This window comes from Lutibacter sp. HS1-25, assembly GCF_004121075.1.
Classification (GTDB): Bacteria; Bacteroidota; Bacteroidia; order Flavobacteriales; family Flavobacteriaceae; genus Lutibacter.
Genome location: NZ_RHLN01000017.1, coordinates 1 through 57,671 on the forward strand (window position 1 = coordinate 1; position 57,671 = coordinate 57,671).

Consider the following 57,671-nt stretch of genomic DNA (forward strand, 5'->3'; position numbering starts at 1 on the left):
AAAGCAGCAAACTCGGTGGTCATCCGTGTTCCCTGTGCTACTAAGTTCCAATCTCTTTGAATAACTTCCTTGGTTGTTTTATCCAGCCATCTACGTCGTTTTATGTGTAGATAAACCGTGTTTCCACGTAATGGAAAATCTTGGATTGTTACTTCTTTGTGAAAACCGTGCGCTATTAGAACTTTGGAAACCTGCTCTTTTGGAGGTATATTTCGCTCTTCAAAATAAAGATGCATTACTTCACCGTTTTTGGTGTTCTTTACCAGATAGAAGTGGTTGATTAAAAACTCAGGGAGTATGAGTTTTAGTAAGTCTAGATAATTGTCCAAAATTTATTTTTTAAACAAAAATCATAATTTTAATTCAATTCACACACAACTTTTGAGAATGATCCCATTGAATGATTACCCATTTTGGAAATCTTATTACAAAAGTTTTTCAATAATAATTGGATATTCTATATTTTAACAACAATTTATACTTGATAGCGTTGTATATATCAAACATCAAGGTTTACGGACAATACCCTAAAGTACTTAGGATTAGGTTTTATAGAATATCAGAGATATCAATAATGAAATGATGTTATAGGATATAAATATGAATCACCATGATAGTTACTTTAAATTAAAAATAATCAACCATTTAAGAGCTAAATCCATTTTATGTAAAATATTTTATGCTGATTTATTTTTTCGTTTACCCGTTAAATAACCCAAATAAAAAGGCAATCCAAGAACAACAATAAATAACAATATAAAGTAAATTATTAATTTCTTAAGCATATTTCCCAGGCCTTCAAAAGCTTTCTCAATTCCGGTTTCAACCAAGGTATCGGCTTTGGCTGTTAATGCAATCCGTTCTCTCATAATTATTGAGTCTAAAACCACTCTTTCTCGCAATAATATGGTATCTACGGATGCCACATCTGAAGATAAACTTTGCATAGCCAAGCCAATCTCATTGTTAAGACTACTAAAAAGTGGACCAATATTTTTTCTAAATTCTTTAATAGCGTCCTCAATAGTCTCTGGAGAATTTTCTGCTATTGTAATCAATCTGTCAAATTGTTTTTCAAATTCTGCCAATTTAGCTTCAAATGCAATGGAGTCTAATCCTTTTTCCTTTAAAATCATTTCAGCCTTCCAATTAAATCTTTTACCTGAAGCGTCAGAATAGTAACCAATGCGATTGCTAGCATCTGCGACCACTTCAGACAAGGTTCCTACAGTTTGAACAGCAATACTGTCGGGAATATTTTTAAATTTCAAATAAGGTTCTCTAATTGATTGATGCTTAAAATCTTTTTCTTTTAATAAGGGTGTATCTTCTGCATACTGCTCTACAAAATCTTTGATTTTTTCATATTCGCCCTTTGGCATTATATTTAAAGCTATATTTTGTATGTCATCAATATTTTTTGATATTGCGTCGAGTGCAATTGCTTTATGTTGCCCAAAAACACCATCTTCTTCAAATTTTTCAATTGAATTTCTAACTTCTAAAAAATAAGACCAAGTATCCATTAAAGCCACTTTTGGTTCGGTTTGAAAACTAACTTTACCCAATTCTTCTGAAGTTTGAATTTTCCAATGAAGTGTATTTATCTGAATATTTTTGTTATCTATTGATAAATTTGAAATACTATCTGCAGCTAACTCTACCCTATCCATTGCTGTTCGTGCAAAATTTTGAGTTAACAACCTGGTATTTAACTCTCTAATACCCAAAGGTTTTTGTTCGTTTTCTATTTTTACTAGTGAACATGATGAAACTAATAATATAATAATAGTTAATAAAGTATAGTAGAAAGTGTTTTTTACAGAAATCATAATTTACCTCAAGTATTTGTTAGTTTTTTTTACTATAAATGGTTTGATTATAAAAATAAGCATCCAAAAAATAAGAACCTATATTTTTATTAATATTTTTTGAATTTGAAAAAAATTGAATTCAAAATTATTAATAAACCATTAAATAAAGATTTTCACTTCCATAGTTTAATTAAACACCTAATCAATTGTAAGGTTAAAATTACATCTAAATATTAATTTTTTAATTGAATTTAGAATGATTCTTAACTTAAAAATCATTAACTTTAAGAATTAAGTTTTTTTTAATTTACCACTTCTTTACCCCAACCCCTTTCGAGAATTTAAAAATTAAAAAATGGATTTTAAACCTACATATCAAAAACTAAAAAAGAATATAAAATATTCTACTAAAAAAGATGAAGAAAAATTCAAACAACTCATAAAAAATTCATTTGATATGATTGTACTTTTGGATTCAAACGGAATTCAACATTATGTTAGTGAGTCTAGTGAAAGAATTTTGGGTTATAAACCAGAAGAACTAGTGAATATTTCTGTAATAGAAAAAATGATTCATCCTGAAGATCAAGAAAAAACACGAGCAGGATTTATTGATATTTTAGAAAATGGTAAAAATGGAGGTACACAATACAGACACAGGCATAAAAATGGTGGTTGGGTATATTTGGAAGCCTTTGGCTCTAACCAAATAAAAAACCCTTTAATAAAATCACTAATACTTAATTTACGTGATATTACCGATCACAAAAAAGCAGAAGAAGAATTAAATAAAAGTAAGACACTTTTAATGGAAGCTAATGCTACCAAAGACCGTTTTTTCTCTATTATAGCTCACGATTTAAAAAGTCCATTTAATAGTATTTTAGGATTTAGTGAAATACTTGTAAATCGTATAAAAAATAAAGACTATTACGACATTGAAAATTATGCTCAAATAATTAATGATTCATCGCACAGAGCAATGAATTTGCTTACAAATTTGCTGGAATGGTCTCGTTCACAAACAGGAAAAATAAAATTTAATCCCGAACATTTTAATTTTACGGATACTGTTAACGAAGTTGTTGAATTATCAAATGATTCAGCCCTGCTAAAATCTATCACAATTTCAAAAAAAATACCCAAAAATACTTATGTTTTTGCAGATCAATCTATGATAAAAACTATTTTAAGAAACTTAATTTCAAATGCAATAAAATATACCAATCAAGGCGGTGAAATTATAATTAGTCTCAATCAAAATCAAAAAGAGTTTGTTGTTAGTGTGTCTGATAATGGTGTTGGAATAAAAAAGGAAAAAATAGAAATTCTATTTAGAATAGACTCTAATTACTCTTCATTAGGTACAAATAATGAAACAGGAACCGGATTGGGTTTATTGCTTTGTAAAGAATTTATCGAATTTCATGACGGTAAAATCTGGGCTAAAAGTAAATTAGGAGAAGGTTGTTGTGTTAAATTTACTATTCCAACTTACAATAAAAATAAACAACCACTCAATTCTGTAAATTAGAATGGTTATAGAAAAAAAAACAATATATTTATAAAGTCAAATATTTACAGTTAACCCCTTAAATTCCATGTTCAAATTCTTAAATTTCAGTTCAAAAAATATCAAAGAGGTTATTTTAGCTATTTCTATTAAATACTTATTAAAATAAATGAATGAAAAATAGCGCTATACATTTATTGATCCTCTTTTTACAATTATCTTTCGGATTATACGCACAAGAGTCTAAACAAGTTTTACTTATCAGTTCCTATAATTCGAGATTTCCAACATACTTTCAACAAATAAATGGCATTAAATCGGTATTAGATACTGCTAAAATTGATGTTGATGTTGAATTTATGGATAGCAAAAGGTTTATTGACATTGAAACACAGGTTTTATTTTACAAGTCTTTAAAAAACAAACTTCAACATAGTAAAAATTATGATGCCATTGTTACCGCCGATGATGATGCATTTAACTTTGCACTAAAATACGAAGATGATTTATTTAAAAATATCCCTATTGTTTTTTTCGGTGTAAACAACATAGACAAAGCACTTGAACAAAACTCCAATCCAAATGTATCAGGAGTTATTGAAGCTGTTTCAATGAAAGAAACTATTGAACTTATGTTAAATCTTTTCCCTGAGACTAAAAATATTTATTGCATAGCTGATAGTACAAGTAGTGGTCAATCTGACTTAAAATTATATCGCCATATTGCAACAAAAATTCCTCAAATTGATTTTAAAGAAATTAATCTCTCTAACCTTACATTTCAACAATTTAAAGAAAATTTAAAAGCAATACCCAATAATGTCCCTGTTTTACTTCTTTCTGCATACCAAGACAAAACGCACCAAACAATTAACTTCAATAATACACTTAATATACTTAATGAAAACCTGAATGCACCACTTTTTCATTTGTGGGAACACGGAATGGGTAACGGTCTTTTTGGTGGAAAATTAATTTCTCATAACCAACAAGGTAAAGAAGCAGCTACAATGGTATATCAAATATTATCTGGCAAATCTATATCTGATATCAAAGTTATGGATAAGAGTCCTAATGTTTTTAAGTTTGACTTCAACCAGTTAGAAAAATACAAAATAGCAGCAAACAAATTACCTGCCAATTCAATAATAATCAACCAACCAGTTACATTTTTACAAAAATACAAACGCCTTCTATTTGTTATTCTTGCCATTTTATGTACGCTTGTTTTTTTAATCTTTATACTATCCATAAATATTCTCAAAAGGAAAAAAATTGAGAATCAACTTAAAACTCAAAATTTAAGTTTTTTAAAATTAAACAACGAATTGTTAATTGCAAAGGATAAAGCCGAAGAATCTAGTAAATTAAAAACCGAATTTCTTCACAATATGTCTCATGAAATCCGCACTCCAATGAACGGTATTATTGGTTTTTCTGAAATGCTAAATAATGAAGATATTGATAGTGAAGAAAAAAAGAAATTTACGGCAATTATTATTAAAAGTAGCTATCAACTTTTAAATATTATCAATGATATTTTAGAAATTTCTCGCTTAGAAACCCGCCAAGTTAGTGTCAATTTTGAAACATTTTGTTTAAACTCATTTTTGGAAGACATTCATATGCTCTATACCCCTAGAATGAAAGAAAAAGGGCTTTCCTTTAATCTAAAAACAGAATTTGAAAATGAAAAATCTTTTATAACTACAGATAAAGCAAAAGTAAATAGGATATTAGGCAACCTAATTGAAAATGCACTTAAATTTACCAAAAAGGGATTTATTGAATTTGGTTATTTTATTAAAAATAATCAGGTGATTCTTTTTGTTAAAGATTCAGGTATAGGCATTTCTCCAGAAAATATCAACAGCATATTCGACAGATTTGCACAAGAAGAAAAAGAATTATCTCAAAAATTTGGTGGCCTTGGGCTTGGATTACCTATTTCAAAAGAAAACGCCCAAATATTAAATGGTTATATTACTGTTGAATCTAAAAAAAATATTGGCTCAACATTTTACCTTACTATCCCCTATATCGCTAATAAAATTTCAGAAGCAGCTGTAGCACAAGCACCTAGTATTTCAAAAATTGAAAACAATACAAATACCACCATTCTTATTGCTGAAGATGAAGAAATAAACTTTTTATACGTAGAAGCATTGATAAAAAACAACTACAATTCTACAATCAATTTATTACATGCCTACAACGGAAAAGAAGCTGTAAATGCTTGCAATAAAAACCCTTTAATAGACCTTGTTCTTATGGATATTAAAATGCCTGTATTAAATGGATTTGAAGCAACAAAAGAAATAAAATCAGATTTTCCTAAATTACCAATAATTGCTTTTACTGCTTATTCTACGGAATCAGACAAGCAATTTGCTTTTAAAAATGGTTGCGATGACTTTATTTCAAAACCTATTAACAAAACAGAATTATTTGAATTATTAGACAAATACTTGATTCAATAAATACGAATCATAATATCAATTTATTACACCAATTAATAACATAATTTCAAATTAAATTTCAAAATTATCAATCATATTTTCAAAAAGCAATCCACCTTTATACATTCCTTTTAAAACAGGACGTATTTCTTTACCCAAAGCTGTTAAGCTATATTCTACTCTTGGCGGAACTTCTGGAAATACAGTCCTTACAATCAAATCATCCTCTTCTAATTCTTTAAGTTGTTTGGTCATCATACGCTCACTTATATCAGGCATCAATCTCACCAACTCACTATATCTTTTATTTCCTTGAAAAAGATGTAAAATAATGGTACCTTTTCTTTTTCCTTTAATAGCATTTATAAAAGTATCAATAGGACAATAACTTTTTTTCATATTTTTTTTTGTTCATACACCTAATAAAAGCACAAAACAGCACAAAATGTTCGTACCTGCATAATTTGTAAGCCCTTGTATAATAGGTTATTTTGTTCGAAATTTGCTGTAAAAATAGTCAAATCATATAAAATATCAACTATGAATATGCAATCAACATTTAAAGCTTTTCGCGTAGAAGAAAAAGAAGGAAGTTTTATTACTTCAATAAAAGAAATGCCATTTAATACTATTGGTGAGGGAGAATTACTTATCAAAGTACACTATAGCTCATTAAACTACAAAGATGCTTTATCGGCAAGTGGAAATAAAGGTGTAACCAGAAATTACCCACATACACCAGGTATTGATGCGGTAGGAATTGTTACTTCTTGTGAATCTGGCAAATTTAAAGTTGGAGACGAAGTAATTGTTACAAGTTATGATTTAGGAATGAATACTGACGGTGGTTTTGGACAATACATAAAAGTTCCTGAAGATTGGGCTGTTAAATTACCTAAAAACCTTTCAATGAAAGAAGCAATGGTAATTGGAACGGCAGGTTTAACTGCGGGTATGTCTGTATTAAGGCTAACTGAAACTGTTAAACCTGAAGATGGTGAAATTATTGTTTCTGGAGCTACTGGTGGTGTTGGGTCTTTAAGTGTCGCTATTTTAAAAAAACTAGGCTATAAAATAACAGCAATATCTGGTAAAGAAACTGCTAAGGATTATTTAACAGCACTTGGAGCCAACAACATTATTATGCGAAAAGATTTTGAAGAAATGCCAAACAAACCACTTTTAAAACCAATTTTTGCAGGTGCTATTGACACCGTTGGTGGTGTTATTCTTGAAAATATTATTAAATCTACCCTACCAATGGGTACCGTAACTTGTTGCGGTAACGTTGCCTCTCCAAAACTTGATTTAACGGTATTTCCTTTTATTTTAAGAGGTGTTACTTTAATAGGTATCGACTCTCAAAATTACCCAATGAGCTATAGAGAAAAAGTGTGGAATAAATTATCAAACGAATGGAAAATAGCCAATTTATCAGATAATTGTACTGAAATAACATTAAATGAATTAGATGAAAAAGTTGATTTAATGCTTAAAGGAAAACTAAAAGGAAGAACCGTATTAAAAATGGATCTTTAAATTATAATATCCAACATTCCAAAATAAAGCGCTTTAAATAATTTTTTTTTGAAATTATTTTAGCCAATATTAAAGAAAACACACCAAAGCACATAACAATACTATTTTGCAAAAATTTGCTATTTTTTCACTATATTTAACTTAAGTTTTAAGTATTAATTAGTATAATTGCAAATGCTAAAAAAAATATTATTTATTGTTTTTGTGTGTTTTTCTTTGAAAGGGTTTTCACAAGAACCTAAGGAGATTGATACCACTAAAATTAAATTTACAGCGCCTATTTTATTAAAAGGTCAGGTAATTGATAATTTAACTAAAGAACCTTTAAAAGGCACTAATCTATTCAATTTAAATTCGGTAATTGGTAGTGTTGCTGATGATGAAGGTAATTTTTACATTTCAACAAAACCAAACGATACTATTTACGTTTCCTATGTTGGTTACCAATCTATCAAACTAAAAATTACCAACGATTTATTAAAAGGAAATGAATTGGTAATTGAATTGCATGAAAAAACCGAACAATTTAACGAGATCGTTGTAAAATCCCATAAATTAGTGGGTGTTTTGGTTATTGATGCCAAAAATATGCCTGTTGATAAATATTCTAGAATTCATATAAATGGGGTTTCTCAAACTTATGAAGTAGGTTCTATAAGCCGAAAAGGCTACAACTCTAGCGTAGATGCTATGTTTCAACCTTTAAACTTAATGTATGATAAGTTTGGTAAGGATCCTAAACAGTTGAAAAAAATCAAAAAACTTAGAGACGACGATAGTTTGCGTCAAATGTTAGAAACAAAATTTAACAGAGAGTTAATGATGGAATATTTAGACATTGATTCTCAGGAATTAAATGATTTACTTAATGAGTGTAATTATTCTGATTATTTTATAAAACAAGCAAGTGATTTACAATTAATTGAAGCTGTTTTACTGTGTTATGAAAACTACAAAGCCATAAAAAAAGGCAGCACAATTAGAGAAACACCAACTACAAAAGAAACTGCTAAATAAAATTAAACAAATTGCTTTGTACTAAAATTAGTTAGCAAATTATTTAAAAAAGCATCAAAAAAGTTTTATAAAATTTCTTTTATAAAACTTTTTTTTTGCCTAAAAAATGGCAAAAAGCACTATAAAAACACAGGCAAAACAAATTTAAAATACAATTGTTTAAAACTCATTAATAAGTGTTTTAATTCTATACAAACTAAATTATCTATTTCTAATAATTTGGTTAAATTTGCGCTTTCTAACATTTCACTAAAAAATCATCATATGATTCATTTCTTTGGAAACAAAAACAGCAAAATTTATGCTGTGCAAACATCAAAAGAACTTTCGCAAGAAAATACTCAAAAACTAATTTGGCTTTTTGGTAATCAACCTAAAATTGAATCGACTACTGTTGATGCTTATTTTATTGGTCCACGTGCAGCTATGATTACTCCTTGGAGTACAAATGCTGTTGAAATTACCCAAAATATGGCCATTGAAGGCATTATTAGAATAGAAGAATTTAATGCTTCAAACGAAAAGGAAAGCTATGATCATATGCTTTTTCAAAAATACACTTCATTAAATCAGGATATTTTTGATATTCATATCAATCCAGTTTCAATTATAGAAATTGAAGATATTGCTGCTTATAACCAGCAAGAAGGATTGAGTTTAAATGATGAAGAAGTTAAATATTTAAATGATTTAAGTACTAAAATTGGAAGAAAATTAACCGATTCTGAAGTATTTGGTTTCTCACAAGTCAATTCTGAACATTGTCGCCACAAAATTTTCAACGGTACATTTGTTATTGATGGTGAAGAAATGCCAACATCATTATTCAAATTAATTAGAAAAACTTCTGAAACAAATCCAAATAGCATTGTTTCTGCTTATAAAGACAACGTTGCCTTTGTTGAAGGTCCTGTAGTAGAACAATTTGCGCCAAAATCGGCTGACAAACCAGACTTTTATGAGAAAAAAGATTTTAAATCTGTTATTTCATTAAAAGCTGAAACACATAACTTCCCAACAACTGTAGAGCCTTTTAATGGTGCTGCAACAGGTTCTGGTGGAGAAATTAGAGATCGTTTAGCTGGTGGAAAAGGTTCTTTACCTTTAGCTGGTACTGCTGTTTATATGACTTCTTATTCTCGTTTAAACCAAGAAAGACCTTGGGAAAATGGTATGCAAGAGCGCGAATGGTTGTACCAAACACCTATGGATATTTTGATAAAAGCATCTAATGGAGCTTCAGATTTTGGAAATAAATTTGGACAACCATTAATTACGGGTTCTGTTTTAACTTTTGAACACAAAGAAAAAGCCAGAAATTTAGGTTACGATAAAGTAATTATGCAAGCCGGTGGAATTGGTTACGGAAAAGCTGATCAAGCGCTAAAAGACAAACCAAATGCTGGAGATAAAATTGTTATTTTAGGTGGAGATAACTACAGAATTGGTATGGGTGGTGCTGCTGTATCGTCTGCAGATACTGGAGAATTTGCAAGTGGTATAGAACTAAATGCTGTTCAACGTTCAAATCCTGAAATGCAAAAAAGAGCAGCCAATGCCATTCGTGGTATGGTTGAAAGTGATAAAAATTCTATTGTTTCTATTCACGATCACGGAGCTGGTGGACATTTAAACTGTTTGTCGGAATTGGTTGAAGAAACTGGTGGATTGATAGATTTAGATAAATTACCTGTAGGTGACCCTACCCTTTCTGCAAAAGAAATTATTGGTAACGAATCTCAAGAACGTATGGGATTGGTTATTGGAAAAGATGATGCAGATTATTTACATAGAATTGCAGACCGCGAACGCGCTCCTTATTATGAAGTTGGAGATGTAACCAATAACAACCGTTTTACATTTGAATCTAAAACTACTGGTGAAAAACCAATGGATTTAGAAATGACTGATATGTTTGGAAGTTCTCCAAAAACAATTATGAATGACAAATCTGTTACTTATGATTATTCAGATTTGGAGTATTCTATTCAAAAAATTTCAAGCTATTTAGAGCAAGTTTTACAACTAGAAGCTGTTGCTTGTAAAGATTGGTTAACAAACAAAGTAGACCGTTGTGTTGGTGGAAAAGTTGCCAAACAACAATGTGCAGGCCCGTTACAACTACCTTTAAACAATGTTGGTGTTATGGCATTGGATTACAATGGTAAAGAAGGTATTGCAACATCTATTGGTCATTCGCCAGTAGCAGCTTTAATTGATCCTGCTGCAGGAAGTAGAACTGCTATTGCAGAATCTTTATCAAATATTGTTTGGGCGCCTATTAAAGATGGTTTAAAAGGAATTTCTTTATCTGCTAACTGGATGTGGCCTTGTAAAAACGAAGGTGAAGATACACGTTTATACGAAGCAGTAAAAAGTTGTTCAGACTTTGCTATTGAATTGGGAATCAACATTCCAACAGGAAAAGATTCGCTTTCAATGAAGCAAAAATATCCAAATCAAGAAGTTATTGCTCCTGGAACGGTCATTATTTCAGCAGCAGGAAACTGTACTGATGTTAAAAAAGTAATTGAGCCTGTTTTACAAAAAAATGGTGGTGCTATTTATTATATCAATTTATCTCAGGACGCATTTAAATTAGGAGGTTCTTCTTTTGCACAAATCTTAAATAAAATTGGAAACAGTGCGCCTACTATTAAAGATGCAAAATTTTTCAAAAATGCTTTTAATACCATTCAAGAATTAATTGTTGATGAAAGCATTGTTGCTGGTCACGATATTGGTAGCGGTGGTTTAATTACTACTTTATTAGAAATGTGTTTTGCTGATGTTAATTTAGGTGCTAAAATTGATTTTTCAGTTTTTGAAGAAAAAGACATTATCAAATATTTATTTTCAGAAAATATTGGAATTGTTTTCCAAGCCAAAGAAGATGCTATTGTTGAAGCTAAATTAAATGCAAACAATGTTGCGTTCTATAAACTAGGTAATGTAACCAATGAAGCTACTTTAGATTTTGGACCTTGTAAATTAGACATTGCAAAATACCGTGATATTTGGTTCGAAACTTCTTATTTGTTAGACAATAAGCAAACTGCCAATGGTTTGGCTAAAGAGCGTTTTAACAATTATAAAAATCAGCCTTTAACATATACATTCCCAAAACACTTTACGGGTAAATTACCTGTCATTTCGAGCGCAGTCGAGAAACCAAAAGCAGCTATTATTCGCGAAAAAGGATCAAATTCTGAGCGTGAAATGGCAAATGCGATGTACTTAGCTGGTTTTGACGTAAAAGATGTACATATGACCGATTTAATTAGTGGTCGTGAAACATTGGAAGACATTCAGTTTGTTGGTGCTGTTGGCGGATTTAGTAATTCAGATGTATTAGGTTCAGCAAAAGGATGGGCTGGTGCATTTTTATACAACGAAAAAGCAAATACAGCTTTACAAAACTTCTTCAAAAGAGAAGATACCTTATCTGTAGGTATTTGTAATGGTTGTCAGTTATTTATGGAATTAGAAGAAATTAATCCTGAACATGAAGTTCACGGAAAAATGTTACACAACAATTCTCATAAACACGAAAGCAACTTTACTTCAGTTACTATTCAAGAAAACAACTCTGTAATGCTATCTAGCTTAGCAGGTAGTACATTAGGTGTTTGGATTTCTCATGGAGAAGGTAAATTTAACTTGCCTATGGAAGAAAGTGCTTATCATATTGTGGCTAAATATGGTTACGAAAGTTATCCTGCAAATCCAAATGGATCAGACTATAACACAGCTATGATGTGTTCTAAAGACGGTCGTCATTTGGTGATGATGCCACATATTGAACGTTCTATTTTTCAATGGAACTGGGCAAATTATCCTGCTGGAAGAAAAGATGAAGTTTCTCCTTGGGCAGAAGCTTTTGTAAATGCTAAAAATTGGCTAACAAAAAAATAATATTTATTAAATAGATTTTATAAAAAAGGTTTTACTTTGTAGTAAAGCCTTTTTTTTTGTGCAATGTTATCATAAGCTAAAAAACATTTGTACAGGATTAAGGAAAGCTATACCCCATTATTATGTTAAAAAAAGCAACCCTACTCCTACTTATCATATCTTTTCATCATTTAAATGCACAAATTAAATTAACCAACAATATTGGAGAAACCCTAATAGAAACAGGAATGCCTGGTTGTGTAGAAGATGAAAGTTGGTCTAAAGTTTTTAAACTTTCAGATTTTGGTATAACAACTAGTGAACAATTTATTATTCACTCAGGACAAGTTGGAATTAGTAAATCAGATAATGCAGCCTATGTGGGGATTAATATTTTTAATATTGATTCAGATTTCCCTAATTCAAAACCTGTTCTTTTAGGTAGTGGAGGCTATATGTTATTACCTCAAATAGATACTCCTCAAATTATTGAAATTAAACTGAGTACACCTATTGTTGTCCCTGCCAATGTTGAAAGAATTTTGGTCGAAGTTGTAAAACAAGTAGATTTTTATAATCCTAATTCAGCTGAAGTAATAATAGCTGGAACAAAAGAAGATACAGATATTTCTTGGTATAAAGGATGTAGAAAATATTATACACATATATCAACTACAGACTTAGACATTCCTATTCCAGATGCAAATTTTTATATAAATATTACAGGAAATAAATTTAATATATCAAATGCTGGTGCCACCACTATTTTAAGTCATAATTATTGTGATAATATAATAAAAACACAACAATACGCTTGTTCTGGAGGAGGGTTAAAGTTTGCCCGAACTTTTGTTTTGAAAGATTTTGGAGTATCAGCAAACGAAGAGTTTGTTATAGATAGAGGACAAGTTGCATTTTCAAGTGTAGGTCAGGACACTAAAATTCAATTCAATATTTATAAAATTGATCCCAACTTCCCTAATTCTTTATCTGATGCTGATTTAATTGGAAGCAGTCAAATTGTTGATATACCATACTTTAGCACACCTGTTATACCTCGAATATTTAATGTCGATTTTGAAACACCAGTAGTCGTTCCGGAAAATATAGAAATGATACTGGTTGAAGTATATAACCTACCTAGACCGGGTTATTCTTCTCTAGCCTTTATTGCAGGAACTGAACAAAGTAGAGGTTTGTCTTGGGTAAAATCTGAAGCTGGAGGTTGCACACCGTTTAGAGAGTATAAATCAACAGAGCAAATGGGGAGCCCAGCAATCAATTATTATATAAAAGCCATTGGTACAAGTAGAGATGTATCCATTCCTTTTAGTATGGACATAACAAATAACTGTTCTGATTTTTTCAAAGGGTTTAGCGTTACAAATCCTTCAGAAGTAGTATCAATAAGTTGGAATTTTGGCGATCCCTTGTCTGGTGTAGAGAATTTTTCTTCAGCTTTAAATCCAAAGCACGATTTTTCATCAAATGGAGCATATACAATATCAGCAAATATAACGAGTACTGATGGAAATGTGTATACGCTAGATGAAACAATTGATGTTTTAGAAGCTCCTTTTGCTTATCAAATAGATGATGTTTATGCCTGTGAAGATAATTTTGCTACAGGTATTTCATCTACTTTTGACACTTCAACTATACACAACTTAATTGTTAATGGTAGAGCTAATATTCTAGTTCATTATTTTGATGGAAATGGAAAAGAATTACCAAGTCCATTGCCAAATTCAATTTCAAACACCATCCCATTTAGTGAAATTATAACCATTCAACTTTCTTACGAAGACAGACCTTGTTGTTATTCTGAAACTTCATTCAATCTTAAAACAAATCCTTTACCAAATCTGAGTGCAGTGCAAGATTTGGTAAATTGTGGTAATGGTACAGACGGGTATGCAACATTTAATCTCACACAATTAAAAAATGACTTACAAGTTAATAGCTCGTATTTAGATGTTAAATTTTATCACGAAGATGGTAATGAAATAACAAATCTTGATGCCGTTATGAATGTTGTTGAAAATGAAGAAGCAATTACAGTAAAAGTTCTGAACCTTGATACCAATTGTGATATAGAAACTACTTTTAAACTTATTGTATCTTCTTTACCAATTGCAAATACTTTAAATGATTTAATTGGCTGTGATGATAACAACGATGGGATTTCAGCATATTTTGATACTTCAACCATTGAAACTTCTGCGTTAGGAAATCAAACAGGAATGGAAGTTAGTTATTTTGATAGTAAGGGAAATCAATTATCAAGCCCATTACCAAATCCGTATACAAACACCATTGCAAATAAAGAAACCATAACTGTAAGAGTTACAAATACACAAACCAGTTGTTATGCTGAGACTAACTTAAATTTAATCACTTCCACAAAACCTAAAATTAACAAACCAACAACATTATATACTTGTGATGAAGGTAACGGAATTGGAAGTTTTGATACATCAACAATAGAAAATCAATTAATAGGAAATCAAACAGGCTTACTTATTTTTTATGTTGATGAAAATGGAAATCAACTACCAAGCCCCTTACCTAGCACTTATAAAAATACAACAAGTTGGTCACAAACTATTAAGGTTAAAGTTGAAAACAAATTAAATTCATTGTGTTATTCCGAAACAAGTTTTGACCTGATTGTAAATGAGTTACCTAAAATTAATTTGGAAAAAGAATATTTTTTATGTGATTTGGAACCTTCATTATATATTACCGAAAATTCAAATTTCGATTCTTGGAAGTGGACTTTTGATGATGGCTCTGTAATTTCAAATTCTTTTGATGCCAATTTAATAAAGGCAGGAACATATCAACTTCAAGTCACAAAAATTAACAATGGCATTTCCTGTGAAAATTCGTTTTCATTTAAGTTGGTTCGCTCTATGTTACCAACAATTAATGAAGTGAAAATTAACGATATTTCAGACGATAATTATATTGAAATAATTACTTCTGGCGATGGTGATTTTGAATACACAATTGATGGTGTTAATTTTCAAGACAATAACAATTTTCATCATTTATCAGGTGGTGTTTATAATGCTCAAGTGCGAGATAAAAACGGTTGTGGCACCGATAATAAAGAAGTTGTACTGGTTGATTATCCGAAGTTTTTAACCCCAAATAATGATGGTTATAATGATTATTGGCATATTAAAGGAGTAAATAAATTTCCTAATGCAAAAATATTTATATTTGATAGGTTTGGCAAACAATTAAAAGAACTTACTAGTAAAGACTTAGGTTGGAATGGTCTTTACAAAGGACAACCACTTCCAAGTTCAGATTATTGGTTTACAGCCAATTTAGGAGATGGCAGAAGTTTTAAGGGACATTTTTCATTGAAACGTTGATAAATAAAATGCAAAAAACTAGAAATAACAAAAACCTTAAACAATATTTAATTAACTTAATTTCAAACAATTAACAACTTTAAAATCCCAAAATTTGAGTATTAAATACAAACTAATTGGTTCATTTTTTAAAGAACAAACAAAAAATGAATGTCATTGTGTATTATTTAAAACCAATACGTACTATAAAAACCTATCTGAAGATCACAAATACACATTTAGAATAAGAACCTTGATATTTTTATGGACTACAAATTTTAATTCGGAACCCGAATTTTCATTAAACAATAGCATGAAAATAATTATATCAAGTGCTTTTGTTCAAATTACATTTGGATTAAAAATAAATACACTCAACACTTTTAATAATATATTTATAACACATAAATCTTACTCTTATAAAAATAACAAGGCTGTTTTTGATGGTGATGTAAATTTGTACACAAAAAAAGTAAATATGTCTTGGCCTGCAATTAAAAAAGGCTTTGAAATATCTGATGATGCAATTAACTTATCTATTCATGAATTTGGACATTGTTTGATTTTTGAAAATGCAGAAAAATCATACTTCTCTAAAATATTTAACCAAAGTGATTTAGAAATTTGGAAAATACATGCCACAGAAAATTTTTATAAAATAAAATCTAAAAAAAATAAAGTTTTAAGAAATTATGCAGGTACAAACCTTATAGAGTTATTTTCAGTTGCACTTGAAGCCTTTTTTGAACAATCTGAATATTTTGAATACAACGAACCTCAATTGTATTTAAGTATGGCTAATTTGTTAAAACAAGATCCTCGTAACAAGTTAAATCCAATTTTTAAATAAAAACTATCATCAAAAAAAAATAGTCTGATAAAAAAACTAAATTCTTTTATCAGACTAAAAATATATGATAAGCAAATGCAATTAACTTATCGTTAGTAAATTATAATTAGCACTTAACTTACTCTACAATCTCCCCATCTTCTAATAATAAAGGATACACATAACCTGCACCAAAATCTTTATCTAAAGTTACCTTTGCTTTAAATGTTACAACATCACCAACTTTTACAGTACTTTTAGTTGTAATTGTCAAATCATTTTTTCCTTCAAAATTGCTTCCATCAACAATATGAACCCAATTTTTATCTAAAATACCATTGTTAACTTTTACCACTTCTCCTTTTACAATTACTACTTTTGTTGAAAATGAAGCTGGATTTGCATACAATTCTCCTACAGAAACACCTCCATTGGCTTTTTCAATTTTGATATCAGTTACATTTGGTTCATTAGCTGTATGATTATCGCCATCTGTATGTACGTGTTCTTTTGGTTTAGCCAATGTTGATTCTGAAGTACTTATTCCTTCAGCAAAAGTAATAAAATCGAAAGTTTTATCTAATTCTTTGCTTGTAAAATCTTTCATAAGCATTCCACCGGCATAATAATAAGTAGCTCCTTTTTCAACCTTTGTTGCAGGAATTGCCATCCAATAATTTTCATTTTCTTCACTTACATTTATATAGGTATAACCTGCTGCATCCATAAATTCATTAACCACAATTTTATGAGTCGCATTTTCAGAAACTACAGGCGCTGTATCCATTTTAGAATACCCTTGCTTGTCTTTACAACCAAAAAATACAAATACACTTGCTACTACTACTAAAAATTTTATTTTATTTCTCATTATATTAAATTTGTTTGATGTAAAAATAGGAATAAACTACTACATATCAACTGATAATAATCACCAATTTATACTTGCTAAATTTTTACTTTTCAGGTATTCATTTACTTTACTAAAATGCTTATTACCAAACCAATAACCTCTATTTGCACTTAAAGGTGAAGGATGACCACTTTCTAACAAGCAATGTTTGGCTTTGTTTATTTTTGCGCCCTTTTTTTTAGCAAAACCACCCCACAACAAAAACACTACATTTTCTTTTTTTTCTGAAATTATTGAAATCACTGCATCGGTAAATTGCTCCCACCCCATTTTTTGATGCGAACCAGCCTCGTGAGCTTTTACCGTAAGGGTCGCATTTAACAACAATACGCCTTGTTTAGCCCAACGTTCTAAATTTCCACTCTCAGGAATTTCAATATTTAGATCTGTTTTAATTTCTTTAAAAATATTGATTAACGAAGGTGGATGCGCAATGCCATCATTTACCGAAAAACACAAACCATGTGCCTGCCCTTCTCCATGATATGGATCTTGACCAATAATAACTACTTTTAAATCGTTAAACTTGCATAAATTAAAGGCTTCAAATATTTGATTTGCATCCGGATAACAAATATGCTTACTATATTCATCCTTTACAAAACTGGTAAGTTCCTTAAAATAAGGCTTTTCAAACTCACTTTTCAACAAATCTTGCCAACTTTCATCAATTTGTACATTCATTATAGGTATTCGTCTTAAATTTATACTTTTGTCTAACTTTCAAAAATAGCATTTTTTATGGGTAACATATCAGAAAAAACATTAATTGACTTAGAATTTTTTACCATTTTAAAAACGGTGAGCGAATTATGTATTTCTGATTTAGGCAAACAAGCTACTTTGGCAATTAAACCTATTTACAATAAAGAACTTTTATTGGCTGAATTGGCTCAAGTAAATGAATATTTATCGTCTTATTTAAATGACAACCGCATACCAAATCATTATTTTGATGATATTCAGAAAGAAATTCATTTATTAAAAATTGAAAACAGTTATTTAGAACCTGCTGCGTTTTTAAAAATTTTAAACAATGTAACAACCATTTTTGAATTGTTGAAATTTTTTAAAACACTCAAAACAATTTATCCTGTACTGTATCATTTTTCGGAAGAAATTGAATATCAAAAAACAATTACAGAAAATATACAAGCTGTAATTACCCCTTTTGCTGAAGTTAATGAAAATGCCTCGCCTTTATTAAGACAAATTAGAACTGAAATGAATGCCATTCGTGGTAAAATTGGATCGAGTTTTGCAAGGGCTTTAGCGCAATACAACAGCGCTGGTTATTTAGATGATATTAGAGAATCTGTTGTTGACAATCAGCGTGTTTTGGCTGTTCAGGCAATGCACCGACGAAAAGTAAAAGGAAGTTTATTGGGTAGTTCTAAAAGTGGAAATATTGTTTTTATTGCGCCAGAAGCAACTTTGCAATACAACCGAGAATTACAAAATTTAGCCTATGATGAACACGAAGAAGTTGTTCGAATTTTAAAAGAATTGTCGAATTCGTTACGAGAATTTACGTCTGATTTAATTGAATATCAAAACTATTTAACAAAATTAGATGTTATTGGTTCAAAAGCAAAATATGCTAAAAACATACAAGCTTGTTTACCTAAAATTACTTCGGAAAAAAAGATTTATTTAAGAGATGCTTACCACCCTATTTTAGTTTTAAAAAATAAAAAACAACATATAAAAACGGTTCCACAAACCTTAGAACTAAATGAAAAACAGCAAATTATTGTTATTTCTGGACCCAATGCTGGTGGAAAAAGTATTACCTTAAAAACCATTGGTTTGTTACAAGTAATGCTTCAAAGTGGCTTGTTGATTCCTGTTCACGAACGTTCTGAAACTTTTATTTTCGATACAATTTTAACCGACATTGGAGACAATCAATCTATTGAAAATCAATTAAGTACTTACAGTTATCGTTTAAAAAATATGCGTAACTTTTTACGCAATTGTAATGAACATACCTTATTTTTAATTGATGAATTTGGCACAGGAAGTGATCCTGAATTGGGCGGTGCTTTGGCCGAAATATTTTTAGAAGAATTTTATTATAAAAAAGCTTTTGGTATTATTACCACCCACTACTCTAATTTAAAAGTTTTGGCAAGCGAATTAGAAAACGTAGCCAATGCAAATATGCAGTTTGATGAAAAAACACTGGTACCTTTGTACAAACTGTTTATTGGACAAGCTGGTAGTTCTTTTACTTTTGAAGTTGCACAAAAAAATGGGATTCCGTTTAGCTTAATCAACAAAGCAAAAAAACGGGTTGAAGGTGAAAAAGTGCGTTTAGACAAAACCATTTCTAAATTGCAAAAAGAACGCAACAAATTACAATCGACTTCAGAAGATTTAGAAAAAGAAAAAACCATTGCTATAGAAAAATCAGAAATTTTAACTGAACAGCAACAGAAAATTCAAGACAAATTAGAAAGTTTCCAGGAGTTATATGATAGCAATCAAAAAATGCTTTCATACGGAAGAAAATTAAATGAATTGGTTCATAAATACTTTCAAACAAATAACAAAAAACAATTTACAGCAGATTTTAACAAATGGGTTGCTATTGAAAAAACCAAGTACTTGAAAAAAAATCCGCCAAAACCTAAAACCAAAGCTGAGAAAAAACAAGTAAAGGTTGAAGAAAAAAAGATTGAAGAAAAATTAAAAGTTATTGAGCAAGAAGTTGTTGTTGAGGTTGTTAAAGTTAGAGAAGAAAAACAAAAAGAAGCCAAAAAAATAGCCAAACAAAAAGCAGACTATGTTTTTAAAGTAAATGATCGTGTTAGAATTATTGATAGCAGTTCTAACGGTGTGATTGAAAAAATTGAAAAAAACAACGCATTTATCAACTATGGTTTTTTTACAACCAAAACAACTTTAAATAAACTAGAGTTGGTTCAGGCTGCAAAAAAATAGGGAATTTTAAAAAAGGTATTTCTTTAATTAATTTGGATCAATTTTGATATGGTATTTTGCCAAAAGTCCACTAACAGATTGTAAAGAAAATTTAGCACCTTTAATTTGATTTTTTTCTGGATCAATCGTAAAATTAAACGAATTTCTTAAATCGGCTCCTTTTAAATTTGTATTGTCAAAAATGGCATTAAGCAAATCGCAGTCGTTAAAAACAGAAAAACTCAAATCACATTCGGTAAAATCTACTTCCTGCATTTTACATTTTGTAAACACTGTTTTTGAAATTTTTTGATGATAAAATGAAGCATCATTTAATTGGCAATTTTCAACTTTCATAGAAAAAGTAAAATCACTACATTTTTCAAAATGCAAACCCAACATTTTACAATCTTTAAACAACACATTGTTAATTATTGTTTGACTAAGATTGGCCATACTTAAATCACAATCGTAAAATTCACAGTCAATAAATTGAATTTCAGACAAATTAGCATTTAAAAAATTACAATTTAAAAAAGTACACAACTCATATTGTCCTTTTTCAAGTCTGTTTTTCAAAAAGTCTTCTCTATCAAATGTTTTTTCTTCTACAAACAAATGTTTCATTTTACAAAAAATAGTCAAAAAAAGCTGACAATCAGTAATTTATAAATTAATCTTTTTGGTAGCGTTCCATTTCACGATCGTAAAACTCGCTGGCTTGTTCAATTAGTGTAGCAACTTGCACTTCCAATTCTTCTTGATCTTCACCATCAAAATCTTCCCACCATTCAATTTCATCATCAACTAAATTGATTAAAAATCGTGGAAACTCAGTATGAATTACAAAAATAGCATCTGCACAATCTGTATTATCTCCAAGTAAAAATTTAGGTAATTCCATTTTTCTGTTTTATTAATTTATTTGTTAAATAATTAAATCTTAAGAACAACATAACTGCCGAACTTGTTAAGGATATAAGCAAACCTATCCAAATGCCAAAAGTACCCAAATTTGTATTGCGCACCAAATAATAACTTAGCGGAAAACCAATAATCCAATAGGCAATAAAGGTAATAACCGATGGTATATTTACATCTTGCAAACCTCTTAAAGCACCTAAAATTACAGCCTGTAAACCATCAGACAATTGAAACAATGCTGCAATTAGCAATAAACTTGAAGCAATTTCTATCACTTCTAAATTCTCTGTAAAAATGGTTGGCAATATGTTTTTTAATATCATAAACCCTATAGAAAAAGTAGTCATGATTAATAATATCAACAAAAAATTAGAAAATGCTATTCGGCGTAATTCCACATAATTTTTCAATCCTTTTTGGTTACCAACCCTAATAGTTGCAGCAACTCCAAGCCCAACTGCCACCATAAATGTAGAGGACGAAAGTTTTAATGCAATTTGATTTGCTGCCTGCGGAAAAGCACCCAAAGTACCTGCTAATAAAACTGCCGAAGTAAATAAACCAACTTCAAACAACATTTGTAAAGCTGTTGGAAAACCTAATTTTATAATTTTTCTAAAAATTGTTTTTTTAATTTCCGCCAATTGCAAACGTTTCATGTAGATGGCAAATTTTTCTTTTCTGGCCAAAACCACGTATAAAAAAACAAGCATTACAACTCTCGAAATTAAAGTACCAATGGCAGCACCAACCAATTCCAATCTAGGGAAAATCCAAAAACCATAAATCAATACAAAATTCAATATTACATTAACCACGTTGGTTAAAATTGTAGCCCACATTGCATATTTTGTTTGCGACAAACCATCGGCAAACTGCTTAAAACCCTGAAAAATCATCAACGGAATCATAGAAAAAGCGACAATTTCATAATAAGGAATCGCTAAAACTACCACTTCATCTGGTTGATCTAAATGGTATAAAAGAGGTTTCAACAACAATAAAGTCAAAAACATTCCAACACCAATAAGCGTAGTTAAAATAAGTCCGTGCTGAAAAATACTGCGTCCTTTCTCCTTATCTCCTGCACCATCAGACTCTGCAATTAAAGGCGTAATAGCAAAAGAAAATCCAACACCTACAGAAAAAGCAATAAAAAACAAACTATTTCCCAAAGAGGTAGCCGCCAATTCAACAGCGCCTAGCCTACCCACCATAATATCATCAACCAAACCAACCAAAATATGCCCTAAAGACCCAAGCATTACCGGAGTCGCAAGTTTTAAATTGTTCTTAAATTCGGAAGTGTATTTTTGTAAAGTCAAAATTGTGTATTTTCAGCGTGCAAAGATACGGTAAATATTATTCAGAATATTGCAGTTACAATTGAATAGTGAATGCTATAAGCTAACAAGCTGTTAAATTTGTAAAATAAAACATCTGTTAATTACTTTAAAAATCATATTAATATGGGCGTTCCCTTTCAGGTCGTGCTTTCCACTATATCTTTTTTACCATTTCACTGCGTTGCATGGTAAAAAAGGATGCCGTTGCAATCACTAACGCGGGTTTCATAAAAACATAGCATTATAAAACAACCTTTCGTATTTAATAAAATTTGTTTTGCAAATTGTAATGTAACTTTCAAAAATTCAGCATATAAACTTTCAAACTATATTTTTGTATAAATAAAATCTATTTCAACATAAAATATTAGAATTACATTAACAATATTTACCTGTTTTAATGATTACATTTGTATCACAAAAAATAAATATTCACAATAAAAATTTATAAAAATGGCAGTATTAGTAGGTAAAAAAGCACCAAATTTTAGCGCACAAGCAGTAGTAAACGGAATGGAGTTTGTAGACAACTATTCGTTAGAACAATTTGAAGGAAAAAAATATGTAGTATTGTTCTTTTATCCAAAAGATTTCACATTTGTATGTCCAACAGAATTATTTGCTTTTCAAGAAAAATTAGCAGCATTCGAAAAAAGAAATGTACAAGTAGTTGCTGTATCAACAGATACTGAACAATCTCACTGGGGTTGGTTACAAATGGCTAAAAATGATGGTGGTATTAAAGGTGTTACTTATCCTTTAGTTGCTGATACAAACAAAACAATCTCTAAAAATTACGACGTTTTAGCTGGAGATTATTTTTACGATGACAACGATCAATTACAAGCTAGCGGAGAATTAATTGCTTACCGTGGTTTATTTTTAATTGACAAAGACGGAATTGTACGTCACCAAGTAGTAAACGATTTACCTTTAGGTAGAAATGTTGATGAAGCTTTAAGAATGGTAGATGCATTACAATTTAACGAAGAACACGGAGAGGCTTGTCCTGCAAACTGGACTTCAGAAAAAGAAGGATTAAAAGCTACTCACGAAGGAATTGCTGATTATTTATCAAAAAACTAATACTAACTAATTTAAATTGCCAAAACTCTCGAAATTTTTCGGGAGTTTTAGTTTTTTAAACTAACTTTGATAATCTTAAAAAAATATATTATGACAAAAATAACATTAAAAGGAAACCCTTTTAAAACAGTTGGAAAATTACCAAAAGTTGGTAAAAAAGCACCAAAATTTAATTTAGTAAAAGCTGATTTATCTACTGCTAAATTAAAAGATTTTAAAGGTTCAAAAGTAATTTTGAATATTTTCCCAAGTATAGACACTGGTACTTGTGCTGCATCTGTTAGAAAATTTAACGAAGAAGCTGGAAAATTAGAAAATACAAAAGTTTTATGTATTTCAAGAGATTTACCTTTTGCTCAAGCTCGTTTTTGTGGTGCTGAAGGTTTAGAAAATGTGATTACTTTATCTGATTTTGCAAAAGGAAAATTTGGAAAAGCTTACGGCTTAACAATTGAAAACGGTCCATTGGCAAACTTACACTCTAGAGCAATTGTAATTATTGATGAAAAAGGAAATGTAGTTTATACTGAACAAGTTCCTGAAATTGTTGACGAACCAAATTACGAAGCTGCACTAAAAGCTATTTAATTAATGAATACAGAAAGTAATTTTTTTCTAAACAGAATTAAAGCGTTTAAATACGCTGCCAAAGGTTTTTGGATTTTAATTACTTCTGAAAATAGCATTATAGCCCAAGTTATTATTGGATTGATAATGACTGTAATTGGGTTTTTAATGAATCTTTCTGCTACCGAATGGATGTTCCAAATATTTGCAATTGGAATGATTTTGGTAGCAGAATCATTAAACACCGGTATTGAAAAATTAGCCGATTTTGTACATCCTGATTTTCATAAAGAAATTGGCAGAATTAAAGATATTTCTGCGGGAGCTGCCTTTTTTGCTGCAATAATTGCTGTAATTATAGGATTAATAATTTACTTACCTAAATTTTGCTAGGAAACAATCTTCAATCGCATTAATTTTATATTTTTGTGACATAATTGTATTCATGGCAAAAAACAAAACAACATCACCTAAAACACCTAAAAAACCTCGCTTTCAAAAAACAAAACTGTTTTTAGAGAGTAGACAAACTCAAACTATTTTTGGTTTGTTTTTAATGGCGTTTTCTATATTTTTATTTGCTTCATTTATATCGTACCTATTTACTTGGCAAGAAGATCAAAGTCAGATTGCAAGATTTACAGATAAAGCTGTGAATGTAAAAAATCTATTAGGTAAACTTGGCGCATCATTAAGTAATTTATTTATCTATAACGGCTTTGGTGTTGTTGCTACTTATTTTCCAATATTGCTGTTTTTTTCTGGCTATTATATCTTTTTAAAAGGAACTTTTAAAAAAATGAGAAGTAACTGGGGATGGGGTATTTTAGGAATGCTTTGGTTTTCAATTTCTTTTGGTTTTTTAGCACATAAAAATCCAAATCTTAGCGGTGTAGTTGGTTACGAGCTCAATATTTATTTACAACAATTTTTAGGAAAAACAGGTTTAATTATTTCGTTGTTATTTTTAGCAATTTCATATTTGGTAATGCGTTTTAAAATAACACCTGATAATTTTAAAAAAGAAATTGCTTTAAATGTTGATGAAGAAATTCCACCAATAATTTCAGTTCCAAATACTGCGGAAGAAAAACCGATAATTCTTGAAAAGCCAATTTTAGTAAAAAATGAAGTTGTTGAGAAACCTTTAGAGTTAACTTTAGAGAAAAAAGAACCTGAAAATGTTGTTACTAAACCAATTTCAAAAACCATTTTTGAAAAAACAGAACTGGAAGATGATGTTGCTATTGATGTTGAAGAAATTGTTGAAGAAACACATGTAGAAGAAAATTTATCTGACCAATTGGTAAAAGATTTTGGTGAATTTGACCCTACACTTGAATTAGGAAATTTTAAGTTTCCAACTTTAAATCTTTTAAAAGATTATAACGAAAGTATTTCGGTAGATCAAGAAGAATTAGAAGCCAACAAAAATAGAATTGTTGAAACGCTTAACAACTACAATATTGGTATAGACCGTATAAAAGCAACTGTTGGACCAACAGTAACTTTGTACGAAATTGTACCTGAAGCTGGTGTTAGAATTTCAAAAATTAAAAATTTAGAAGACGATATTGCCTTATCCTTATCTGCAATGGGTATTCGTATTATTGCGCCAATTCCAGGAAAAGGAACCATTGGTATTGAAGTACCAAACAAAAAACCAACAATGGTTTCTATGAAATCGGTTATTTCTTCAGCAAAATTTCAAAATTCAGAAATGGAATTACCAATTGCTTTAGGAAAAACAATTTCAAACGAAACTTTTGTAGTTGATTTAGCAAAAATGCCTCACTTATTAATGGCAGGTGCTACAGGTCAAGGAAAATCTGTTGGTTTAAATGCAGTATTAACTTCATTACTTTATAAAAAACATCCTGCTGAAGTAAAATTTATTTTGGTAGATCCTAAAAAGGTTGAATTAACATTGTTCAACAAAATTGAACGTCATTATTTAGCAAAACTTCCTGATACAGACGAAGCCATTATTACAGATACTACAAAAGTAATTAACACGCTTAATTCTCTTTGTATTGAAATGGACAACCGTTACGATTTGCTTAAAAACGCAATGGTTAGAAACATAAAGGAGTACAACGCTAAATTTAAAGCTCGTAAATTAAATCCTAACGACGGACATAAATTTTTACCTTACATTGTTTTGGTAATTGATGAGTTTGCCGATTTAATTATGACCGCTGGTAAAGAAGTTGAAACGCCCATTGCCCGTTTGGCACAATTAGCGCGTGCTATTGGAATTCATTTAATTGTAGCAACTCAAAGACCTTCGGTAAATGTAATTACAGGTATTATAAAAGCCAATTTCCCTGCAAGAGCTGCATTTAGGGTAACATCTAAAATAGATTCTAGAACCATTTTAGATACATCTGGAGCAGATCAATTGATAGGAAAAGGTGATATGTTATTTTCTGGCGGAAGTGATATTGTGCGTTTACAATGTGCTTTTATAGATACGCCTGAAGTTGATAAAATCACCGACTTTATAGGCTCACAACGTGCTTATCCTGATGCTCATTTATTGCCAGAATACAATAGTGACGAAGTTGGCACAAGTCTTGATATTGACATTAGCGAAAGAGATCAGTTATTTAGAGATGCTGCTTTACTAATAGTTCATGCGCAACAGGGTTCTGCGTCCCTATTACAAAGAAAATTAAAATTAGGATACAACCGTGCTGGTAGATTAATTGACCAGTTAGAAGCCGCTGGTATTGTTGGTCCTTTTGAAGGAAGTAAAGCAAGACAAGTACTTGTACCTGATGAAATGTCTTTAAATAAATTATTAGATAACGAATAAACTAAAGTTATAAATTACTCAAAAAAATGAAAAAATTATTAGTATTAGCAATTATTACATTCGTAAACTTAACTGTATACAGTCAATCAGATGCAAAAAAATTATTAGATGAAGTTGCCGCAAAAGTAGAAGCTTATAAAAATATTGAAATAGAATTTAATCATCGTTTAGACAATTCAGATGCTGATGTACATCAACAAACACGAGGAAATGTAACTTTACAAGGCGATTTGTACCATTTAAATTATATGGGTACAGAACAAATTTTTGATGGTAAAAAAGTTTACTTAATTATCCATGAAGATGAAGAAGTAATTATTCAAAGTCCTTCAAGTACAGAAGAAACTTTAACACCTTCAAAAATGTTTTCATTTTATAAAAATGGATATACTTACAAAATGGGTGCTTTAGAAACCGTTAAAGGTATTAAAATACAATATGTAAAACTTATTCCAATAGACACACATTCTGAAATTGAAAGTGTTAAAGTAGGAATAGATGTAAAATCTAAACACATTTATACAATTATAGAAACTGGTAAAAATAAAACAGTTACAACGCTTGAAGTTCAATCGTTTAAAACAAACCAACCTATTTCTCCAAAATTATTTGTTTTTGATGTTCAAAAGTATAAAACACAAAAAAAATACACCATTTCTGAACCAAAATAATAGCGTTGAAAATATTTGATAAATATATTTTAAAAAGCTTTATACAACCCTTATTGGCTACATTTTTTGTAGTACTTTTTGTGTTAGTTATGCAAGCTCTTTGGCTGGCTTTTGACGAAATTGCTGGTAAAGGTATCGATTTGGTTTTTATCCTAAAGTTCTTGGGCTATTTAGCATTAATGCTTACGCCTACCGCTTTGCCAATTGGTATATTACTTTCGTCTATTATGGCTTTGGGTAATTTGGCTGAAAACTACGAGTTTGCAGCAATGAAATCTGCTGGAATATCATTAAAAAGAGTGATTCGCCCATTGGTTATTTTGACCTTATTTTTAAGTGGCCTAAACTTCGTTTTTCTAAATAACATTTATCCTTGGGCTACTTTAAAGCAAAAGAATTTGTATTTAAATATGAAAATGAAAAAACCAGCCCTAGCTTTAGTTCCTGGTGCTTTCAATACAGATATTCCGGGGTTTAGCATCAAGTTTGAAGAAAAATATGGTGAAGATAAAAATTTGCTTAAAAATGTTCAAATAGCTGATTTAAACGGCGGAAAAGGAAAAATAAAAGTAATTACAGCTGCAAAAGGTACAATTTCATCAGATGAAGGCAGTAAGTATATGACACTTACACTTGAAGATGGTAACTATTATGAAGAACACGTTAAAAGAATGATGCTTCAAAAAGATAGAGAAAAAATGCCTGCATCAAATGCAACTTTTGAAAAATACACTATAAATATTGATGTTTCATCATTTAATGACAGTGAAAGTTTAAAAGATGAAAAAGTAAAAGAACATCACGGAATGTTAAGTGTTCATCAACTAGATTCTATTTCTAAAATTAAAAAAATTTCATATGATGAATACATTGGTAATAGAGCTAAATCATTTTACTCAAATGTAAAAGGCAATAAATTATATAAATATCCAGACTCTCTAATAAACAAAGATTTGGCTCCAGAAATATTAGAAAATTTCAATCTAAATAATCAAAATATTGTAATTAATGATGCCCTTCAAACTGTAAAAAGATATTATGAAAGAAGCAATAATGAAATTAAAATGTTTAAAGATCAACGTAAATTGTTAAATCTTTACGATTACGAATTTAATTATCGATTTTCATTTTCATTGGCTTGTTTAGTCCTCTTTTTCATAGGTGCTCCTTTGGGTTCAATTATTAGAAAAGGTGGTTTTGGATTGCCTATGCTATTGGCAATATTTATATTTGTAATTTACTTTTTCATCTCTCAATTCAGTAAAAATTTAGCTGAAGAAAGTGCCATTTCGGCTATTATAGGCAGCTGGATGTCTACATTAATATTACTACCTTTTGGAATATTATTAACTTATAAAGCAACAAAAGGAATGGGAATTTTTAATATTGATGCCGTGATTGACAACTTTAAAAAATTCTTTGGAAAATTTACTAAAAAAATAAATTTAAACAATGAGCAATAGAAACGATATTAAATTAAATACAATTAAAGAAGCCATTGAAGATATTAAAAATGGTAAAATTGTAATTGTAGTTGATGATGAAAATAGAGAAAATGAAGGCGATTTTGTTGCTGCTGCAGATAAAGTAACTCCAAAAATGATCAATTTTATGGCAACTAAAGGACGTGGATTAATTTGTGCTCCTATCACTGAAAGTCGCTGTAAAGAATTGGATTTAAATTTAATGGTTGGTGTAAATACAGATCCGCTAGGTACTGCATTTACTGTTTCTGTAGATTATAATGGTATTGGCGTAACTACAGGAATTTCTGCAAAAGACCGATCAATTACTGTAAAAGCATTGGCCGATAAAAGAACAAAGCCTCATGATTTAAGCAGACCTGGGCATATTTTTCCTTTAATAGCACGTGAAGGTGGTGTTTTACGTAGAACCGGCCATACGGAAGCTGCAATTGACTTAGCGCGTTTAGCTGGACTTAACCCTGCTGGTGTTATTGTTGAAATTATGAATGAAGATGGTACAATGGCACGTTTACCTGAATTGGTGAAAATTGCCGAAAAACATGAATTAAAAATTGTTTCAATTGAAGATTTGGTTGAATATCGTATGCTTCACGATTCTTTAATTGAACTTGCCAAAGATTTTAATATAAATACCAGATTTGGAGAATTTAGGTTAAGAGCTTATAAACAAACAACCAACAATCAAGTACATTTAGCACTTACTAAAGGTGAATGGGATAAAGATGAAGAAATACTTGTAAAAGTAAATTCTACTTTAGTTAATAATGATATTTTAGGCACTTTAACCAAAAATCCAGACGATAAATTAAAAGGTGTTTTTGACGCAATTAACAATGCTGGTAAAGGTGCTGTTGTTTTTATCAATCAAGAAAATCAATCATTTAATTTGTTAGCACGTTTAGAAATTTTGCAAAAAAGTCAGGCTAAAAACGAAAGCTATACTCCTAATTTAAAAATGGATGAAAAAGATTTTGGTATTGGTGCTCAAATTTTACACGAATTAGGAATTACAAAATTAAAAGTGCTTTCTAATGCAACAACATACAGAAAACGTGTTGGTATGACTGGTTACGGCCTGGAAATAATTGAATATGTAAATTATTAAATCTTATTTTTTGCGATGAACAAATTAATAATATGCTGTTTTTGTAGCCTCATTATTATTTGTAGTTGCACTACTTCAACAAAAAAAATTGAAAAACAACAACAACCTACAAAGGCTGATTTTGTTTTAAAAGGAAAACTGACAAGCTATTTGTCTGATAAAATATACTTAAATAAAATAATTGAGAATTCAATTACACCCATAGATTCAGCTCTTATTAAAAACAATGAATTTGTATTTAATGGAGCTGTAATTTTTCCTGAACGTTTTTTATTAACTTTTGAAAACTATTCAGTTTCAACAATAATAATTGTTGAAAATACCCATTTTGAAATTGAAATCGACCCAAAAAATACTCAAGAGCCTATTATTACAAATTCTCCTTTAAATAATTTATTGAATGAATACAAACAAAATTCAAAAAATATATTTCATAAGTTAGATTTATTGTTTCCTGCATTTCAAAAAGCAAGGTTACAAAATGATGCTAAAAAATTGTCTGAAATTGGAGAAAAACTAAGAACAATTGAAAACGAATACAGAGACTATAGTTACAACTTTATTCTTGAAAACAAAAATTCGTATGTGTCTGCAATGGTATTACGAGATCAATTAAAGCTTATACCAACAGACACTATACGAATTAAAAAATATTATAATTTGCTTTCTGAAAATGTTAAAAAATCTCCAGACGCGCAAATTATTGCGCTAAATCTAGAAAATTAACACCTTATTTTACAAACTTGCTAAACTTGCTTTTATAGTTTCAATTTTAGCCAATGCATCAGCTTCTTTTTGACGTTCAAGGTTAATTACCTGCTCTGGTGCATTAGATACAAATCTTTCATTACCTAATTTCTTTTGAACAGATAATAAAAATCCTTCATTGTATTTTAACTCTTCTAATAATTTTACTTTTTCAGCTTCAACATCAATAGCATCACCCATTGGAATAAAATACTCGTTAGATTTTACTCTAAAACTAATGGCACTTTCTACTTTTTCTTGAACATAATTAATAGTAGAAATGTTTCCTAATTTTTGAATTACCGAATCAAAATTTGAACTTACTTGGTCGTTATTTAAAATCGAAAACTCAATTTCGTTTTTAAATGCAATGTTTTTATCTTTTCTAACAGTTCTAATTCCAGAAATAACTTCAGAAGCAATTTTAAACTCTTGAATTAAATTTTCATTTACATCAATAAATTTTGGATATGATGCAATTATCAAGGCTTCTTCAGGAGTTCTTTCTGAAATATTTTGCCAAATTTCTTCAGATAAAAATGGCATATACGGATGTAACACTTTTAAATTATCTTCTAAAAATGAAATTACTGATTTTAGTGTTTTGGCATCAATTGGTTGTTGATAAGCTGGTTTTACCATTTCTAAAAACCAAGATGAAAAATCGTCCCAAATTAATTTGTAAATGCTCATTAAAGCCTCACTAACTCTGTATTGCTCAAAAGACTTCTCTAAGTCTAACAATGTTTGTTGAAACTTAGCCTGATACCAATCTATGGCAATTTTAGACGACTGTGGCTGCTCAATAGTTTCAGAAACTTCCCACCCTTTTATCAAACGGAAAGAGTTCCATATTTTATTAGAAAAATTACGCCCTTGTGCACATAAATCTTCATCAAACAACAAATCGTTACCAGCAGCAGAACACAACAACATTCCCACACGAACACCATCTGCACCATATTTTTCAATCAAGCCAATTGGATCTGGTGAATTTCCTAATTGTTTAGACATTTTTCTACCTTTTTCATCACGTACAATTCCTGTAAAATATACATTGGTAAAAGGTTTTTCATTTCTAAATTCGTAACCTGCAAAAATCATACGAGCTACCCAAAAGAAAATAATATCGGGTCCTGTAACTAAATCGTTTGTTGGATAATAGTAGTTAATCTCATCATTATCTGGATAACGGATACCATCAAAAACTGATATTGGCCACAACCACGAAGAGAACCAAGTATCTAAAGCATCTGGATCTTGTGTTAAATCAGCACTTGTTAATTGTTGGTTATTTGTTTTTTCTTTTGCCAATTCCAATGCTTCTTCAATAGACTCAGCAATCACAAAATCTTCTACACCATCACCATAAAAATAAGCCGGAATTTGATGTCCCCACCATAACTGACGAGAAATATTCCAATCTCTAATATTTTCTAACCAATGCTTGTAAGTACTGTTATAATGCTTTGGAAAAAACTTAATTTCTTCATCTTCTAAAACTGCTTTTAAAGCAGGTTCAACAATGGTATCCATTTTTAAAAACCATTGCGCAGAGATTTTAGGTTCAATTACTTCTTTAGTTCTTTCAGAAGTTCCAACTTTATGCATATGTTGTTCAACCTTTACCAAATAACCTAATTTGTCTAATTCTTTGGTAATTTCTTTTCTAACTACAAAACGATCTTTTCCTTCATAATGCAATCCAAAAGAATTTAAAGAAGCATCATCATTAAAAATATCGATAACTTCTAAATTGTGTTTTTCTCCTAAAATTTTATCGTTTTGATCGTGTGCAGGCGTTACTTTTAAACAACCCGTACCAAACTCAATATCAACATATTCGTCTTCAATAATTGGAATTACTCTACCAACAATAGGCACAATGGCTTTTTTACCTTTTAAATGTGTAAAACGCTCATCGTTAGGATTTATACAGATTGCTGAATCACCTAAAATAGTTTCAGGACGCGTAGTTGCAATAGTTAACACATCATCACTACCTTCAATTTTATAATTTAAATAGTATAAATTACCTTGTCTTTCTTCATAAATAACTTCTTCATCAGACAAAGTTGTTTTAGCTGAAGGATCCCAGTTAACCATTCTGTAACCACGGTAAATCAAGCCTTTTTTATACAAATCGATAAAAACTTTTGTAACAGCCTGGTTCAAATCATCATCCATTGTAAACTTAGTACGTTCCCAATCGCATGAAGCACCCAATTTTTTTAACTGCTCTAAAATAATACCTCCGTGTTCATCTGTCCATTCCCAAGCGTATTTTAAAAACTCATCACGCGTTAAGTCTGCCTTATTAATACCTTGTTCTTTTAATCTAGCCACAACTTTAGCCTCAGTAGCAATTGAAGCGTGGTCTGTTCCTGGCACCCAACAAGCATTGAACCCTTTTAAACGAGCTCTTCTAATTAAGACATCCTGAATTGTATTATTTAACATATGCCCCATATGTAAAACACCTGTTACGTTTGGTGGTGGTATTACAATAGTATATGGTTCTTTATCATTAGGAACAGAATGAAAATAATTATTTTTCATCCAGTAATCATACCATTTTCCTTCAACATCCTGAGGATTGTATTTTGTAGCTAAACTCATTTTGGTCTAATTTTTGTAAGTAATTTGCAAATGTACAATTATAACACATAACACAAAATATTTTGAAAGCATAAAAAAATAACTAACTTTGTACATCAAAAAAATATAAATAATGAAAAAAATATTGACATTACTTTTTATTGGATTTGTTGCATTTTCAGTAAAAGCACAAGAAGTAAAACCAGCAGAAGTTGCTGTAGACCCAAATGCTCCTGTAATTGAATTTGAATCTGACGTTATTGATTACGGAAAGATCGATCAAGGTGCTGATGGAGTTCGTGTTTTTAAGTTTAAAAACACTGGAAAATCACCTATTACAATTGAAAGAGTACAATCTAGTTGTGGTTGTACAGTACCTGAAAAACCTGAAGCGCCTGTTTTACCAGGTCAAAGTGGTGAGATTAAGGTAAAATATGATACCAACAGAATTGGTGGTTTTTCAAAAGAAATTACTGTTTTTTCAAATGCTTCAGAGCCTCAGAAAAAAATACGCATTAAAGGTATTATTATTAAAGCTGAATCTCCAGTAGCTAAAGACAAACCAACCGTTTCTTCAAAGTAAGAAACTTAAGTGATATAAAAAAAGGCTTCAATTTATTTTGAAGCCTTTTTTTGTGCTATTGCATCTCTTAATTTAAAACTATACTGATAGTCAATTCCATCTCTTTCAACTACCAATTCTATTTTTGTATTTTCTTTTTCATAAAATTTAGCAACTATTTCATCTAATTTTAAATCGTATGTATATTTACCATTAATTTTAATTAAAACATCTCCTGGCCTTACCCCTGCTTCATAAGCTGGAGAATCTTTTCTTAAATTTTCTACCCTGTAAGTAGGCTTAAATATAAATTTATAATTATAGTCTAAAGTGACTTTAAATCCATTAGTTGGTGTTTCACCTTTATATGAAATGGCGCCTTGATCTTTTTCTTTTACCAATATTTTTCCGTTATAAACCAACTCAATACCACTCATATTATACCTAAATGGTTCTTTATATCTTGAACCTTTTTTAAAGGTGATTTTATTATTTTGATAATCAAACAATACCGTAAATCTTTTTAAAATTCCGGCTCCTATACTTCCATTTCTTTCTTCAAACTGCAAAGCACTTCCTATTGATGACGAATCTGGATAAGAAACTGTAGGGTTTTTAAACTCAAAAGTACCCATTATCAGGCTTTCAATTTTACTGCGTTTACCTGTAACAACACCACTTAATCCTTCACCTAAAAAATCATTAAAATAGTATTCTGGAGATATTATATCTGAATGAGAATTTTCAAATAACCACAAAGCATCACTCCCACCAGAATCTATTAACAATTTAACTGGTGTAATTTTAGATGAATTTTCATTAAGTTTAACCCCAACATTAATGTAAGGTTTCAACATTCTAAACTCAATTTTAAAAGTTTCACACTTTCTACAATTGTTATAATTATAACTATCGGGACTATAAAAAGTTAATTTTTTGGTGCTATAATTTATTTTTACCGAAAAATCTTTTAAAATTTCATAGCCAATAATTCCATGTATAGTAAGGCCCATTTTTGACGATAAATCAAAATTATCATTTGATATAACATACAATTTTTCATTTCTACTAACTATATTTGGCAGTTTAAATTCATTTCCGGTAGATAAAATTGCATCAACAGACTCTTCACTTCCAAGACCTTTCAATTTCTTTTTTTCAACATTTTTTAAAACAACCGAATCCTGTTCATTTAAATTAAATAGTAAGGTCGAACCTACACCTGAATCTAAAATAAAATTCAATTTACGACCATTTACTTCCATAGGAAAAACAATTAAATTACTTGAAAATTTGAAAGAAATTGTTTGCTTTTTAACTCCATCTAACATTATAAAATTGTTTTGAGCAGTTACATTACAAATTACAAGTATTACGAAGACGATATAAAAATACTTTTTATTCAAAATAATTAATTTATTTTTCTATAAAATACAAAATAAAACGCTAATTCTCTTATATTTTATACTATTTTTAATTTTAGAAAATAGTAGGTTTTATTCAAATTTATGAATTAAAATTCGCAATTTTGCGCCACTAAAGCAATTAACTAAAATTACAATGCCAAAAATTTCAAATACGGGTAAAAATATGCCCGAATCACCTATAAGAAAACTTGTTCCATTTGCTGAAAAAGCAAAGAAAAATGGTATAAAAGTTTTTCATTTAAATATTGGTCAACCTGATATTAAAACACCTAGTTGTGCATTAGAGGCAGTTAAAAATAATACTATTGAAGTACTTGCTTATAGTAGTACCGACGGTTCTCCAAGTTACCGTGAAAAATTAGCAAATCATTATTTTGCAAAAAATAATATAAAAATAAATGCTGATGACATTATAATAACCACAGGAGGTTCTGAAGCTTTATTATTTTCGCTTGGAAGTATTACAGATCCAGGTGATGAAATTATTATTCCTGAACCATTTTATGCAAATTACAATGGGTTTTCATCATCATTAAGTGTAAAAATTGTTCCAATCACTTCAAAAATTGAAAACAACTTTGCCTTACCTGATGTTGAAGATTTTGAAAAATTAATTACACCAAAAACCAAAGCTATTTTAATATGTAACCCTGGTAATCCAACAGGTTATTGTTATTCAGAAGCTGAACTACAGCAATTAGCCTCTATGGTTAAAAAACATGACATATTTTTAATTGCAGACGAAGTTTACAGAGAGTTTATTTATAATGAAGATGCGAAACATCATTCTGTTTTAGGAGACTTTGGATTAGAAGAACATGCAATATTAATAGATTCTGTTTCAAAACGTTACAGTATGTGCGGCGCACGTATTGGTTATTTAATTTCAAGAAATAAAGAAGTTATGGTAACCGCTAGAAAATTTGCACAAGCACGTTTAAGTCCACCAACTTATGCACAAATAGCAAGTGAAGCTGCTTTAGATACACCAAAATCTTATTTTGATGAAGTAATTGTTGAATATAAAGGTCGTAGAGATTTATTAATTCAAGAATTAAATAAAATTGAAGGAGTAAAAGCTACAACACCTATGGGTGCTTTTTACTGTATTGTAGAATTGCCTGTTGATAATGCTGAAAAGTTTTCGCAATGGTTGTTAGAAGATTTTTCAGATAACAATGAAACTGTAATGGTTGCTCCGGCTGCTGGTTTTTACTCAACGCCAGGACTTGGACTAAATCAAGTTCGTGTTGCGTATGTTCTAAAAAAAGATGATCTAAAAAGATCTGTAGCGCTTTTAAAAATTGCACTTTCAAAATACAATAATAAATAATTGAAAATTCAAGAAAACATATCTTTAAAACCTTTTAATACATTTGGCATTGATGTATATGCCAAACGTTTTGTTACCATAAATTCTTTAAACGATTTAAAAAGTATTACTTCAAAAGAAAAAAATATTTTTTTGATGAGCGGAGGAAGTAACATGCTGCTTACCAAAGATATAGAAAATTTGGTATTACAAATTAATTTAAAAGGAATTGTTGTTAATGACACTGATAATGATGTTGTTTATGTGACTGCTGAAGCTGGTGAAAATTGGCACGAATTTGTTATGTGGTGCATTTCACAAAATTATGGTGGTTTAGAAAATTTAGCACTTATACCTGGCAACGTAGGCACCTGTCCAATTCAAAATATTGGTGCTTATGGTGTTGAAATTAAAGATACTTTTCATCAATTAGAAGCTTTAGAAATTGAAACAGGTAAAATCAAAACATTTACCAATGAAGTATGTGATTTTGGTTATAGAAATTCGGTTTTTAAAAACGAATTGAAAGGAAAATATATTATTGTAAATGTTACTTTTAAATTGACAAAAAGGAACCATAATTTTAATATTTCTTACGGAGCTATTTCTAGTACTTTAAAAGACATTTCAAAACCTACTTTGCAAGAAATTGCCAATGCAGTTATTGCCATTAGACAAAGTAAATTACCAGATCCTAGAGAAATTGGTAATAGTGGTAGTTTTTTTAAAAATCCTGTTATTGATTTAGATTCTTTTCAAATTTTACAAAAAAAATACCCGGAAATACCACATTATATTGTTTCAGAAAATGAAATTAAAATACCTGCAGGCTGGTTAATTGAGCAATGCGGTTTTAAAGGTCAACGTTTTGGTGATGCGGGCGTGCATCAAAATCAAGCTTTGGTTTTGGTAAATTATGGCAATGCTAGCGGACAAGAAATTCTTGAACTTGCACAAAAAATTCAACAAAAAATACTTGAAACTTACAATATTTTACTTGAAATTGAAGTGAATATCATTTAATAAAACAATTGTCTAAACCTTATGCTAAAACCACGGTCAGCAATCGGTTAATAAAAATTTCACTACTAAGACAAAACATTATTTACTAAAAAGCCTCTCCAAATGGAGAGGCTTTTTAGTATTATCCTTTTCTTCTTTGAGAAGGTTTTGTATTTCCAAAAGATTTGCTGTCGCTTCTTTTTCTTCCAAATCCACTGGCTGAGTCTCCACCTCCAGCAGTTTTACGATCTTTGCTTCTAGGTTTTCCTCCTCCGCTTCTAGAACGTCTTCCTCCTTCGCTATCGCTATTTTCACGTCTTCCGCTTCCACCACCATCTCTTCTTGATGATCCTCCGCCTCCGCGTCCTGAACGTTTCTTTTCAGTAACTTCAACATTTACATTTCTACCTTCAAAATCAACATCCCCTTTTTGAAAAGCTGAGATAGTTTCATCTTGATAATTTTTATCTAATTCAAAAAATGAAAAAGTGTCTAAAATTTCAATTTGACCAATTTCAATATTTTTTGCAATACGTTGATCGTTAATTAAACCAATTAAACGAGCAGGATTTAATTTATCTTTTCTACCAATATTGATAAAGAAACGAGTCATATTTTCATCATCACGACGTTTTCCTCTCGTATCAGAACCTCTATCTGAGCCTCTCATTTGTTCACTATCGTTTAAATCTGGTGCATTTTCGTAGTATGAAAGGAAAGTGTTAAATTCAATAGAAACAAATCTTTTAATCAATTCTTCTCTATCTAAGCCTTCTAGTTTTTCATAAATTGATGGTAAAAAGTCATTGATTTCAGTATCATTAACTTTAATATCATGAACTTTATCAATCAATTTCAACAATTGGTTTTGGCAAATTTCTTTACCTGTTGGTACTTGTGTACTTACAAATTGTTTACCAATAATTCTTTCAATTGGACGAAGTTTACCTTTTTCTCTTCCTGTAACAATTGCAATAGAAATACCTTCTTTACCAGCACGACCAGTTCTACCACTTCTATGAGTATAAGATTCTATTTGGTCTGGTAATTTATGGTTAATTACGTGTGTTAAATCATTTACATCTAATCCACGAGCAGCAACATCTGTTGCAACTAATAATTGTAAAGTTTTATTACGGAATTTTTCCATTACACTATCACGTTGAGCTTGAGATAAATCTCCGTGAAGCGCATCTGCATTGTAACCGTCTTTTATCAATTTATCGGCTACTTCTTGTGTTTCTCTACGAGTTCTACAAAAAATAATACTATAAATATCTGGATTTACATCGGCAATTCTTTTTAAAGCTGCATATCTGTTTCTTTCTGAAACAACATAATACTGGTGAGAAACCTGATCTGAACCTTTATTTTTTTGTCCTGAAGAAATTTCAACAGGTTTGTTCATATAATTACGCGCAATGCTTTCTACTTCTTGAGGAAAAGTTGCTGAAAACAACAATGTTTGCTTATCTTCTGGCGTAACTTCTAAAATTTTATCTAGCTCATCTTTAAAACCCATATTCAACATTTCATCGGCTTCATCTAAAACCAACCATTGAATTTTTTCAAGTTTTAATTGTTTTCTGTTAATTAAATCAACTGTTCTTCCTGGTGTACCAACAACAATTTGTACCCCTTTTTTTAATTTTCTAATTTGCTCTTCAATGCTTGCTCCTCCGTATACGGCCTCACATTTTACACCTTTAAGGTATTTAGAAAAATCGTTGATATTAGTTGCAATTTGCAAAGCCAACTCACGTGTTGGAGATAAAATAACAGCCTGTGTATCACTACTATTTGCATCAATTTGCTCTAAAATAGGCAAACTAAATGCTGCTGTTTTTCCTGTTCCTGTTTGCGCAAATGCTTTTAAATCTTGTTTTGAAGCAATTACTTGTGGAATTGATTTTAATTGAATTTCGGTAGGGTTTTCATACCCCAAATCTGTAAGAGCTTTAATGATATTTTCATTAAGCCCTAGGTCTTTAAATGTTGACATTATCTATAAATTATTGATTTACAGACGCCCATCTATAAACCGGTTAAAAAACGTGCAAAGGTACGTTTAATATCAATGCTAAAACTACAATATTAATTTATTTGTAATTTATTTAACTCTTTTTCTAAATTTTTAGCATCTAAATAAGTAAAACCATTCATTACCAAGCCATTACTATTGGTAATAATTAATCTTGGATAGCGACTTGTTAAAAAATTATTGGCATAACTTGTTGCTAAAAGCTTAAATTGTTGGCTTGAATCCAACTTTTTCAACTTATAATCTGTCTTAATATCAATATATGCAGGTTGCATTTGTACACCAATAAAATGTACTTTTGGGTATTTTTTTTGCAAAAACTGAACACGACTTACCAAATATTCAGAAGACATATATTCTGTAGACCAAAAGTAAATTACTGTTTTTTTATTTTTTATGATGTTGTTAATATTTTTAACACTATCATTATTATAAGAAACAACTTCAAAATCTGGTAATAGCTTGTTGTTTTCAACATATTTACTATCACTAACAAGATTTTGAACCTGATCTATATATTCTTGATTTGAACAGTTTTTCAAAAAAATTTCAATTTTAGTAGTATCAATTGCGCAAGTAGTTTTACTTTTTAAAAAATCGTTTACTACAATTCTTTTTAATAAGGTATTTTTAATTTCTTCCGAAGAAACATTTTTAACAATCGCATTTAAAACATTTGTTGTAATATCATTTTTTGTAGAATCCTTTTCCTTTTCAACATAACTTTGATTGTATAAAAAATTCACCACATAATTTTGGTACGGATAAAAAAACAACAAATGATCGTTATTTAAATCAATACTTTTTCTATAATCATAAAATTGCTCAGAAAGTACTGGAAAAGACGCTAAGCGATAAGCTTTTTTATAATAATAAGGATAAATTTCTTTTAAACGATATAAGGGATAATTGATAGCAACATTTGTTAAATGTTGAAATCCTTCTGAAATTTCAATCTCATTAATTTTAAAATTCTCATAAATCGTTTCCTTAACATTTTTTAAAGAATCTATTTTATGTTGAAATTGGTTCTCATCTAATTTAAAATAAGAAAATATTTCCTTTTCTTCTTCTTCATTTTGCAAAAATAAATTCAACAAAAACTCATTTTTAGCACTTCCTACGCCACTATATACAATAGATTCATCAAAATCCCAAGAATTTAACCTCACCAATAGACTATCAGCTGGTTCTAAATAAATATATTGAAATTCTAATCCGTGTTTAAAAGTGTACAAACCTTCGTCTAAGTTTTCATATTTAGTCAAAAAACGATTGCTTTTATCTAAAATTAAGGTGTCTAATATTTGTTCATCTTTTAAAAACAATACAAAATTAGTTCTCGGATTTACAATTTGTCCACCAAAATAAACAGATGAATCTGATACTGAATTCTGATTACAACTAAAAACAAAAAAAGCCAATATTAAAACAATTAAATATCTCATTAAAAATGGGTTATAGTAAAAGTACATTGTTGTACATCACTGTCTTTTCATTAAGATGTTAAATATAAATTAGGGTTGCAGGATATTAAAGAAATTAACTTGAATTTAACAGTTCTTTAGTGAATTGATTTCACTATTTTTGCAAAAATTTTAAAACTAAAATCAAATATGCTTTCAGTATCAAATTTATCTGTTCAATTCGGCAAACGTATTTTGTTTGATGATGTAAATACCAAATTTACAGCTGGTAACTGTTACGGTATTATAGGTGCCAATGGTTCAGGAAAATCAACTTTTTTAAAAATAATTTCAGGAAAAATGGATCCTACATCGGGTCACGTTCATCTTGAATCTGGAAAACGTATGTCTGTATTATCTCAAGACCACTATGCGTTTGACGAATATGCAGTATTGGATACTGTTATGATGGGAAACAAAAAGTTGTATGCCATTAAAAATGAAATGGATGCCATTTATGCAAAAGAGGATTTTTCGGAGGAAGATGGTGTAAAAGCAGGAGAATTAGGTGCAGAATTTGAAGAAATGGGCGGTTGGAATGCTGAAAGTAATGCTGCAACTTTGCTATCATCATTAGGAATTAAAGAAGATAACCATTACACTTTAATGAGTGAATTAGATGGTAAAGCAAAAGTACGTGTTTTATTGGCTCAGGCTTTATTTGGAAATCCTGATGTATTAATTATGGATGAGCCTACCAACGATTTGGATTTTGAAACTATTGGTTGGTTAGAAAACTTTTTAGCAAACTACGACAATACAGTAATTGTTGTTTCGCATGACCGTCACTTTTTAGATGCTGTTTGTACACATATTTCAGATATTGATTTTGGTAAAATTAACCACTTTTCAGGAAATTATACTTTTTGGTACGAATCTAGTCAGTTAGCTGCTCGTCAACGTGCACAACAAAACAAAAAAGCAGAAGATAAAAAGAAAGAATTAGAAGAATTTATTCGTCGTTTTTCTGCTAACGTTGCCAAATCTAAACAAGCAACTAGTCGTAAAAAAATGATTGAAAAGTTAAATGTTGATGATATAAAACCTTCGAGCAGAAGATACCCAGCTATTATTTTTGATAGAGATCGTGAAGCTGGAGATCAAATTTTAAATGTTGAACATTTATCAAAAGCTGTTGAAGGAGAAGTATTATTTAATGATTTACATTTTAATTTGGCTAAAGGCGATAAAGTTGCTTTGATTTCAAAAAACTCAAGAGCTGTTACTGCTTTATATGAAATTTTAAACGGAAATGCTCAAGCAGATAGTGGTAAATTTCAATGGGGAGTTACTACCACACAATCTTATTTACCCTTAGATAATGCTGAATTTTTTAAAAATGAATCTTTAAATCTTGTAGATTGGTTACGCCAATATGCAAAAACCGAAGAAGAACGAGAAGAAGTTTATTTAAGAGGCTTTTTAGGAAAAATGATTTTTAGCGGTGAAGAAGCGCTAAAAAAATGCAATGTACTTTCTGGAGGTGAAAAAGTAAGATGTATGATGAGTAGAATGATGATGATGAGAGCAAACGTTTTAATGTTAGACGAACCTACAAACCATTTAGACTTAGAGTCTATTCAAGCATTTAACAACTCATTAAGCAACTTTAAAGGTACCGTTATATTTACAACTCATGACCACGAATTTGCACAAACTGTAGCAAACCGCGTAATTGAAATTACACCAAATGGTGTAATAGACAGATATAGTACTTTTGATGAATATTTAGATGATCCAAAAATAAAAGAGTTAAGAGAAAAAATGTACTCTTAAATATAGTATCTAAATAATGCTAGAAATAGCATTTCTAATTAAAAAAGGAGCTTATTAAAGTATTAATTACTTTGGTAAGCTCCTTTAATTTTTACTGTTTTTTAAAAACCTTCAATAAAAAAATTACTTAAATTATAAACAAAAAAAATCTCGCCGAAACGAGATTTTATAAAACATTTATGATTTTAAACAGACGTCTATTTTGCAATATTAACAGCCCTTGTTTCTCTAATTACAGTAATTCTAACCTGACCTGGGTAAGTCATATCATTTTGAATTTTTTGAGAAATACTAAATGATAATTCAGATGCTTTTGCATCACTTACTTTTTCACTTTCAACAATTACACGCAATTCTCTACCTGCTTGTATAGCATATGCTTTTTGAACTCCTGAAAAACCAAAAGCAATATCTTCTAAATCTTTTAAACGTTGAATGTACGAATCTAAAACTTGACGACGAGCACCTGGCCTAGCACCTGATATAGCATCACAAACCTGTACAATTGGCGCAATCATAGTTTTCATCTCAATCTCATCGTGATGTGCTCCAATAGCGTTACAAATTTCTGGATTTTCATTGTATTTTTCAGCCCACTCCATACCTAACAATGCGTGTGGTAAATCACTTTCTGTTTCTGGTACTTTACCAATATCATGAAGTAAACCTGCTCTTTTAGCTAATTTTGCATTTAAGCCTAATTCTGCAGCCATAATACCACAAAGGTTAGCTACTTCGCGTGAATGTTGTAATAAATTTTGACCGTAAGAAGAACGGTATTTCATTCTACCAATAGTTTTTATCAATTCTGGATGCAAACCATGAATTCCTAAATCTATCACAGTACGCTTACCAACTTCAATAATTTCTTGTTGCAGTTGTTTTTCAGTTTTTTTAACAACCTCTTCTATACGAGCAGGATGTATACGTCCGTCTGTAACTAATTTATGTAAGGCCAAACGAGCAATTTCTCTACGAACAGGATCAAAACAAGATAAAATAATTGCTTCAGGCGTGTCATCTACAATAATCTCAACACCAGTAGCAGATTCTAAAGCACGAATATTTCTTCCTTCTCTACCAATAATTCTACCCTTAACATCATCAGATTCAATATTGAATACAGATACACAGTTTTCAACAGTTTGCTCTACACCAACACGTTGAATGGTATTTAAAATAACTTTTCGAGCTTCTTGTTGTGCTGTTAATTTAGATTCTTCAATAGTATCTTGTATAAATACCATTGCATCAGATTTAGCTTGCTCTTTTAAAGATTCTACCAATTGTTTTTTAGCTTCTTCGGCAGATAACCCTGATATAACTTCAAGATTTTCTACTTGCTTTTTATGCAATTTTTCAACCTCTTCGGTTTTTCTTTCTAAATAATCAGTTCGCTTTGAATAATCATCCATTTTTGACTCGATCTGATCATTCAATTTTTTGTTTTTATCTAATTCTTGAGAAACTTGAGACTCTTTATCTCTAATGCGTTTTTCAGCTTCAGCAATCTTTTTTTCACGAGCAATAACAACTTTTTCGTGTTCAGATTTTAGTTCGATAAATTTTTCTTTTGCTTGTAAAATCTTATCTTGTTTAAGACCATCAGCTTCAATTTTAGCCTCTTTCAATATTGTTGAAGCTTCTTTTCTAGTGTTTCTAATAATTTTAGTTGCTTTGTTTTTTTCAACAACTTTTGCAATAACATATCCTATTGCCAGGCCTATTGCAATACCAACTAGTATTGGCATCATATATTCTACCATAATTTACGTCTATATATATAAAAAAAAAGCCTACATCAGAGAGGTTTTGTAAACTCCTTATAACATTTTTAGGAATAACTAATTGATCAAGGATCCGTTCAAGACGGCTTGCTTTAACAATTAAGACTCTTCCTTTATAAAGATATCTTGTTGAGTTTAACAAACAATTACTAATGTAGGCAGTATTATTAATTAATTTAAAAGAACTTATTTATTTAAGTGTTCATCTATTAGATCACTTAATTTATTCAAATTTTTTGTTGCTTTATCGTTTTCTTGTTCTTTATTAATTGCATTTATTTCAATTAGCGATGCAAATTGTAAAGCACACATGGCTAAAACATCTTGTTTATCACTAACTGCATAATTCTTTTCAAATTTTGATACCAAATCATTGATTTGATTTGCTGCCTTTCTCATCCCTTCCTCTTCATTTACACTATTCACTTTGATAGGGTATGATCTTCCTGCAATAGTAACCTTTATTTTTAAAGAATCTGCCATTTTAAAGAACTTATTCGCTTAATTGATTAATACACGCATCAATTTCACGAATTAAAGCATTTATTTTGAGTTTTGTTTCTCTTGTATCTTCCTTACTGCCTTCAATAGTTTTAGCAATTTTTAATGCTTGATATTTTTTCTCAAGTTCATCAAATAATTGCGATTTTTTAATCATTGTATTTTCCAAAGCGGTTAATTTGCTATACAACAAATCATTTTCTTCCTTTAAAAAATTGTAATTTTCTAATAGTATTTTGAGTTTATTTTCAACTAAATTAACAGCTTCTGTAATGGTACTCATAAATAACTAAAAAATATAAACTATTATTTACAAAGTTAGTATTCCGAAAGGAATATTACAACTGTTTTCTTTCATTTTACAAAAAACTTCAATTTATGCTTATAAAAGCTTTGAGTTTGAGCGATTTTAAAAAATAATATTTACTACTTTAGCGAAAAACATTTTTTGTGAAGAACCGATTATTCCTTTTACTATTTTTTAATATTTTTTTGACCTTTTCACAAGGTACATTGTTCGTAAACAACTCATTTCCTACTGATTATTTTGGAAATCCTTTAGAAATTCCTTTAATTTTATCTGGTACTTTTGGCGAATTACGTCCTAACCATTTTCATGCTGGGTTAGACATAAAAACGCAGCAAAAAGATGGTTTAAATGTTTTAGCATCGGCAAGTGGCTATGTTTCTCGCATAAAAATATCGCATTGGGGCTACGGAAAAGTAATTTACGTAACCCATCCAAATGGTTTTACTACTGTTTACGCCCATCTTCAAAAATTTAACAATAACATTGAAACCTATTTAAAAAAGCAACAATACAAAAAAGAAAGTTTTGAGATTGAACTTTTCCCTTCTGCCAATGAATTGCCAATTTCAAAAGGTGAAATAATTGCTTTAAGCGGAAGTACTGGCGGATATGCAGGACCTCATTTACATTTTGAAATTAGAGATAGTAGAACAGAGGAAACTATAAATCCAATGCTTTTTGGTATTGAAATTGACGATACCATAAAACCAAGTATCAATAGTTTGATGGGCTATTCTTTATCTGAAAACTCATATATCAACAATTCGAGCATTCCAACTCAAATTCCCTACAAAACTTTGGCTAATGGCGATTTATTAGCCAATAAAATTACAGCTTATGGCACTATTGGTTTTGGAATTAACTCTTTTGACCAACTAAACGGTGCGTATAATAAAAATGGAGTCTATAGTTTAAAAATTTTGGTAAACGGAAATATTGTTCATGAATTTATTGCTGAAAAAACAGCTTTTGTTGAAGGAAAATATATCAATTTGTTAATTGATTATGAACGCTATGTGAAAACCAGACAAACCATACAAAAATGTTATACAGAACCGGCAAATAAATTAAATATGTTCGCCGTATCTGTTAACAATGGTTTTATTAATATTGAAAATGGAAAAGATTACAATGTTGATATTATTGCAGCTGACTTTAAAGGTAATTCAAAAAAAATAACCATTCCTGTTCTTGGAAAAAAAATGAATTCAGTAATAACTTCACCTGTTGACTCTACAGCTTATAAAATTATTTCAACAGAATTTCACCAATTTAATAAAGATGGAATTACGGTTGCTTTTCCAAAAAACACGTTTTACAACGATTTTTATTTAGATTTTGAAGTTAATAAAAATGTAGTAAAGGTACACAACCCAACCATTCCATTAAACGGCAGATATACACTTACTTTTGATGTTAGCAATTATACTGATTCTGAAAAAAAGACCTTATATATTGCTTCAATTAATAGTAAAGGAGGTTCTAGCTACGAATCGACAGTAAAAAAAGAAAATTCATTTTACACTTCAACAAAAAGTTTAGGTAAATTCACTTTAAAAAATGATTTGATTGCGCCTAGAGTTATACCGCATAATTTCAACAACAATCAGTGGCTAACCAATTCTAAAACACTGCAAGTAAAAATTTCTGACCAAGGATCAGGAATAGATTCTTACAGAGGTGAAATTGATGGTGAGTGGATTTTAATGGAATACAGTGTTAAAACAGGTTTGCTAACCTATGATTTTAACGACAAAACTTTTAATGAAGCAAAACACGAACTTAAAGTAACTGTAACAGACAATGTTGGTAACACATCTACTTTAAACACTACTTTTTATAGAAAAAAATAATTACATATTTTGAGAAAATTCGCCTTTATCCTTTTTTTAATAACCAGCACATTTATTTACGCACAAACTGCTACAGTTAAAGGTGTTGTTAATAATGAGTTTAAAACACCTATTGAAGGTGTTGCAATTACTTGTGCTCAATACGGTGCAGAAACAAACCAAAAAGGAGAATATATTTTAACCATTCCGGCAGGTATTGATATTATCATAACATACTCACATGTAACTTATAAAACATTTGAAAAAAAATTCAACATTCCAAAAAACAAAACTTTAAACTATTCACCAACCTTAACAGTGAAAGTTGAAGAAATGGAAGAAGTAATTGTAAAAAACGAAACAAAAGAAGCACAAGGTATTTTAAAAATAGACCCTGCAGATGCCGTTAAAATTACAAGCGCTAAAGGTGGTGTAGAAACTGTATTATTGGCTTTACCTGGTGTAAACAACAACAACGAATTAAGTACACAATATAATGTACGTGGTGGTAATTTTGATGAAAACTTGGTATATGTAAACGGAATTGAAGTTTACCGTCCTTTTTTAATCAATTCAGGTCAGCAAGAAGGTTTGAGTTTTGTGAATGAAAATTTGGTGCAAAATATCAATTTTTCAGCTGGAGGTTTTCAGGCAAAATATGGCGATAAACTTTCTTCGGTTTTAGACATTACCTACAGAACTCCTAAAGAGTTTGCTGCAGGTGTTAATGCTAGTTTAATGGGTGCAAAAGCCAATGTAGAAGGTACTTTATTTAACAATAAATTAAGCGCATTATTAGGTGCCAGATATCAAAACAATAGCATGTTTATTAATAGCAAAGATATTGAAACCAATACAAAACCTAATTTTACCGATGTTCAATTGTTTCTTTCGTACTTTTTAAATTCAAAATTCAAAATCGACTTTTTAGGAGTTTATTCTTTAAATAACTATAACTACACGCCTATTTCTAGAAAAACAAATTTTGGAACTTTAACTGATCCAAAAGAATTAATCGTTTTTTATGACGGACAAGAAAAAGACTCTTTTGAAACCTTATTTGGTGCTGTAAACGGTACTTATACTGTAAACGAAAATCTACACCTTGGTCTTACACTTTCTTCTTTTCATACTATTGAACAAGAGCGTTACGATATTTTGGCCAACTATAATTTAAGTGAATTTGATTCTGATTTTAATTCAAAAGACATAGGAAATGATAATTCTTCTCCTCAATTTGGAACACAGTTAGATCACGCTCGAAACAATTTAGATGCCTTAATAGGTGCTGTTGATTTTAAAGGAACTTATAAAAAAAATAAGCATCAAGTAGATTTTGGCATCAAATATAAACATGAAAATTTTAGAGATCAGTTAAAAGAATATGAAGTATTAGATTCTATTGGTTATAATGTTAGACCTTTAGGTAATATTTCTAACAATGAGCCTTACCAACCTTATGATGGAGCAATAGTTCCTTTTAATTATATCAATGCAAAAAACAATATATCTATCAATAGATTTGTTTTGTTTGCCCAATACAGTAAAAATTCATTTATAAATTCTCATAAAATCTGGTATAATTTAGGGGGAAGAGCACATTATTGGACCGTTAGTGATGTTAACAATAAAAATGTAAATCAGGCTACATATAGTCTTAGAGGACAATTTGCAATTAAACCAGATTGGGATAATGATATGCTTTTTAGAATTTCAGGAGGCATGTACAACCAACCTCCATTTTATGATGAACTTAGAAATCCGAAAGGAGAAATAATACCAACTGTAAAAGCTCAAAAATCATTACAAGCAGTAATTGGAAACGAATTTAGTTTTGATTTATGGAACAGACCTTTTAAGTTAATTTCTGAAGCATACTATAAACACTTAACCGATGTTAATATTTATACTGTAGACAATGTTAAAATTACCTATTTAGCCAATAACAATGCCGTTGCATATGCAGCTGGTTTAGATTTTAGGTTAAATGGTGAGTTTGTTCCTGGTACTGATAGTTGGATAAGTATTGGATTTTTAAAGACCGAAGAAAATTATGACAATTTAGGATATATTGCTCGTCCTACAGATCAGCGATTTAAATTTGCGATGCTTTTTCAAGATTATATCCCAAATATTCCAAGTGTTAAAATGTATTTAAACTTGGTTTATAATACCGGTGTTCCTGGTGGTTCTCCTGCAAATACAAATCCTTATAATTATCAAAACAGATTAAACGATTACAAAAGAGCAGACATTGGTATTACTTATGTTTTTACCGATGCTAAAAATGTATCTCAAAAAACATGGCTAAAAGGCTTTAAAGAATTAGCTTTTGGAGTAGAAATTTTCAACTTATTTGATATTCAAAATTCTATTACAAATACCTGGGTAAGAGATGTGTATTCAAAAGAATATTATGCAATTCCAAATTATATGACCTCACGTGTTTTTAATCTGAAATTAGATATGAAGTTTTAATATTGTATTATTCCTTCAACATTTCATCAATAAAATAAACATAAGTATCTTTTCCTTTTTCTAAAATTGAAACTGGAATTCGCTCATTTGTATTATGAATAAATTCTAAATATGATTTATTAAAAAATACAGGTGTAAATCCATAACCCGGTATTCCTTTAGATCTAAATATACCCAAATCGTTAAAATTTGGAGAAAACATAGTAATTACATCATCAACTTCATATTGCAACTCCAGTGCCTTAATAATATTTTTAAAATACTTGTTTTTAGTGCTCGAATTTTCAACTTGAGGCATCGCTTTTAGTATTTTTATTTTTACAGCAGTATCATCCATTTTTTTGATTAAATCTGCCATAAAATCTTCAGCAGATTCCAACGGTAACAATCTACAGTCTAAATGAGCAATAACTTTATTTGGAATCACATTTATAGCTTCACCATGACTATCAATACTAGTTAAAGTAATTGTATTGGAAAATAACGAAAATAACTCAGGTTGTTTTCTTAATTGTGGTATAACAATAAATTTAAATAATTTTGGATGCTTTAATATCCAACCTTTAAAACCACCTTGCAACTCTCCTAGTTGTTTTAAAACACAAATATTTAAATCGGTATAAATTGCTTTCTGTTTCTTTTTCAACAATTTGTACAATGCCGTATTCATTTCTTTGTTTGCATATTGTAAAGGAGTGATAGAACCATGACCTGAAGTTTCTGTAATCAATTCTAATTCTAACCACAAAGCTCTTTTATGAGCTACTGAAACAGAAAATACTGGTGTTTTTGAAGAGCTATCTATAAGACCTACAATTCCTGGGGGGCCTTCACCAATAACCACAGCTGCATTTAAATTGTTAAAATAATTTGCAATAACATATTTTATACCACCATTAGTTTGGGTTTCTTCACTTGAAACAGACAGCATACTTATATTATATGGTAGTTGAATATTGTTATACTTTTTTTTAATTTGAAGTACAGAAAATAACTGCATAATAGCATTTCCTTTATTATCAAATGCGCCTCTACCCCAAATTTCATTGTTAACTATTTCACCTGAAAAAGGAGCGTATGTCCAATCTGCAAAATCACCAACAGGAACAACATCAATATGATTTAAAAAAATAATATTTGGTTTTTGACTTGAAAGTGGATACAATGAAGCAATAAAATTATAATTACCATTTTCGTCTCCCATTTGCTGTACAAACAAACCATTTTCAGTACAAATTTCTTTTAAAAATAATCCAGCAGCTTTTTCATTTCCTGAAATTGAATTGTATTTTATATACATACTCAATGCATTTTCTATACTTACAGATTCACCTTTGTAAACTACTGAACTTTCATTTCGTATATTTTGACTGCCTACATAGTAAGTACCTAATATCAAACAAAATAACAACAATAAATATTTATTAAATTTCATAAATGCACTACATTAAAACGATTTTAAAATTTGAAATAAAATAATCAAGCTTTTAAAATAATGATTAAATAATTTATGGTAAAAATCACAGCCTCTAAAGTAAACAATTATTAAAACAATTGATTAGAATTATAATTTCTAATTCATTTTTTTACAAATTGAATAAATATTATTCAAAATTAAATCGTAAATTAGTTTGACTAATCAACTTTAAATCTAGTAATTATGAAAAATTATTTAATATTACTATTTGCCTTTTCAATGTTATTTTCTTGCCAAAAACGTTACACAACATCTTCACCAGAAATTGACATTGCCAAAAAACATTTAGAAGCCTACGAAAATGGCGATTGGGAAGTTTGGAAAGAGCAATATACAGATAGCTCAAAAATATACCATAACAATTGGGATGTTGCATTAACTAGTACCCAAGCTTTAAAAGGACATCAATTGATTATTTCTTATTTAAATTTTTACGAATACGTTGATGAACCTATCTTTTTTGAAATGATTGTTGATGATGATGGAAAAAAATGGGTGAATTTTTGGGGTGTTTGGCACGGAATTATGGCAAATACTGAAACCGAAATAAAAGTTCCTGTACATTTATCTATTAATTATGAAAATGGTAAAGTTGTAGAGGAATATGGTTTTTGGGATACCAGCAAATTAATAGAAGCTTTAGATGAATCTGACCTTGAACAACCCGAAATAGTAAGTATTGAATAAATTTCAACGTTTTTTTTCTTCCAAAAAAATCTGTCTAAAAAGTATCAATAACTAAAATTCTAAAGTTACTTTAGGTTTAGGTTAAAAATTGTTATACTTTATGGACAGTTTTTTTATGTAAAAAAATAAAATAAATTTAAAAATGGCAAAAACAGGACGTCCAAAAAACACCGTAAACAAAGCAAAACATTCTAAGCTAATGAAACAAAAACAAAATAAATTAAAAGAAAAAAAATTAGCAAATGCCGAGCGTTTAAAAGCAATTATTAGAAAAAGTCAGGAAGAAAAAGAGGTTTAGGTATAGACTTTCAAGACTTTTAACCTTTAATTACCCAAAATACGCCACTTTATACCTTTGTATCTTTATACCTTTAAATACAAACTTTTTTCAAAAAATTTGGTAGTTTTAAAATTTAACATATCTTAGCTTATATAATTAGCAATATACGCTCACATAATAAGCTTTATGAATTACTTAGCAAAAAACATCAAACATTTACGAACATTAAAAGGTTTAACTCAAGAACAGTTTTCGAGTATTTTAAACGTATCTCGCTCTAGAATAAGCTCCTATGAAGAAGATAGAGCAATACCTCCCATTGATTTTTTGGTCGCTTTATCTAATTATTTCAACATACCAATTGATGCTTTTATAAAAAATGATTTGTCTTCAGCAACAGATGCTTCGTTTATTGAAATTGGTAACAAGCGCGTTTTATTTCCAATTACTGTAAATTCTGAAGATGAAGAATTTATAGATTTGGTTCCTACTGAAGCTTCCGCTGGCTATTTACGTGGTTATGCAGATCCAGAATATATAGAACATTTAAGCAAAATTAAATTGCCTTTTTTACCAACTGGTACACACAGAGCGTTTCCAATTAAAGGAGATTCTATGCTTCCTGTAAAAAGTGGTTCTTATATTGTTGCTCGTTTTGTTGATGATATTAGAAATTTAAAAAGCGGTAGAACCTATATTGTTTTAACGCTAAATGACGGACTTGTTTACAAACGTGTTTACGATAAAATTGAAGAGCATAATATGTTACTTTTAGCATCTGACAATAAAAAATACGATCCTTATTATGTACCTATAGAAGAAGTCATGGAATTGTGGGAATTTACTTGCAGTATCAACACGCAAGAGTATGACGAGCACGAATTAAAAATTAGCAGTATCGCTGGAATGCTAACACAATTAGGTGTAGAATTAAAAGAATTACAAAAAACCATTCATTAATGTATGCAATTGTAGATATAGAAACATCGGGACATAGTTCTAAAATTACTGAAATTTCCATCTTTATTTTTGATGGTAAAAAGGTAATTGATGAATATACTACTTTGGTAAATCCAGAGTGTGTGATTCCGCCATTTATAACAAATTTAACCGGTATTACCAATGCTATGGTTGGCAGTGCTCCAAAGTTTTACGAAATTGCTAAAAAAATTGAAGAAATTACAGCAGATACTATTTTTGTAGCGCATAATGTAAATTTTGATTACAATATTATTCAACAAGAATTTAAAGATTTAGGATTTGAGTTTAAACGAAAAAAATTATGTACGGTTCGATTGTCTCGAAAATTAATTCCTGGTTTAAGTTCTTATAGTTTAGGATCTCTTTGCGCAACACAAAATATTGTAATAAACGATAGACATCGTGCAAAAGGAGATGCTGAAGCAACAACTATTTTATTTGAAAAACTAATAAAATTAGATAAAAATGAAGAAGTTTTTAACTCGTTTTTAAACCCACGTTCACGCCAAGCAACACTTCCACCGTTATTGTCAAAAAAAACAGTTGATGAACTTTCTGAAAAAACAGGTGTTTATTATTTCAAAAATGAAAAAAACGAAATTATTTACGTTGGCAAAGCAAACAATATAAAGCAACGAGTTTTAAGTCATTTTTACGACAAATCTAAAAAAGAAGTTACCATGTGCTTAGAAACTGCCCAAGTAACTTTTACTGAAACTGGCAGCGAATTGGTGGCACTTTTATTAGAATCTGCTGAAATTAAAAAAATATTTCCAAAATTTAACCGCGCACAACGCAGAGCTCAAGAAAGTGTTGGATTGTTTAGTTATGAAGACAGAAATGGCATTATTCATTTGGCATTTAACAAATTAAAGTTAATTCCAAATCCGCTTATGAAATTTCACAACACAACTGAAGTGCGTTCTTTTTTAGAAAAACTATGTGAAGAATATAATTTATGTCCAAAATATTGTCATTTACAATCCAAATTAGATAACTGTTTTCATTATCAAATAAAAGAATGTAGGGGTGTTTGCAGCGATAAAGAAACTGTTGAAAATTATAACGAACGAGTAATTGAAGCCATTCAATCTTTTCAATTTGAAACTGAAAATTTTGTGATTAAAGAAGCTGGAAGAACATCTAATGAAAATGCTTATATTTTAATTATCAATGGAATATATAAAGGTTTTGGTTATGAAAACAATAAAAAAACACTGACTTCAGCAACTGATTATCTTAAAGTTATAGATGAACAAAAAGACAATAATGATGTTAAACGAATCTTAAATTCGTACCTTAAAAAAAACAGTAAAACTGTAAAACATATTTCTATTGAAGATTTAGAGCCACAAACTTTTAACCTATTTTCTTATTAATTAATATGAAAGCAGTTACAGTAAAGCAGCTAAAAACAGCATTAAACAATTGTTCGCAAAGTGAAATGATTGAACTATGCCTTCAATTGGCAAAATTTAAAAAAGAAAATAAAGAATTACTTACTTATGTTTTATTTGAATCTGATTATGAAGAAGGTTATATTGAAACTGTAAAATTAGAAATAGACGAACAATTTGAAGAAATCAATACAAAAACCTATTACTTTATAAAAAAGAGTGTTCGTAAAATTTTAAGGAACATTAAAAAGTATATCCGTTATTCAAAAAAGAAAGAAACAGAAATTGAACTTCTACTCTATTTTTGTAAAAAATTAAAATCACTTAGACCATCTATAAACAACAACAGCGTTTTAAAAAATATTTATTTACGTGAAATTGCTTCCATTCGTAAAAAAATAGTACTACTTCACGAAGATTTACAGTACGATTATAATTTAGCGTTGAATGAGTTGTAAGTTTTAAGTTCACAGTATTCAATGGTCGTTTCTGGTCATATCACAAGAAACCAAACCCAAATTTGTAATTCGAAATTCAAAATTCGAAATTCAAAAATACTATATTCTACTTTGATAAGTGTACAATTCGTAATACCTACCTTTTTTAGCAATCAATTCTTCGTGTTTACCCCGTTCAACAATATTACCATCTTCAACCACTAAAATTTGATCTGCCTGCTGAATAGTACTTAAACGGTGTGCAATTACAAAGGTAGTTCTGTCTTTCATTAACATTCCCAAACTTTTTTGAATGTACAATTCACTTTGCGTATCTAAGTTTGAGGTAGCTTCATCTAAAATAATAATATTAGGATCTGCCAATAACGCTCTGGCAATTGAAATTCGCTGACGTTGACCACCAGATAATTTTACGCCTCTTTCACCAATAACCGTATCCAAACCTTCCTCAAATCGATCTGTGAATTCATCAACATAAGCTCCTTTAACAGCTTCCAACAATTGAGATTCTGTTGCATTAGGCCTAGGAAATAATATGTTTTCACGAATTGTACCTTCATATAAAAAATCGTCTTGTAAAACCACCCCCAAATGTTGTCTAAAACTACTCAAGTTTACTTTAGACAAATCAATACCATCAAGAGATATTTTTCCTTCTGAAGGATTTAAAAATGTTGCAGCCAAACCTGCAATGGTAGATTTTCCAGAACCTGAAGAACCAACCAAAGCAGTTACACTTCCCTTTGATGCTTCAAAAGATATGTTATGTAATACTTCTTTTCCTTCATCATAACTAAAAGATACATTGTCAAAAACTACATCGCCTTTTATTTTATCTAATTGAATAGTTCTAATTTCAGGATTGTCTTCTTCAGTCATATTCATCAATTCTTGAGTACGATCTAAACCAGCCATTGCTTCGGTTAACTGACTTCCAATATTACTCATTTGTACAATTGGAGCAACCATAAAACCTAACAACAACGTAAATTGAATAAAATCACCCAAAGTCATCGTATCATTCATCATATAATAACCACCAATTCCCATAATACCAGCCGATGCCAAACCAATTAAAAAAGTTGATGAACTTGTAATTAAAGCTGTTGCCGTTAAACTTTTTTTAACGTTTAAAAACAGTGTTTCAACACCTTTTTCAAAAGTTTTATTTTCCTGTTCTTCAGCATTAAAACCTTTAATTACACGTACACCATTTAATGTTTCGGTTAATCTACCTGTAACTTCGGCATTAATTTTTCCTCGTGCTTTAAAAATTGGTCTAATAACTCCAAATGCTTTTAGCATTACAAAAGCAAAAATCAACACAGGAACCAATACCACAATAGTCATTGTAGCATTGATTTTAATCAACCAAATTAATGATAAAATAGCTGTAATTGTACCTCCTATTAATTGCACCAACCCTGTTCCAACCAAATTTCGAACACCTTCAACATCGGTCATTACTCTCGAGACCAATGCACCCGATTTGTTATTATCAAAAAAGTTTATTGGTAGTTTTAAAAGTTTTCTTTGCACTTTTGCTCTTAATAATGAAATTAAATGCTGCGCTTCAACACTTAACAAACGTGTTAATAAAAAAGAAGTAATTGCCTGAATTAGCAATGCTAAAACCACTATAATTAACAATTTATACAAACCATCTAGATTGCTATTAGGTACTACATCATCAATCAATGTTTTTGTTTGATATGGAATTACAAATCCAGCCAAACTTTTTATAACAATTAAAACAATCCCAATAAGAACAATCTTTTTTCTTGGCCATATAAACTCTTTGAAGGCCCACGCAAATGAAACTTTATTTTTACTCATAATAGGTGTTAGTCGAAAAAATAACCAATAATTACAATTAAATATTGGTTTAATTAGAATGCTAATTTCAACAAAAAATGAATAGTAAAAGGCTGTTCAACTAAATAATATTCATAGATTTTATTTTTTTAATGAATTCGCAAAAAAACTTCAAAATATTATACTAAAAATATTTTACCAAATGTAATTTATGCGTTTTAAAAATAGACAAAGGCAATATTGCTATGTTATTTAGTACAAAAAATGATTTGAATATTAAAAAATAAACTAAATTAGAATTTCAAAAAAAAATCAATAATTAATTAAATGACAAATAACCAACGAATTGCAATTACTGGCGGAAGCGGTCATTTAGGCACTTGTCTTATTGAATTACTTATTTCACAAAATTATTTAGTAAAAGCTTTATTTACAAATACCCAACCTACAAAAAAACATAAAAAC

45 protein-coding genes and 1 other RNA gene (1 of these 46 running past the window's edge) are annotated in these 57,671 nt (G+C 29.8%); 28 read left to right on the forward strand and 18 right to left on the reverse strand.

Annotated elements, in window-relative coordinates:
* Together EC396_RS07855 and EC396_RS07860 are read right to left on the reverse strand one after the other, a co-directional pair.
* Nucleotides 1-329, reverse strand: a 329-nt coding sequence (locus tag EC396_RS07855; protein ID WP_240665660.1) for a transposase family protein, incomplete at its 3' end; no start/stop codon positions are given.
* A gap of 348 nt (nucleotides 330-677) precedes the next feature.
* The gene (locus EC396_RS07860) at nucleotides 678-1,832 is read right to left on the reverse strand and encodes a hypothetical protein (RefSeq protein WP_129366161.1); all 1,155 of its coding nucleotides are present in this window, start codon (nucleotides 1,830-1,832) and stop codon (nucleotides 678-680) included.
* Nucleotides 1,833-2,169: 337 nt separating this feature from the next.
* Here EC396_RS07860 and EC396_RS07865 point away from each other — a divergent pair, with 337 nt between their 5' ends.
* Together EC396_RS07865 and EC396_RS07870 are read left to right on the forward strand one after the other, a co-directional pair.
* Nucleotides 2,170-3,348 carry a PAS domain-containing sensor histidine kinase gene (locus tag EC396_RS07865; RefSeq protein ID WP_129366162.1) on the forward strand — a complete coding sequence of 393 codons (1,179 nt, stop codon included), beginning with the start codon at nucleotides 2,170-2,172 and terminating at the stop codon, nucleotides 3,346-3,348.
* A 152-nt stretch (nucleotides 3,349-3,500) separates the two neighbouring features.
* Nucleotides 3,501-5,807 carry an ABC transporter substrate binding protein gene (locus tag EC396_RS07870; RefSeq protein WP_129366163.1) on the forward strand — a complete coding sequence of 769 codons (2,307 nt, stop codon included), beginning with the start codon at nucleotides 3,501-3,503 and terminating at the stop codon, nucleotides 5,805-5,807.
* A 51-nt stretch (nucleotides 5,808-5,858) separates the two neighbouring features.
* Here EC396_RS07870 and EC396_RS07875 read toward each other — a convergent pair whose 3' ends face one another.
* On the reverse strand, nucleotides 5,859-6,185 hold the full coding sequence (locus EC396_RS07875; RefSeq protein WP_129366164.1) for a helix-turn-helix domain-containing protein: 327 nt from the start codon (nucleotides 6,183-6,185) through the stop codon (nucleotides 5,859-5,861).
* Between the two features lie 141 nt (nucleotides 6,186-6,326).
* On the opposite strand from EC396_RS07875, the gene EC396_RS07880 reads away from it, so the two are divergent.
* The 5 genes from EC396_RS07880 (at nucleotide 6,327) to EC396_RS07900 (ending at nucleotide 16,451) form a co-directional block, all read left to right on the forward strand.
* Nucleotides 6,327-7,325, forward strand: a complete 999-nt coding sequence (locus tag EC396_RS07880; protein WP_129366165.1) for a YhdH/YhfP family quinone oxidoreductase — start codon at nucleotides 6,327-6,329, stop codon at nucleotides 7,323-7,325.
* Between the two features lie 174 nt (nucleotides 7,326-7,499).
* On the forward strand, nucleotides 7,500-8,342 hold the full coding sequence (locus EC396_RS07885) for a carboxypeptidase-like regulatory domain-containing protein (RefSeq protein ID WP_129366166.1): 843 nt from the start codon (nucleotides 7,500-7,502) through the stop codon (nucleotides 8,340-8,342).
* Between the two features lie 264 nt (nucleotides 8,343-8,606).
* Nucleotides 8,607-12,257, forward strand: coding sequence for a phosphoribosylformylglycinamidine synthase (gene purL / locus EC396_RS07890; RefSeq protein WP_129366167.1), 3,651 nt, complete (start codon nucleotides 8,607-8,609; stop codon nucleotides 12,255-12,257).
* A gap of 122 nt (nucleotides 12,258-12,379) precedes the next feature.
* On the forward strand, nucleotides 12,380-15,622 hold the full coding sequence (locus tag EC396_RS07895) for a T9SS type B sorting domain-containing protein (RefSeq protein ID WP_129366168.1): 3,243 nt from the start codon (nucleotides 12,380-12,382) through the stop codon (nucleotides 15,620-15,622).
* Nucleotides 15,623-15,716: 94 nt separating this feature from the next.
* Nucleotides 15,717-16,451 (forward strand): zinc-dependent peptidase, encoded by a 735-nt coding sequence (locus tag EC396_RS07900; protein ID WP_240665661.1) that lies wholly within the window; start codon nucleotides 15,717-15,719, stop codon nucleotides 16,449-16,451.
* A 118-nt stretch (nucleotides 16,452-16,569) separates the two neighbouring features.
* On the opposite strand, the gene EC396_RS07905 is transcribed toward EC396_RS07900, so the two are convergent.
* Both EC396_RS07905 and EC396_RS07910 read right to left on the reverse strand, forming a co-directional pair.
* Complete coding sequence (locus tag EC396_RS07905; protein ID WP_129366169.1) at nucleotides 16,570-17,301, reverse strand: DNA-binding protein; 732 nt, start codon at nucleotides 17,299-17,301, stop codon at nucleotides 16,570-16,572.
* Between the two features lie 60 nt (nucleotides 17,302-17,361).
* Nucleotides 17,362-18,027, reverse strand: coding sequence for a uracil-DNA glycosylase (locus EC396_RS07910; protein WP_129366170.1), 666 nt, complete (start codon nucleotides 18,025-18,027; stop codon nucleotides 17,362-17,364).
* A 57-nt stretch (nucleotides 18,028-18,084) separates the two neighbouring features.
* Here EC396_RS07910 and EC396_RS07915 point away from each other — a divergent pair, with 57 nt between their 5' ends.
* On the forward strand, nucleotides 18,085-20,289 hold the full coding sequence (locus EC396_RS07915; RefSeq protein WP_129366171.1) for a DNA mismatch repair protein MutS: 2,205 nt from the start codon (nucleotides 18,085-18,087) through the stop codon (nucleotides 20,287-20,289).
* Nucleotides 20,290-20,316: 27 nt separating this feature from the next.
* Here the strand turns inward: EC396_RS07915 and EC396_RS07920 are convergent, their stop codons facing one another.
* From EC396_RS07920 to EC396_RS07930, 3 genes are read right to left on the reverse strand one after another with little or no spacing between them, the layout of a single operon-like run.
* Nucleotides 20,317-20,895, reverse strand: coding sequence for a pentapeptide repeat-containing protein (locus tag EC396_RS07920; RefSeq protein WP_129366172.1), 579 nt, complete (start codon nucleotides 20,893-20,895; stop codon nucleotides 20,317-20,319).
* 46 nt (nucleotides 20,896-20,941) lie between these two features.
* A complete protein-coding gene (locus EC396_RS07925; RefSeq protein WP_129366173.1) occupies nucleotides 20,942-21,172 on the reverse strand; it encodes a hypothetical protein in 231 nt (76 codons plus the stop codon).
* Nucleotides 21,159-22,517, reverse strand: a complete 1,359-nt coding sequence (locus EC396_RS07930; protein ID WP_129366174.1) for an MATE family efflux transporter — start codon at nucleotides 22,515-22,517, stop codon at nucleotides 21,159-21,161. The genes EC396_RS07925 and EC396_RS07930 overlap by 14 nt, the downstream gene beginning before the upstream one ends.
* Nucleotides 22,518-22,991: 474 nt before the next feature.
* On the opposite strand from EC396_RS07930, the gene EC396_RS07935 reads away from it, so the two are divergent.
* The 8 genes from EC396_RS07935 to EC396_RS07970 all read left to right on the forward strand — a co-directional run bounded on the left by EC396_RS07935 (nucleotide 22,992) and on the right by EC396_RS07970 (nucleotide 30,998).
* Nucleotides 22,992-23,624: a peroxiredoxin gene (locus EC396_RS07935; protein ID WP_129366175.1), complete on the forward strand. Its 633-nt coding sequence runs from the start codon at nucleotides 22,992-22,994 to the stop codon at nucleotides 23,622-23,624.
* A gap of 90 nt (nucleotides 23,625-23,714) precedes the next feature.
* A complete protein-coding gene (tpx, locus tag EC396_RS07940; RefSeq protein ID WP_129366176.1) occupies nucleotides 23,715-24,212 on the forward strand; it encodes a thiol peroxidase in 498 nt (165 codons plus the stop codon).
* Nucleotides 24,213-24,215: 3 nt separating this feature from the next.
* Nucleotides 24,216-24,584 (forward strand): diacylglycerol kinase, encoded by a 369-nt coding sequence (locus EC396_RS07945; RefSeq protein WP_129366177.1) that lies wholly within the window; start codon nucleotides 24,216-24,218, stop codon nucleotides 24,582-24,584.
* A gap of 52 nt (nucleotides 24,585-24,636) precedes the next feature.
* Nucleotides 24,637-27,009, forward strand: coding sequence for a DNA translocase FtsK (locus EC396_RS07950; protein WP_129366178.1), 2,373 nt, complete (start codon nucleotides 24,637-24,639; stop codon nucleotides 27,007-27,009).
* A gap of 26 nt (nucleotides 27,010-27,035) precedes the next feature.
* Nucleotides 27,036-27,680, forward strand: a complete 645-nt coding sequence (locus EC396_RS07955) for an outer membrane lipoprotein carrier protein LolA (protein WP_129366179.1) — start codon at nucleotides 27,036-27,038, stop codon at nucleotides 27,678-27,680.
* 5 nt (nucleotides 27,681-27,685) lie between these two features.
* A complete protein-coding gene (locus EC396_RS07960) occupies nucleotides 27,686-29,143 on the forward strand; it encodes an LptF/LptG family permease (RefSeq protein ID WP_129366180.1) in 1,458 nt (485 codons plus the stop codon).
* Nucleotides 29,133-30,272 carry a 3,4-dihydroxy-2-butanone-4-phosphate synthase gene (gene ribB / locus EC396_RS07965; protein WP_129366181.1) on the forward strand — a complete coding sequence of 380 codons (1,140 nt, stop codon included), beginning with the start codon at nucleotides 29,133-29,135 and terminating at the stop codon, nucleotides 30,270-30,272. Before EC396_RS07960 ends, ribB begins: the two co-directional genes overlap by 11 nt.
* Before the next feature lie 15 nt (nucleotides 30,273-30,287).
* The gene (locus EC396_RS07970; RefSeq protein ID WP_129366182.1) at nucleotides 30,288-30,998 is read left to right on the forward strand and encodes a DUF4369 domain-containing protein; all 711 of its coding nucleotides are present in this window, start codon (nucleotides 30,288-30,290) and stop codon (nucleotides 30,996-30,998) included.
* 9 nt (nucleotides 30,999-31,007) lie between these two features.
* On the opposite strand, the gene EC396_RS07975 is transcribed toward EC396_RS07970, so the two are convergent.
* Nucleotides 31,008-33,638 (reverse strand): valine--tRNA ligase, encoded by a 2,631-nt coding sequence (locus tag EC396_RS07975; RefSeq protein ID WP_129366183.1) that lies wholly within the window; start codon nucleotides 33,636-33,638, stop codon nucleotides 31,008-31,010.
* Between the two features lie 112 nt (nucleotides 33,639-33,750).
* Here EC396_RS07975 and EC396_RS07980 point away from each other — a divergent pair, with 112 nt between their 5' ends.
* On the forward strand, nucleotides 33,751-34,200 hold the full coding sequence (locus EC396_RS07980) for a DUF1573 domain-containing protein (protein WP_129366184.1): 450 nt from the start codon (nucleotides 33,751-33,753) through the stop codon (nucleotides 34,198-34,200).
* A 32-nt stretch (nucleotides 34,201-34,232) separates the two neighbouring features.
* Here EC396_RS07980 and EC396_RS07985 read toward each other — a convergent pair whose 3' ends face one another.
* Nucleotides 34,233-35,510 (reverse strand): retropepsin-like aspartic protease, encoded by a 1,278-nt coding sequence (locus EC396_RS07985; protein ID WP_129366185.1) that lies wholly within the window; start codon nucleotides 35,508-35,510, stop codon nucleotides 34,233-34,235.
* A 229-nt stretch (nucleotides 35,511-35,739) separates the two neighbouring features.
* On the opposite strand from EC396_RS07985, the gene EC396_RS07990 reads away from it, so the two are divergent.
* Together EC396_RS07990 and murB are read left to right on the forward strand one after the other, a co-directional pair.
* A complete protein-coding gene (locus tag EC396_RS07990) occupies nucleotides 35,740-36,939 on the forward strand; it encodes a pyridoxal phosphate-dependent aminotransferase (RefSeq protein ID WP_129366186.1) in 1,200 nt (399 codons plus the stop codon).
* Nucleotides 36,940-37,941: a UDP-N-acetylmuramate dehydrogenase gene (gene murB / locus EC396_RS07995; RefSeq protein WP_129366187.1), complete on the forward strand. Its 1,002-nt coding sequence runs from the start codon at nucleotides 36,940-36,942 to the stop codon at nucleotides 37,939-37,941.
* 121 nt (nucleotides 37,942-38,062) lie between these two features.
* Here murB and EC396_RS08000 read toward each other — a convergent pair whose 3' ends face one another.
* Both EC396_RS08000 and EC396_RS08005 read right to left on the reverse strand, forming a co-directional pair.
* Complete coding sequence (locus EC396_RS08000; protein WP_129366188.1) at nucleotides 38,063-39,922, reverse strand: DEAD/DEAH box helicase; 1,860 nt, start codon at nucleotides 39,920-39,922, stop codon at nucleotides 38,063-38,065.
* A 92-nt stretch (nucleotides 39,923-40,014) separates the two neighbouring features.
* Complete coding sequence (locus EC396_RS08005) at nucleotides 40,015-41,409, reverse strand: hypothetical protein (RefSeq protein WP_129366189.1); 1,395 nt, start codon at nucleotides 41,407-41,409, stop codon at nucleotides 40,015-40,017.
* 168 nt (nucleotides 41,410-41,577) lie between these two features.
* Between EC396_RS08005 and EC396_RS08010 the strand changes: the two genes are divergently transcribed.
* Complete coding sequence (locus tag EC396_RS08010) at nucleotides 41,578-43,203, forward strand: ABC-F family ATP-binding cassette domain-containing protein (RefSeq protein ID WP_129366190.1); 1,626 nt, start codon at nucleotides 41,578-41,580, stop codon at nucleotides 43,201-43,203.
* Nucleotides 43,204-43,400: 197 nt separating this feature from the next.
* Here the strand turns inward: EC396_RS08010 and rny are convergent, their stop codons facing one another.
* The 4 genes from rny to EC396_RS08030 all read right to left on the reverse strand — a co-directional run bounded on the left by rny (nucleotide 43,401) and on the right by EC396_RS08030 (nucleotide 45,774).
* A complete protein-coding gene (rny, locus tag EC396_RS08015; protein WP_370276442.1) occupies nucleotides 43,401-44,957 on the reverse strand; it encodes a ribonuclease Y in 1,557 nt (518 codons plus the stop codon).
* Nucleotides 44,958-45,019: 62 nt separating this feature from the next.
* Nucleotides 45,020-45,125: non-coding RNA, 6S RNA (ssrS, locus tag EC396_RS08020), on the reverse strand.
* A gap of 51 nt (nucleotides 45,126-45,176) precedes the next feature.
* Nucleotides 45,177-45,473, reverse strand: coding sequence for a cell division protein ZapA (locus tag EC396_RS08025; RefSeq protein ID WP_129366192.1), 297 nt, complete (start codon nucleotides 45,471-45,473; stop codon nucleotides 45,177-45,179).
* A gap of 10 nt (nucleotides 45,474-45,483) precedes the next feature.
* Entirely contained in the window at nucleotides 45,484-45,774 is a 291-nt protein-coding gene (locus EC396_RS08030) for a hypothetical protein (protein WP_129366193.1), read from the reverse strand.
* 209 nt (nucleotides 45,775-45,983) lie between these two features.
* Here EC396_RS08030 and EC396_RS08035 point away from each other — a divergent pair, with 209 nt between their 5' ends.
* Together EC396_RS08035 and EC396_RS08040 are read left to right on the forward strand one after the other, a co-directional pair.
* Entirely contained in the window at nucleotides 45,984-47,654 is a 1,671-nt protein-coding gene (locus tag EC396_RS08035) for a M23 family metallopeptidase (protein ID WP_240665662.1), read from the forward strand.
* 9 nt (nucleotides 47,655-47,663) lie between these two features.
* Complete coding sequence (locus tag EC396_RS08040) at nucleotides 47,664-50,111, forward strand: carboxypeptidase-like regulatory domain-containing protein (protein ID WP_370276443.1); 2,448 nt, start codon at nucleotides 47,664-47,666, stop codon at nucleotides 50,109-50,111.
* Nucleotides 50,112-50,118: 7 nt separating this feature from the next.
* On the opposite strand, the gene EC396_RS08045 is transcribed toward EC396_RS08040, so the two are convergent.
* Nucleotides 50,119-51,546, reverse strand: coding sequence for a M20/M25/M40 family metallo-hydrolase (locus tag EC396_RS08045; RefSeq protein ID WP_129366196.1), 1,428 nt, complete (start codon nucleotides 51,544-51,546; stop codon nucleotides 50,119-50,121).
* Between the two features lie 225 nt (nucleotides 51,547-51,771).
* On the opposite strand from EC396_RS08045, the gene EC396_RS08050 reads away from it, so the two are divergent.
* From EC396_RS08050 to EC396_RS08065, 5 genes are all read left to right on the forward strand, one after another.
* A complete protein-coding gene (locus tag EC396_RS08050; protein WP_129366197.1) occupies nucleotides 51,772-52,275 on the forward strand; it encodes a nuclear transport factor 2 family protein in 504 nt (167 codons plus the stop codon).
* 142 nt (nucleotides 52,276-52,417) lie between these two features.
* Nucleotides 52,418-52,573 carry a hypothetical protein gene (locus EC396_RS17850; protein WP_164975227.1) on the forward strand — a complete coding sequence of 52 codons (156 nt, stop codon included), beginning with the start codon at nucleotides 52,418-52,420 and terminating at the stop codon, nucleotides 52,571-52,573.
* A gap of 168 nt (nucleotides 52,574-52,741) precedes the next feature.
* A complete protein-coding gene (locus EC396_RS08055) occupies nucleotides 52,742-53,515 on the forward strand; it encodes a helix-turn-helix domain-containing protein (protein WP_129366198.1) in 774 nt (257 codons plus the stop codon).
* Nucleotides 53,515-54,915 carry an exonuclease domain-containing protein gene (locus EC396_RS08060; protein WP_129366199.1) on the forward strand — a complete coding sequence of 467 codons (1,401 nt, stop codon included), beginning with the start codon at nucleotides 53,515-53,517 and terminating at the stop codon, nucleotides 54,913-54,915. The genes EC396_RS08055 and EC396_RS08060 overlap by 1 nt, the downstream gene beginning before the upstream one ends.
* A gap of 5 nt (nucleotides 54,916-54,920) precedes the next feature.
* Nucleotides 54,921-55,391: a hypothetical protein gene (locus tag EC396_RS08065; RefSeq protein WP_129366200.1), complete on the forward strand. Its 471-nt coding sequence runs from the start codon at nucleotides 54,921-54,923 to the stop codon at nucleotides 55,389-55,391.
* 99 nt (nucleotides 55,392-55,490) lie between these two features.
* On the opposite strand, the gene EC396_RS08070 is transcribed toward EC396_RS08065, so the two are convergent.
* Nucleotides 55,491-57,227, reverse strand: coding sequence for an ABC transporter ATP-binding protein (locus EC396_RS08070; protein ID WP_129366201.1), 1,737 nt, complete (start codon nucleotides 57,225-57,227; stop codon nucleotides 55,491-55,493).
* Between the two features lie 306 nt (nucleotides 57,228-57,533).
* On the opposite strand from EC396_RS08070, the gene EC396_RS08075 reads away from it, so the two are divergent.
* Nucleotides 57,534-57,671, forward strand: the beginning of a protein-coding gene (locus EC396_RS08075) for an NAD-dependent epimerase/dehydratase family protein (RefSeq protein WP_129366202.1). It continues 840 nt past the right edge of the window; the window shows 138 of its 978 coding nt (coding positions 1-138); its start codon is at nucleotides 57,534-57,536; its stop codon lies off the right edge, out of view.

Excerpts from the sequence above, each read along its gene's own strand:
- EC396_RS08010 (WP_129366190.1), top strand. The coding sequence starts at position 41,578 with ATGCTTTCAGTATCAAATTTATCTGTTCAATTCGGCAAACGTATTTTG.
- EC396_RS07950 (WP_129366178.1), top strand. The coding sequence starts at position 24,637 with ATGGCAAAAAACAAAACAACATCACCTAAAACACCTAAAAAACCTCGC.
- EC396_RS08050 (WP_129366197.1), top strand. The coding sequence starts at position 51,772 with ATGAAAAATTATTTAATATTACTATTTGCCTTTTCAATGTTATTTTCT.
- EC396_RS07990 (WP_129366186.1), top strand. The coding sequence starts at position 35,740 with ATGCCAAAAATTTCAAATACGGGTAAAAATATGCCCGAATCACCTATA.
- EC396_RS07970 (WP_129366182.1), top strand. The coding sequence starts at position 30,288 with ATGAACAAATTAATAATATGCTGTTTTTGTAGCCTCATTATTATTTGT.
- purL (WP_129366167.1), top strand. The coding sequence starts at position 8,607 with ATGATTCATTTCTTTGGAAACAAAAACAGCAAAATTTATGCTGTGCAA.
- EC396_RS07955 (WP_129366179.1), top strand. The coding sequence starts at position 27,036 with ATGAAAAAATTATTAGTATTAGCAATTATTACATTCGTAAACTTAACT.
- EC396_RS08045 (WP_129366196.1), bottom strand. The coding sequence starts at position 51,546 with ATGAAATTTAATAAATATTTATTGTTGTTATTTTGTTTGATATTAGGT.
- EC396_RS07885 (WP_129366166.1), top strand. The coding sequence starts at position 7,500 with ATGCTAAAAAAAATATTATTTATTGTTTTTGTGTGTTTTTCTTTGAAA.
- EC396_RS07980 (WP_129366184.1), top strand. The coding sequence starts at position 33,751 with ATGAAAAAAATATTGACATTACTTTTTATTGGATTTGTTGCATTTTCA.
- EC396_RS07870 (WP_129366163.1), top strand. The coding sequence starts at position 3,501 with ATGAAAAATAGCGCTATACATTTATTGATCCTCTTTTTACAATTATCT.
- EC396_RS07875 (WP_129366164.1), bottom strand. The coding sequence starts at position 6,185 with ATGAAAAAAAGTTATTGTCCTATTGATACTTTTATAAATGCTATTAAA.
- EC396_RS07895 (WP_129366168.1), top strand. The coding sequence starts at position 12,380 with ATGTTAAAAAAAGCAACCCTACTCCTACTTATCATATCTTTTCATCAT.
- EC396_RS08055 (WP_129366198.1), top strand. The coding sequence starts at position 52,742 with ATGAATTACTTAGCAAAAAACATCAAACATTTACGAACATTAAAAGGT.
- EC396_RS07860 (WP_129366161.1), bottom strand. The coding sequence starts at position 1,832 with ATGATTTCTGTAAAAAACACTTTCTACTATACTTTATTAACTATTATT.
- EC396_RS07905 (WP_129366169.1), bottom strand. The coding sequence starts at position 17,301 with ATGAGAAATAAAATAAAATTTTTAGTAGTAGTAGCAAGTGTATTTGTA.
- tpx (WP_129366176.1), top strand. The coding sequence starts at position 23,715 with ATGACAAAAATAACATTAAAAGGAAACCCTTTTAAAACAGTTGGAAAA.
- EC396_RS08005 (WP_129366189.1), bottom strand. The coding sequence starts at position 41,409 with ATGAGATATTTAATTGTTTTAATATTGGCTTTTTTTGTTTTTAGTTGT.
- EC396_RS08070 (WP_129366201.1), bottom strand. The coding sequence starts at position 57,227 with ATGAGTAAAAATAAAGTTTCATTTGCGTGGGCCTTCAAAGAGTTTATA.
- EC396_RS08025 (WP_129366192.1), bottom strand. The coding sequence starts at position 45,473 with ATGGCAGATTCTTTAAAAATAAAGGTTACTATTGCAGGAAGATCATAC.
- EC396_RS07985 (WP_129366185.1), bottom strand. The coding sequence starts at position 35,510 with ATGTTAGATGGAGTTAAAAAGCAAACAATTTCTTTCAAATTTTCAAGT.
- EC396_RS17850 (WP_164975227.1), top strand. The coding sequence starts at position 52,418 with ATGGCAAAAACAGGACGTCCAAAAAACACCGTAAACAAAGCAAAACAT.
- EC396_RS07865 (WP_129366162.1), top strand. The coding sequence starts at position 2,170 with ATGGATTTTAAACCTACATATCAAAAACTAAAAAAGAATATAAAATAT.
- EC396_RS07920 (WP_129366172.1), bottom strand. The coding sequence starts at position 20,895 with ATGAAACATTTGTTTGTAGAAGAAAAAACATTTGATAGAGAAGACTTT.
- EC396_RS07915 (WP_129366171.1), top strand. The coding sequence starts at position 18,085 with ATGGGTAACATATCAGAAAAAACATTAATTGACTTAGAATTTTTTACC.
- EC396_RS07925 (WP_129366173.1), bottom strand. The coding sequence starts at position 21,172 with ATGGAATTACCTAAATTTTTACTTGGAGATAATACAGATTGTGCAGAT.
- EC396_RS08060 (WP_129366199.1), top strand. The coding sequence starts at position 53,515 with ATGTATGCAATTGTAGATATAGAAACATCGGGACATAGTTCTAAAATT.
- EC396_RS07880 (WP_129366165.1), top strand. The coding sequence starts at position 6,327 with ATGAATATGCAATCAACATTTAAAGCTTTTCGCGTAGAAGAAAAAGAA.
- EC396_RS07935 (WP_129366175.1), top strand. The coding sequence starts at position 22,992 with ATGGCAGTATTAGTAGGTAAAAAAGCACCAAATTTTAGCGCACAAGCA.
- EC396_RS07975 (WP_129366183.1), bottom strand. The coding sequence starts at position 33,638 with ATGAGTTTAGCTACAAAATACAATCCTCAGGATGTTGAAGGAAAATGG.
- EC396_RS08000 (WP_129366188.1), bottom strand. The coding sequence starts at position 39,922 with ATGTCAACATTTAAAGACCTAGGGCTTAATGAAAATATCATTAAAGCT.
- EC396_RS08030 (WP_129366193.1), bottom strand. The coding sequence starts at position 45,774 with ATGAGTACCATTACAGAAGCTGTTAATTTAGTTGAAAATAAACTCAAA.
- rny (WP_370276442.1), bottom strand. The coding sequence starts at position 44,957 with ATGATGCCAATACTAGTTGGTATTGCAATAGGCCTGGCAATAGGATAT.
- ribB (WP_129366181.1), top strand. The coding sequence starts at position 29,133 with ATGAGCAATAGAAACGATATTAAATTAAATACAATTAAAGAAGCCATT.
- EC396_RS07910 (WP_129366170.1), bottom strand. The coding sequence starts at position 18,027 with ATGAATGTACAAATTGATGAAAGTTGGCAAGATTTGTTGAAAAGTGAG.
- EC396_RS08065 (WP_129366200.1), top strand. The coding sequence starts at position 54,921 with ATGAAAGCAGTTACAGTAAAGCAGCTAAAAACAGCATTAAACAATTGT.
- EC396_RS07945 (WP_129366177.1), top strand. The coding sequence starts at position 24,216 with ATGAATACAGAAAGTAATTTTTTTCTAAACAGAATTAAAGCGTTTAAA.